A 57,671-nucleotide genomic window follows, 5' to 3' on the forward strand; every position below is an offset into this window, starting at 1 on the left:
CCGCCGGAAATGAAGCCGAAGAGTTCCGGCTTGACCTTGCGTGCGAGGCTCACGGCAGCGCCCGTCACCAGCGCTTCGATGATCATGACCGGGATATGGGCGAAGAAGACGAGCTTGGCAGCGGGCAGGAACTCCTCGCCCGAAAGAGCCAGGGCGACGGCGACGAAGCCGGTCGTCAGCGCGATGGCGAGCCCGCCCCCGATGGCGCCCCAGATCGCCGCCTGTGTCGGCGAGGGCGAAGCGATGCCGCGGCGGCAAAGGTAGAAGGCGATGACCGCGGGAAGGGCGATATTGACGGTATTGACCCCGAGTACCGTCAGCCCACCGAAGCCGAAGAAGACGGCCTGCAGCAGGAGCCCGACGAAAAGAGCGGGGAAGGCGGCCCAGCCGAGCACCAGCCCGGCCAGGCCGTTCATGATGAGATGGACGCTGGAGGGCCCGATCGGCACATGCACCAGAGAGGCGACGAAGAAGGTGGCGCTGAGAACGCCTGCCGCCGGCATCTTCTCGGCCGGCAGCATTTTCAGCCCGATCCCGATCCCGGCCACGGCAAGCGCCGCACCCCCGATCACGACCTGGTTCGCAAGAGCGCCGTCGACGATGTGCATCGGACCCCCCTCTCGCCCTATTTCACGTCGTAGGCGCGGACCCAGATAACCGCGTCCTGCGAGAGTTCCTTGCCTTCATGCTCCTTCACGGGCCCGACGCCGAGCGCGGCAAATCCCCAGAAGCCGGCTTTCGGGATGCCGAAGGTGAAGGTGCCGTTCGCATCGGAGATGGCGACGACGGCCCCGCCCGGCATCGGACCGGCCGTCGGCTCGCCCGGCCGGTTCTCGTCCATCAGCGGTTCGGCGGCCATGTATTCCACCTCGATCTCCGCGCCCGCGACGGGCTTGCCCTCTGAGAGGACACGGCCCGTGAAGGTCGAGCGGGCGAGGATGTTGGTCGGCCGGTTGAGCGGCACGATCTCGGCCGTCAGCCCCTGCGGCTCCATCCAGTCGGTCGGAAGCTGGCCTCGGTTGAGATACGCCTTGGTGATCTGCTGGATGTAGATGTCCTCGCTCGCCTCGTAATAGGGGGCCGGGACGGCGACGAGGATATAGTCACCGGCGCGATTGGCCGTCAGGCTCGCCTCAAAGGCCCTGGCGCTGTTTTCCGCGCCCTCGAAGGTGATCGGCTTCAGCGACGGCGTAAGGTCGATCTTTTCGCCGCGGAAGAGCGCATAGAATTCCTCCGGCTCGCCCATATCCATGACATGGCCGTTTTCGAAAGGGTGCCAGAAGACGAGTTTCAGGGGCACCTCGCCCGGGCGCGCAAGGTTCACTTCCGGCGTGTAGATGAGCTGGAAATGCGCCTCTGCGGCAGCTGGCAAAAGGAAGAGGGCTGCGGCGAGGCCGGCAGCGGCTTTGTCGAAGAACTTCATGAAAATCGTCTCTCCAGTTGCCCGGCGCGGTCGGACCGCGACGGATGGCGGAAAGGACGATCGGGGTTTTGGCGAGGAGAGGGCGTCAGTCGGATTCCGGGCGCCGTTTCCACCGCCAGACGCTCACCCCGGCGTCCGTTGCGGTGCGGCACCGGTCGCCCGGCGTCGCGCGTCAGCGGCAGGTCTCCTGGCTCGCGGGTCGCTGCGGGGCTTCGCCTTCCCGGCGCGTCGCGCCAGTGGCATGTCGAAGTCCTGCTATCCGCTCACAGTTGCGGGGGCAGCCACGGTTTCGGTCCCTGTTGGGTACGCCTCACCGTGTTCCCTTTTCATCCGGGCGCTTTGGCGTCCGGAAACCGTTGACGCATTCTTCGTGCCGCATGCGAACCGTCGCTGTCAATGCCGCCCTGAACGAAGGTGGCGCGCATGGCGTCGCGGTGGTTGCGAGGCCGCTTTCCGGGGCGGCCCGAGGCGGATAGGTTGAAAAATTCGTCGCAAGAAGGCTCTGAACGCGCTAGGCGGGGCGGCCGTCAAGAGCGCGCAAGCGGGTGATCCATATGGTCAATTCAGTTTTCGGATCCGTCGGGACGACCATCTTCGAGACGATGTCGGTGATGGCGAACGAGGCCGGCTCCATCAATCTCGGCCAGGGGTTCCCGGAGGCGCTGGAGCCGCCGGAGGTCGTGGAGGCGGCGGTCGCCGCGCTGCGCGCCGGCCCGCATCAATATCCGCCGATGCCGGGGCTGCCGGCGCTCCGCCAGGCGGTGGCGGACAATCAGCGCCGCCTGATCGGGCTGGAGGTCGACTGGGAGAGGGAGGTGCTGGTCACTTCCGGTGCCACGGAAGCGCTCGCCGATTGCTTCTTCGGGCTCCTGGAGCCGGGCGACGAGGTGCTCGTCTTCGAGCCGGCCTATGACAGTTACGCTCCGATCATCCGCCGCGCCGGCGCCGTGCCGGTGCCGATCCGCGTCACGCCGCCGGACTGGAGGCTGCCGTTCCAGGAGATCGAGGATGCGATCGGGCAAAAGACCCGGGCCATGGTCGTCAACACGCCCTGGAACCCGGTCGGCCGGATTCTCAGCGAGGAGGAACTCGCCTTCCTGGGCGAGAAGATGCTGCGCCACGACCTGATCGCCATCTGCGATGAGGTCTACGAGCACCTGACCTTCGACGGACGCCCGCACAGGACGCTCTTCGCCAGGCCGGAACTGCGCGAGCGCGTCGTGCGCATCGGCTCGGCCGGCAAGACCTTTTCGGTGACCGGCTGGAAGGTCGGCTACATCACCGCCGACGCCAGGCTGATGAAGCCGCTTCTGCGCGCCCACCAGTTCATGACCTTCACGACGCCGCCGGCGCTGCAGGCGGCCGTCGCATATGGTCTGTCGCTGCCGGACAGCTATTTCGACGGCCTGCGCGTCGAGATGCAGGCAAGGCGCGACCTCCTCGTGGACGGGCTGCGCGAGGCAGGCTTCGACGTGCCGGATGTGGAGGCGACCTATTTCGCCATCGCTGCCACGGGCGATCCGGAAGGGGACGATTTCGAATTCTGCCGCCGCCTCACCTTCGAGGCGGGCGTCACGGCCGTGCCGCTTTCGGCTTTCTACGGGAAAGGCGACATGCGCTCCCATATCCGCTTCTGCTTCGCCAAGCGGGAGGAGACGATCCGTGCGGCGGTGGAGCGGCTCGGCGAATGGAAGGCCTCAGGCATGCGCCGCGCCGCGGCGGGTTGAGCGGTCTCCCAAATGAAAAGGCCGGCGGGGTTGCCGCCGGCCTCCGATAAGCGCGCCTCGGCGCTTATTTCTTCTGCCACTCGTCGAGCTGCTTGATCTGGTCGGCCGTCATCGTGATGACCAGCTTGTCGTTGGTGATGTGCGCGCCTTCCAGCGGCAGCACCACCTCGTGCTCGCCCATGCCGAGGAAGCCGCCGACCTCTGCCGCGACCGCCATCGAGGAGCCGTCGCTGGAGACGAGGACATCGTCGACTTCGCCGATTTCCTCGCCGTCGGCGCCAACGATCTCCATGTCCTTCAGGTCTTCCACGGTATAGGTGGGCGGATCCACGCGCACGTTGACCGGCGCGTCATCGTCATCGATCTCGACCCAGGCCTGCTGGGCGAGGGCCGGACTGGCCGCAAGCAAAGCGACGGCAAGGGCGAGGGATATACTTTTAGTCGACATAGTAATTTTCTCCGGTGAATTCGGGGTGCCGTTTCTCATTGGCTCGACCAGACGAACGGCCGAGGGTCGATTTTGTTCAATCCGGCAGGCAGAAATCCGCGGCATGGCTCGGTGTCGCTGGGGAAGGGGCGGCAAGCGTATTCCGCTGCCTGTGACGGAACAGCGGAAGCGCCTCGCGGACGACATCATAGAAGTCTGGCAATAAGACATTTGTCTGAGCTTCAAATCAGCTCCAAAAGTAGAAATATTACTTGGATTCTAAGATTTTCGCGCCACAAAGGAAGCTGACGCGCCCCCGCGCATAGGGCTTTGCGCGCTCCGCTAGCGCTCGCTCCCTGACTGGCGCGCCGCATGGAATTGCGCGTTTTGGAGGCTTGCGATAAGCCATATCAAGATATATCTTGAGTGCATCATAATGCATCAGGAGAATCGAAAATGCACAGACATGACAGACATCGGCATCATGACAGGCACGGACATTCCGGCCATCACATGGATTGTGGCGAGCATCGCCACGGCGCCGTCTTCATGGGCGACGCCCGGCGCTTCGGCGGCGAATGGGGTGCGGAATGGGCAGCCCGCTGGGCCGAGGGCCGCCTTGGACGTGGACATGGTGGCGGGCATGGCCGCGGCGGGCGCGGCGTCCTCACGGCCGGCGACCTCCGCCTGGTCCTCTTGAAGCTCATTTCCGACGAGCCGCGCCACGGCTACGACCTCATCCGCGCGATCGAGGAGCTGACCGGCGGCAATTACACGCCGAGCCCGGGCATGATCTATCCGGCGCTCTCCGTGCTTCAGGATATGAGCTTCATCGATGAGATGGAATCGGAAGGAACGCGCCGCGCCTTCGCCGTGACGGATCAGGGCCGCGCCGAACTCGCCGCCAATGAGGCGGAGGTGGCGGCCCTGTTCGAGCGTCTCGCCGGGCTCGCGAATGTCGGTGGCGACGCGCATATGCGGCCGGTTCGGCGCGCCATGGATAACCTGCGGGCCGTCCTGAAGGGCCGGTTCGCCAGTGGCGCCATGGGCAAGCCGATGGCGCACGAAATCGCGGAGATCATCGACGAGGCGGCCCGCCGCATCGAGCGCCTGGAAGGAGACGAATCCTGAGCGCCGCCAACTCAAGCCCTTTCGTCAGCACCGCACGCGTTTCGACCGAGAACGCCAGCCGCTATCTCCAGCAGCTCTGCAAGCACTGGGCGCACAATCTCGACGTCACATTCACGGCCGAGAAGGGCAGGGTGACCTTCCCCCACGATGCGCGCGGTGCGAACTGGCCGGGAGACGGTCATCTTGAGATGGAGGCGGGCGACGCTGAACTCGCCTGCCGCATCGAGGCGAGCGCCCCGGAGCAACTGGAGGCGCTGAAGGGTGTCGTCGCCAGTCACCTCGACCGCTTTGCCTTTCGCGAGGCGCCGCTCGCCTTCGACTGGCGGGACGGGCCTGCCGTGTAGCAAAAAAAGGGGGCGGCGTCGCGGCGCCGCCCCCTCTTTCGTCCTCTCGGCAATGCGCCTCTCACACGCGGATGGCGAAGGGGTCGCGCTCCTCGTCCGAGAAGCTCATCATGACGTTCTTCACCGCCAAAAACTCGCCGAGCGCCGCCTCGCCGCGCTCGCGCCCGAAGCCTGATTCCTTGAAGCCGCCGAAGGGTGCCTGCGCCGCCGAGGCGCGGTAGGTGTTGACCCACACGACGCCGGCTTCGAGTCCGCGCGTCATGCGCAGCGCCCTGGAAAGGTCCTGCGTCCACACGCCCGAGGCGAGGCCGTAGCGCGATGCATTGGCGATCTCCAGCGCTTCCGCCTCGCCCTCGAAGGGAATGATGGAAAGGACCGGGCCGAAGATCTCCTCCTGGGCGAGCCCCATGGAATTGTCGACGTCCTTGAAGATCGTCGGCTGAATGAAGAGCCCGCCGTCGATCCCTTCACCGCTCGCCGCGCCGCCGCCGGTGACGAGCTGCGCCCCTTCCTTCTTCGCGTTCTCGATCGATCGCAGGATGCGCTCGAATTGCGGCCGGTTCGCCGCGGTGCCCATCTCCGTCGTCATGTCGGTCGGATCGCCCATGCGGATCTTCTGGGCGCGCCCGGCAAGCGCCTCCACCACGTCGTCATAGACCGGCCGCTCCACGAGGAGCCGCGAGCCGGCGATGCAGGTCTGGCCGGTGGCGCCGAAGATGCCGGCGAGCGCGCCCACGATCGCCTTCTTAAGGTCTGCGTCGGCGAAGATGATGTTCGGCGACTTGCCGCCGAGCTCCAGCGTGACGGGCACGAGATGGGCGCCGGCCGCTGCCGCGATCTTGCGGCCGACTTCCGGGCTGCCCGTGAAGCTGACATGGTCGACCCGCCCGGAGCCGAGCAGCGCCTCGCCGGTGCGATAATCGCCCGTCACCACGTTGAAGACGCCGGCCGGGAAGCCGGCCTCCTCCACGAATTTCGCAAACTCCAGCGTCGTCGCCGAAGCGTGCTCGGAAGGCTTCACCACGACGCAATTGCCCGCCGCCAGCGCCGGGCCGAGCTTGTTGGAAAGAAGCGCCATCGGCGAATTCCACGGCGTGACGAGCACCGCCACGCCAACCGGCACGCGCATCGTGTAGTCGAAGACGTCCGGTTCATCGAGCGGGATGGTCTGGCCCCAGAGCTTGTCGGCATAGCCGGCATAGAAGCGGTACTGGCGGGCGGCGAAGCGCATCTGGCCGCGCGTCTCGCGGATCACCTTGCCGTTGTCGGTGCTTTCCAGCAGCGCCATGCGCTCGCCATTGGCTTCCAGGATGTCGGCAAGGCGCATCAGGAGGCGCGCACGCTCCAGCCCGCTGGTGCGGCTCCAGGCGGGAAAAGCCTTGCGGGCGGCCGCGATCGCCTGGCTCACCTGTGCGCCGTTCGCCTGCGGGATCGTCGCCCATTCCTCTTCCCGATAGGGGTTGATGGTGCCGAAGCGCTCTTCGGCGCGGACCCATCCTCCGTCGATATAGAGGTCGTAATCGGTCGCCATGTCTTTCTCCTTCATGGGGCTTGGACGCGCGCGCTCACGGCCGAGATGCGCCGGCGGGGCGCTGCGGCATGCGATGCGCGAAAGGGGGTGGGGCGGATGCGCCCGGCGTCAGACTTCGGCCTGGGCCGAAGCGATCACCTGCTCGATGCCTTCGATGACACCGATGAGATGCCGGCGCATGGCGCGCTCGGCCCGGTCCGGATCGCCCGCCTCGACCGCCTTCATGATCGCCTCGTGCTCGGCAAGCGACTTGGCGGCGCGGTTCGGCAGGAAGATCGCCCGGTACTGGAAGCGCACCATCTGCGAGCGCAGCGTGCCGAGCAGTTTGCGGGCCGTTTCGTGGCGGGAGATCTTCTGCAGCTTCTTGTGGAAGAGGCCGTTGGTGGCCGAGTAACGCATGAGATCGTTCGAATCGTAGGCGGACTTCATTTCGCCGATCAGCGCGGCAAGCTCCGCCCGGTCCTCCGGCGTCGCCCGCATCGCGGCGAAACGCACGACCAGAAGCTCGAGCGCCGAGCGTGCCTGGACGATCTCGATCGCCTCGGCATCCGAGATGAGCCGCACCCGCGCCCCGCGGTTCGGCTCCGTCACGACGAGGCCTTCCTGTTCCAGACAGGCGAGCGCCGTGCGCACATTGGCGCGGTTGGTGCCGATGAGCCTGGCGATCTCGATCTCGATCAGCCGCTCGTTCGGCAGGAACCTGCCTTTGACGATCCCCTCGCGCAGGAAGTTGGTCGCATCCACGCGCTCGGGCTGCTTCGTCTTCGTTTCGGCCGTTGCCATCCGTTCCCGTCTCCTCGGCAGCCATCGCGTCAGCCGGCGATACCGCAGCGGCGCGCGCGCCTGGCGCGCCCGCTGGTGGGTCCACACGCGACAGGCTGTCTGATTCTGTACTTGTATGAAGTCTTCGGTGCGATCAACCGCATCGGACCTCCCTTTCAAGGCTTCGGCCCTTTCAACGCTTCGGGCGGTGCTTGCGTCGCCCTGGTCGGGGCGCAAACGACGGCTCGCGCCGAAGGAATGAGCACCCGCCTAATTTGCCAACAGGCTTGTCGACGAAATTGATAACAAAATTGCTTGCAGGCGGCAATCGCCCTTTCTATGGTCGCTGCGACAGGGGGCCGCGACCGGCCCGGACCAGGGAGGTGCGTGGATGCTTGCAGTCGAAGGGCGGGGCTCTGTTGCCGATGCCGGCTGGCACGAGACGTTGATCGAGGTCTTCAAGGGAGCCGGGATCAGCCTGGTCACCTACGTACCGGACAATGTCCTGCGACCCCTGATCGACGGCGTCCATGCCGACCCGTATTTCAATGTCGTTCCCACAACGCGCGAGGAAGAGGCGGTCGGCATCGCCTCCGGCTCGATCATGGCAGGCGTCAACGCCGCCGTGCTCATGCAGACGAGCGGGCTCGCCACACTCGCCAACGTGCTGGCCTCGCTGCCTTCCGTCTACCAGATCCCGGTGGTGATGGTGGTCTCCGAGCGCGGCGTCCTCGGCGAGTTCAACCGCGGTCAGGCGCTTGTCGCCAAGACGATGCGGCCGATCCTCGATTCCGCCGGCGTCGACCACTGCACCATCCGCCGCGGCGACGAGCTTCGCTTCATGGCCGAGCGCACCATCCTCCAGGCGCTCTATACGCGCACGCCCGCCGCCCTCATCCTCTCGCCGCTGCTGACCGGCGGAAAGACCATCAAGAAGTGAGCCCCATGCAGCAGGAAACGAGCACCAGCGCCGGCCTCATGAACCGTTTCGAGGTGACCAAGCGCATCGTCGGCATGCTGAAGGCCGAGGAGGCCGTCATCGGCGGCATCGGCAACACCAATTTCGACCTCTGGGCGACCGGCCAGCGGCCGCAGAATTTCTACATGCTCGGCAGCATGGGTCTTGCCTTCCCGATCGCGCTCGGCGTCGCGCTCGCCCAGCCGGAGCGCAATGTCGTGGCGCTGGAGGGGGATGGCTCCCTCCTCATGCAGGTGGGCTGCCTTGCGACAATCGCTATGGTTGCGCCGACCAACCTGAAGATGATCGTCTTCGACAATGGCATGTACCAGATCACCGGTGGCCAGAAGGCGGCGACGGGCTTCGGCGCCGACCTCATCGCCATGGCGCGCGGCGCCGGCCTTGCCGAATGCGCCTGGGCTGCCGACGAGAACGACCTGGAGGAGAAGTTTGCGCGGGCGCTCGCAACGCCTGGCCCCTTCCTGATCGGTGTGCCGACCGACGGCAAGAAGGCCGTCGCGACCACCGATCGCGATCCGCCCCGCCTGCGCGAGAGCTTCATGCGCGGCATCGGGGCGAAGTGAACGAGAGAGCTTTTGGCAGGCCGTGCGCGGCGTGCCGAGAGGAGAGTGAGCAAGTCCAACCAACTGCCAAGAGAGGGAGACTGCAATGAAGCTCCTGGGGAAAATCGGGCTCATGGCCGTGCTGGCGGCCGTCGGCCTCACAGCACCGGCCAAGGCCGCCTACGACATCAAGTTCCTGAACATCGCCACCGCCACTTCCGGCGGTACCTTCTATCCGGCGGGCCTCGCCCTCGCCAAGCTGATCTCCGACAAGCTCGATATCCGCGCCTCGGCGACCTCGTCCGCTGGCTCGGTGGAGAACGTCTCCCTGCTGCGCAACGGCGAGGCCAACATGGCCTTCGTCCAGATCGATGTCGCGCAGGACGCCATCGCCGGCCGCAAGGCCTTCGAGGGTAAAGGCTTCGACGGCATGGCCATGCTGACGCCGATGTTCTCCTCCGTCGACCACATCCTCGTCGCCAACGGTTCGGGCATCAACTCGCTCGCCGACCTGAAGGGCAAGCGCCTGGCCGCCGGACGGCCCGGCTCCGGCACGCTCCTGTCGACCCAGGCGGTTCTTGCCTCCGTCGGGCTCACCCTCGACGACGTGAACGTGGAATATCTCGGCCAGTCCGAGGCCGTCGGCGCCCTGCAGAACGGCATCATCGACGCGACGCTCGTTTCCGCCGGCATCCCCGCCACCTCCGTCACGGAAGCCGTCACCGTTTCCGGCGACAAGTTCCACATCTACAACATGAGCGACGAGGAGCGGCAGAAGGTCCTGGAGAACATCTCCTGGAAGATTCCCTTCACCGTCCCGGCCGGCACCTATCCGGGCCAGGACGAAGCGATCGAGACGACCGCCCATATGGCGCTCCTGATGGTCCCGACCGACTTCCCGGATGATCTGGCGACCGACATCCTGAAGGCCTTCTACGGCAATCTCGATGAACTCGCCGGCATGCACTCGATCTACAAGTCGGTGAGCCTGGAGAAGAACGGCAAGGCCTTCTCCCAGCTCAAGGTGCAGGCGCACCCGGCCGCCAAGGCCTTCTTCGGCGCCAACTGACCTTCCCCTTCCTCGTCCCCTGCGCCCCGGCGCAGGGGACACCGGGCACCCGAATTCTCTAGCCAGCGAGGGCTGCTGCAGTGTTCAACGGTTCGCTCGCGCAATTGCTGCGCCACGCCGAATTCAGCACCGGCACGACCGACGCGCGCAGGCTGCGCGGCCCGGCTGCCGTCATCGTCATCGCGCTCTGCGCGGCGATGTCGCTCTTCGTTTTCTCGATCAATTCCTGGCTTCTGATAGACATCATGCGGCGCTCCGGCATCTTTGCCGCGCTGCTCCTCGCCATCGTCTTCCTCTGCTACCCCGCCACCGCGCGCTCGCCCAAGGAGGCGCCGTCGATCTTCGACTGGCTGCTGGCGGCCGGCGGCATGGCCTGTGGCCTCTACATCTACGTCGTCTATTACGACTTCATCTCCGGCTCCATGACGATGACGGGCCTCGACTACGGCTTCGCCATCGCCGCCGTGCTCATAACCCTGGAGGCCGGTCGGCGCGTCCTCGGCCTGTGGATGCCGGGCCTTGCCGTCCTCTTCATCGTCTATGCGGTCTTCGGCCAAGCGCTTCCCGGGCCCTTCGCGCATTTCGGCATCCGGCCCGAGCGGCTCCTCCTGCGCCTCTACATGGTCGACGAGGGCCTTTTCGGCAGCGTCTTCCAGATCGCCCAGACCTATATCGCCCTTTTCGTTCTCTTCGGCGCCTTCCTCACGGAGGTCGGCGCCTCCGAGGCGCTGACCAATATCGGCCTCGCCGTTTCAGGTCGCTCGACCGGCGGGCCGGCCAAGGTCGCCGTCGTCTCCTCCGGCCTCACCGGCATGATCAGCGGCACGGCCTCGGCCAATGTCGCCACTACCGGCACCATCACCATTCCTTTGATGAAGCGGGCGGGCTTTGCCCCGCACGTGGCCGGCGCCGTGGAAGCGATCGCCTCCACCGGCGGCCTGATCATGCCGCCGATCATGGGCGCGGCCGCCTTCCTGCTCGCCGATTTCGTCGGCATCTCCTACCTCTCCGTCGTCGTGTCGGCGATCATCCCGGCGATGCTCTATTACGGCGGCCTCCTCCTCGTCGTGCACATCGCCGCGTTGCGCTCCGGCATCGGCGGCGTGCCGCGCGACGAGGTACCGGCGCTGGCTTCCGTGATGAAGTCGCGCGGCCATCTCCTCATTCCGATCGTCGTCCTCATCTGGATGCTGATCGACGGCAAGACGCCGACCTGGGCCGCAATGGCCGGCATTCTCGCCGTTATCGCCGTCAGCTTCCTGCGCAGGCAAACGCGTCTGACGCCGACCGGCTTCCTCGATGCGCTCGTGGCCGGTGCAATCGCTACCGTGCCGGTCGCTGTCGCCTGCCTTGTCGCCGGGATCATCGTGGCCGTGGTGACGCTCACGGGCGCCGCGCAGGTCTTTACCGCCTATATCGACATGCTGTCGGGCGGCAATCTGACCGCCGCGCTGCTCATGACGGCACTCGCGGCCATCCTGTTGAGCTGCGCCCTGCCGGCAACCGCGATCTACATCGTCGTCGCCGTCACCGTCGCCCCGGCGCTGGTGGCGATGGGGGCGGAACCGCTCGCCGCGCATTTCTTCGTCTTCTGGTTCGGCGTCATGTCGAACATCACCCCGCCGGTGGCGATCGCCTGCTTCACCGCCGCCGGGATCGCCGGCGCCTCGCCGACCAAGATCGCCTTCGCCGCGCTCAGGATGGGCCTTCCCGCGCTCGTCATTCCCTTCGCGCTCGTCATCCATCCCGACCTTCTTCTGATTAATTGGGACGCCTGGCACCTCGCGCAGACCCTCTTCCTGACGATTTTCGGCATCGCCGCCTGGGTCTTCGCCTCCGAGGGCTGGTTCGTCGGGCATCTGAATGCGGCCGAGCGGATCGGGCTTCTCGTTCCGGCGGTCCTCTGTCTGGTCCTGCCGGAGATCTATTCGAGCTATGTCGGCCTGGTCTTCGGCGCGGCCCTCCTCCTCTTCATCTTCTGGCGCAGGCGCGGCAAGCCTGTCTCCGTGCCGGCGGAGGAATGAGGCACTTCCCCCTTGAAAAGACATGCGTTCCACGAGGTTTGAAGTCGAAATGTCGAGCACTCATGCGCTCAGGATCGCCGTCGATATCGGCGGCACCTTCACCGACGGCGTCGCAGAAGATGTCGAAAGCGGCCGGATATGGGTCGGCAAGACGCTGACCACCCCGGATGATCCGGGCGAGGCGGTTTCCGCGGTCGTCGATCAGCTTCTGGCGCGGATCGGCGATCCGCAAGCCGCCGGACGCGTGGCCGATGTCGTTCACGGCACCACGCTCGTCACCAACACGCTGATCGAGAGGAAGGGCGTTCCGACCGGCCTCGTCGTCACCAGCGGCACCGCCGACACGCTCGATATCCGCCGCGAGGTTCGTTACGACCTCTACGACCTCGACCTGGAACTGCCCGAGCCGCTGGTGGGCGCCGAAGATCGCTTCGAGATCGACGAGCGCCTCGGCGCCGCCGGCGAGGTGCTGCGCCCCCTCGCCGAGGAGGCGCTGGCCGAGCTGGTCGAGCAGGTGAAGGCGAAGGGGCTTTCTTCCGTCGCCGTCTGCCTCCTCCACGGCCACGTCAATGACGCCCATGAAAGCCGCGTGCGCGATGCGCTGAAGAAGGCGCTGCCGAACGTCTCGGTTTCCATCTCATCTGCCGTGGCGCGCGAGATCCGCGAATACGAGCGCATGTCGACGACCGCCGCCAACGCCTATGTCCAGCCGCTGGTCGAGACCTACCTCGTCATGCTGTCGAAGCGCATGCAGGAAGCCGGTATCGCCGGCAGCCTCCGGATCATGCTGTCGAGCGGCGGCTTTACCTCCGCCGACGCGGCGGCCGAGACGCCGATCCTGCTCCTGGAATCGGGCCCGGCCGCGGGCGTTCTGAGCGCCGTCAATGCGGGCCTCCTCGGCGAGGTGAGCCATGTGCTGGCCTTCGACATGGGGGGCACCACGGCCAAGGCCTGCGTCGCCGTCGACGGCGCGCCGGCCGTCGCCCACGCCTTCGAGGCGGCCCGTGTGCGCCGCTTCAAGCGCGGCTCCGGCCTGCCGATCATGATCCCCAGCATCGATCTCATCGAGATCGGCGCAGGCGGCGGCAGCCTCGCTTCCGTGGACAATCTCGGCCTTCTGAAGGTCGGCCCGCAGAGCGCCGGCTCCGAGCCGGGGCCCGCCTGCTATGGCCGCGGCGGGGAGAAGCCGACCGTGACCGACGCCGACCTCGTCCTCGGCTATCTCGATCCCGATAATTTCCTCGGCGGCGAGATGCACCTCGACAAGGGGCTGGCCGAGAAGGCGCTCGCCGATCTCGGCGCGCCGATCGGCCTCGACGCGACGCGCACGGCCGCGGGCATCGCCACCATCGTCAACGAGAACATGGCCGCCGCCGCGCGCGTTCACATCGCCGAGAAGGGCCACGATCCGCGCGCCTTCACGCTGGTGGCGACGGGCGGCGCCGGCCCCGTTCATGCGGTCGAAGTCGCCCGGCGCCTCGGCATCTCGACGCTGCTCTGCCCGATCGCCGCCGGCGCCGGCTCCTGCCTCGGGCTTCTGGCGGCTCCGGCGCGCGTCGACCGCTCCTGGTCGAAGCCCTCGCTGCTCGCCGCACTCGACTGGAACGAGGCCCATTCCGTCCTCTCCGGCCTTCACCGGGACGCAACCGCCGAGCTCAACGAAGCCGGCGCCGACGCGGGTGCCGTCGACTGGGTTCTCACGGTCGAGATGCGCTATGCCGGCCAAGGCTCCACCCTCAACGTCACGGTGCCCTACGGCAAGGTCGATGAGAGCCTCGCTCCGGCCCTTGAGGAGGGCTTTGAGGCGAGCTACCGCGACCTTTACGGCACCACCGTGCCGAATGCGCAACTGCAGACCGTCACCTGGCGCCTCACCGGCAAATCGGGCGTCGAGAGCCGCCGCTTCACCTGGGCGGCCGATGCGGCCGACAAGGCCCCCGAACCGAAGCGGCGCGAGATCTACATTCCCGTGCGCCAGCGCTACGAGGAAGTCGACGTCTGGGAGCGCTACGCCCTGCCGCCGGGCATGGTGCTGAAGGCCCCGCTCGTTCTGGAAGAACGGGAATCGACCCTGATCGTGCCCGCCGACGGGCGGGTGGAAATCCTGCCGGACCTCACCGTGAAGGTCGTGCTCGGAGAAACGTCGTGACACGCAACGCCATCGATCCCGTCACCCTGGAAATCCTCTGGACGCGCCTCGTCAGCGCCGTCGACGAGGCCGCCGCCGCCTACGTGCGCACCTCTTTCTCCACCCTGGTGCGCGAGGCGAACGACTTCGCCGTGGTGCTGACCGACGCGAAGGGACGCTCGCTCGCCCAGTCCTCGATGAGCATCCCCTCCTTCATCGGCACGCTGCCGGCGACCGTGAAGCACTTCCTGAAGCGCTTTCCGGCCGAGACGCTGAAGCCGGGCGACGTCCTCATCACCAACGATCCCTGGCGCGGCACCGGCCACATCCACGACATCAGCATCGCCATGCCGATCTTCCGCCACGGCGAGCTCGTCGCCTTCGCGGCCGTCACCAGCCACATGCCCGATATCGGCGGCCAGCTGCGCAATTCCGGCATCCGCGAGATCTTCGAGGAGGGCCTGCAGATCCCGATGCTGAAGCTCGTCGCGGGCGGCGAGCCGAACGAGGCGGTGGTGGAGTTCATCCGCCAGAATGTGCGCGTGCCCGAGCAGACCATGGGCGACGTGTGGGGCGAGGTTTCCGCCTGCCGCATGCTGGAGGCGCGCCTCGGCGAGCTTCTGGAGGAATCGCGCGTCGATCTCGACGAGCTCGGCCACGAGATCAGGACCCGGTCGGAGGCGGCGATGCGCGCGGCCATCGGCGCCCTGCCGGACGGCGAATACCGCTACCGGCTGGAGCATGACGGCTTCGAGGAACGCATCGTCATCCAGAACCATGTGACGATCAAAGGCGACAGCGTCCACATCGACTACACCGGCTCCTCGCCGCAGCTGCCGCGCTCCGTCAACGTCGTGCCGATCTACACCTTTTCCTACACGGCCTTCGGCGTGAAGGCGCTGCTCTCACCCGACACGCCGAACAACGAGGGGAGCTTCCTGCCGGTCTCCACCTCCGCCCCTGAGGGCACCATCCTCAATCCGAGCTATCCGGCGGCGAGCGGCGCGCGCGGCATGATCGGCCACCTCCTGCCGGTGGCTTTCATGGGCGCGCTCGCCGACCTCTTGCCGGAAAAGGTGCAGGCGCCGGGCTCGGCCAACTCCTCCTTCACCATCTCCGGAAAGCATGCCGGCCGGCGCTACGCCTCGGTGAACTTCCTCAACGCCGGGCAGGGCGCCACGGCCAAGCGGCACGGTCAGTCGACGCTGAGCTTCCCGGCCAATCTCGGCAACACGCCGATCGAGGTGATGGAATCGGAGGCCCCGATCAGCGTTCTCTACCGCAAGGTCCGGCGCGGCAGCGGCGGCAAGGGCAGGTTCAACGGCGGCGACGGCCTCTCCTTCGCCTTCGAGTTCTGCGGCGAGGAGCCGGCGACCGTCTCCTTCCTGATGACCCGCATCAAGGCGGCCTCGCCCGGCCTGCATGGCGGTGCGCCTGGCGAGATCGGCGCCTTGACGCTGAACGGTGAGCCGATAGACCCGGCCCGGCACTGGCAGCTGAAGGCCGGCGACAAGGTCGTGATGGAAACGGCCGGCGGCGGCGGCTTCGGCGAGGCGTGATCCTCGGTCTTTTCCACAAAGTGGGAGTTCGGCGTGGCGCCATCGGCGCAGAGGCCCTTTCGGCCGAGACAGGCGCTTTTCGCCGGGCTCTGCCTCTTTGCGACGCTGCTCTTGGCGCTCGCCGAGACGCTGACCCGCGGCGGGCCGGGGACGGGGGCGGTTGCCGCCTATCTGGTGGCCCTGCCGCTGATGCTGCCCTTCCTCAGGCGTCAGCAGCTCGTCTTCCTGGCGCTTTGCACGCTGGCCGGCATCGCCCTCTTCGCACAGGGCAAGGAAACGGAACTCTGGCATGCGCTGACCCAGAGCGTGGCGCTCGCGGTGCTTCTGGCGGCGCTCGTCTGGCTGCGCCTTGCGGCCATGCGCTCGCGCTCGCTGGCCGGCATCTCGCGGGCCGTCGCCGAACAGAAGCGCTCGGTGCGCCATCTCGGCCTGGCGCTTGCTTCCCACTTCACCGGCATCCTCCTGAATGTCGGCGTCTTCGGACTGATGGCCCCGCTTGTGGCTGGCAGCAACGCCCCGCCGGCCGACAAGAAGGACATGGCGCTTGCGGTCAATCGCGGCTTCGGCGTCACCATGCTCTGGGCGCCGACGACGGCCGCGCAGGCGGTCATCACCTCCGTCGTGCCGGGGATTTCCTGGGAGGAACTGGCGCTGCGCACCTCTGCGATGGCCTTCTCGCTGATCCTGCTTTCCTGGCTGTTCAGCTCCTGGGAGCACCGCAAGCTGCCGGCGCCGGCCAGGAGCGGCGAGAAGCTCCAGCCCGGGGCGCTCGCCTATATCCTCGGCATCATCGCGCTGATGGTGGCGCTCATCCTCGCCCTGCATGCGAGCGGCGGCTACAGCCTGACGAGTTCGGTGGCGCTCGCCGCGCCCTTCGTGGCGACGGCCTGGATGCTGGTGCAGGCGTACCGCCATGGCGAGAACCCGGCGCAGGTCGTCGGGACGGGCCTGCGCGCCTATGTCGGCAGGGAGCTTGCGGGCGCCGCGCCCGAACTCGTGACGCTCGGCGCGGCGGGCTTTCTCGGCATCGCCATCTCGGCTCTCATTCCGCAGGCCTGGATGGAGGCGGTCGTGCCGCCGCTCGCCGACTATCAGCTGGTCCTCTACCTCACCGTCACCCTTCTCGTGCCGCTTTTCTCCGCCTTCGGCCTCAACCCGCTGGTGGCCGCATCGCTGATCGGCGGCGGCTTCGCGGCGATCCCGGCCGGCCATTTCGAGCCGCTGACGCTCGCCTTCGCGCTCGCCTCCGGCTGGGCCGTCGCCTACGGTGTCTCGCCCTTCACCACCGGCGCGGTGGTGCTCGCCAATGCGCTCGCAACGCGGCCGGAAGTCATCACCCGGCAATGGAACCGCCCCTTCACCTTCTTCGCCCTCGCCTATGCCTGCGCCGTCGTGGCGGTCATGGCGCTCTGAGCGCCCGCCCCACCGGCCAACCCGTCAAGGCCATGCAATGACCGCCGACACGCCTCTTCTCTTTCAGCCGCTCACCATCCGTGGCGTGACGATGCGCAACCGCATCGTCGTCTCGCCCATGTGCCAGTACGCCTCCGTCGAAGGCGGCCCGTCGGACTGGCACCTCGTCCATCTCGGCAAGTTCGCCATGGGCGGCGCCGGCATCGTCTTCGGCGAGGAAACCTCCGTGGAGGCCCGCGGGCGCAAGACCTATGGCTGCGCCGGCATCTATTCCGACGCGCATGTGCCGGCCTACCGCCGCATCAACGAGTTCCTCAAGGAGCAGAAGGCCGTGCCGGCGATCCAGCTCGGCCATTCCGGCCGCAAGGCCGGCTGCCGTCCGCCCTGGGAGGGCTTCGCCCCGCTCGACGAGAAGGACGCGCTCGCCGGCCGCCCCGGCTGGCCGGGGCTGGCGCCGAGCCCGATCCCGACCTCCGAGAAGGCGATGGTGCCGCACGAGATGGACGAGGCCGACATCGCCGAGCTCCTCGCCTCATGGCGCGAGGCGGCCCTCAGATCCGCCGATGCGGGCTTCGAGATATGCGAGGTGCACGGCGCACACGGCTACCTCATCCAGCAGTTCCTCTCCCCGATCACCAACCATCGCAAGGATGGCTATGGCGGCGACAGGGCGGGACGCATGCGTCTGGCGCTGGAGATCGTCGAAACGGTGCGCGCGGCCTGGCCGGACGACAAGCCGCTCTTCTTCCGCGTCTCCGCCATCGATGGCCAGGGCGGGCACTGGGACCTCGACGACACGGTGGTGCTCGCAAAGGAGCTCAAGGAGCGCGGCGTCGATGTGGTCGACTGCTCCTCCGGCGGCATTTCAGGGCCCTTGACGATGTCGATCGTGCCGCGCGTGCCGGGCTACCAGGTGCCCTTCGCCGAGGCCGTGAAGAAAGAGGCGGGCATCCTCACCCAGGCCGTCGGCCTGATCACCGAGCCGCAGCATGCGGAGGCGATCCTGCAGGAAGGCAAGGCCGACCTTATCGCGCTCGCGCGCGAACTCCTTGCCGATCCGAACTGGCCGTTCCGGGCGGCACAGGAGTTGGGGCTCGAAAACGCCTTCGATCTCCTGCCGCACTCCTATTCCTGGTGGCTGCGTCGGCGCGAGGATATCCGCGCCGCTTCCAGGGAGGCGGCCGGGAGCGCCGCCTGAGGAAAGGCTAGAGCAGAAGCTCGCCGCGCGCGACGATGGCGACGTCGCCTCCGATGCTGGCTTGCGTGACCTGGCCGCCCTTCGTGGTGAATTCCGCCACGAGGCGGCTCGGCCGTCCCATTTCGAAACCCTGTTCCACGACGCGGCGGTGGCTGCCGTCTTCCGGTTTCTCGAAATGCGCCATCGCGCCGATGAAGGCCGCGGCGGCCGAGCCCGTCGCCGGATCCTCGCGGATCCCCTGGTTGGGGGCGAAGACGCGCGAGCGGTAGGCCGCGTCCGAGCCTTCGCCGCGCGCCGTATAGAGGAAGGCGGCCGCATGGCTGCCGTCGCCGAAGGCTTCCACCCACACATCCGGCCTCGGCGCGGCCCGCGCCAGCGTGGCCATGTCGGCGAGCGGGACGGCGGTAAAGGGCGTGCCGGCCGACATCTCAAGCGGCGCGTGTTCGCCGAAGCCGATGTCGGAGGCCTCAAGCGACAGCGCCGCCGCCAGCGCCTCGCGGCTGCCATGGGCGGGCTCCACTTCCGGAAGGCGGGGTAGCCCAAAGGTGGCGGCGGCCGAAAGCTCCGAGAGCATTTGCGCGCGGCAGGGCAGAGTGCCGACGGTTTCTTCCAGGCTGAAGTGCGCTTCCTCGCTTCCGGCGCCGTCGAGAAAGGCGATCAGCGCCGCCGCCCCGACGGTCGGATGGCCGGCAAAGGGCAGTTCCAGCGTGCGCGTGAAGATGCGGATGCGGGCGCGGTTGCCGGCCTCTTTCGCCGGCTCCAGGAAGATCGTCTCGGAGAGATTGAACTCGGCCGCGATCTTCTGCATGGCCGCATCCGAAAGGCCTTCGCTGTCGACAACGGCGGCGAGCGGGTTTCCCTCCAGCGCCGTGTCGGTGAAGACGTCGAGAACATAATAGCGCGCGGGCATGGCGTTCTCCTCAGCTGAGCGCGTCGCAGGCCCGGGCGATCCGCTCGCCGGCCTCCTCCAGCACCTCGTCGGCGGTGGCGAAGGAGATGCGGAAATAGGGGGAGGCGCAGAAGGCCGCGCCGTGGACGGTGGCGACGCCGACGCTGTCGAGAAGGTAGCGCACCACGTCCCAGTCGCTTTCCAGCACTTTGCGCTCCGGCGTCTTCCGGCCGATCAGCCCGGCGCAGGAGGGGAAGGCGTAGAAGGCGCCTGCAGGGCTGGTGCAGGAAAGGCCCTCGATGGCTTCCAGCCGCCCGCAGATCAGGTCGCGGCGGCGGGCGAAGGCGCCCACCATCTCGGCGAGGAAATCCTTGGGGCCCGTGAGCGCCGCGATCGCACCCGCCTGGCCGATGGCGCTCGGATTGGAGGTGCTCTGCGACTGCAGCTTCGCCATCTCCTTGATGAGCGGCGCAGGCCCGCCGCAGAAGCCGAGCCGCCAGCCGGTCATCGCATAGGCCTTGGAGACGCCGTTCACCGTCAGCGTCCGGTCCTTCAGTTCCGGGCAGGCGGCCGCGAAGGCGGTGAAGCGGCGGCCGTCATAGATGATGTGCTCGTAGATGTCGTCGCTCATCACGCCGATGCGCGGGTGGCGGGCGAGCACCTCGCCGAGCGCCTGGAACGCCGCGGCGTCATAGACTGCGCCGGAAGGATTGGAGGGAGAGTTGAGCACGAGCCAGCGCGTTTTCGGCGTGATCAGCCGCTCCAGCGCTTCGGCCGTCAGCAGGAACCCGTCCTCGGCGCGGGTCTCGGCGATCACCGGCTCGCCGCCGGCGAGCATCGCCATGTCCGGATAGGAGACCCAGCAGGGGGAGGGCACGATCACCTCGTCGCCCTCGTTCACCGTCGCCATCAGCGCGTTGAAGATGATCTGCTTGGCCCCGGTGGAGGCCATCACCTCGGCGGGCTCGTAGGCGAGCCCGTTCTCGGCGCTGAACTTCTCGATAACCGCCGCCTTCAGCGCATCGGTGCCGCCGACATTGGTGTAGCGCGTCTCGCCGCGTCGCATCGCCTCGGCGGCGGCCTCCACGATATGCGGGGGAGTGGGAAAATCGGGCTCGCCGGTCGTCAGGCTGAGGATGTCGCGTCCCTCCGCCTTGAGCTGGCGGGCGAGTGCCGCGGCGGCGGTGCTGGGCGAGGGCTTGATCCGCTGGACGCGGTCGGAAAAGGCGGGCTGGCTCATGGGGGCAACGTAGTTGGAGTACGAATGTATACAAATGTCTACCGAGACTTCGCCGCAGCGTCCAGCCGGTTGCGGTCGGCATGGCGGGTCATGCGAAGACGGTGGACCCTCGCCAGGGCGCGAACCTGCCACGGGCAAGCCTTCGGCTCCAGCCGCCGCAGGCAGATCGGTTCCTTACCGCCTTCGTCAGGTGGCCGTAAGGCAAGGGGCGTATCCGACACGAACGGATGCCGCCGGGCTAAAAATTCGCAGGCGGCGCCATCACAGAAGGCCCCGTTTCGGGACCACCCATCCCAGGAGTTTTTGATGCCAGCGCTTCTTGGCCGTTACGCCACACCGTTCATCACCGGTCTCTTCATCGTCTCCCTCATCTCGGGCATCGCCCTCTTCTTCCATGTCGGTCCGAGGGGCTTCCATGGCATGCACGAATGGCTGAGCATGGTGCTCATCATCCCCTTCGCCTTGCACATCTGGAAGAACTGGCGCCCGCTGACGAACTACTTCAAGCGCGCGCCGATGGCGATCGCGCTCGTCCTCTCGCTCCTCGTCTCGCTGCCCTTCTTCATTCCCACCGCCACCCCGACGCGCGGCGGCCCGCCTCCTTTCGCCTTCTCGCATCAGATCCTGACGAACTCGGCGCAGGCCCTCGCCCCGCTGCTCGGCACGACGGGCGAGGATGTCGCGGCAAGGCTGCGCGCCGCGGGCGTGGAGCTTGCGGACACCGACCAGTCAATCGCCGAGGCGATAGCGCAGAGCGGCGCGAACGAGATGCAGGCGATCGGCGCCCTTCTGAAGCCGGCGAGTTGATCGTTGCCTGAAGGAGGCGGAACCTGTCGCCTTCCCGTCAGGCAGGCAGAGGGATAAGGCGGAACGAGCATGAAAGGCGAGGCACGATGCGCGTCCTTCTGATCGAGGATGACACGGTTCTGGGCGCGGCGGTGCGCGACCAGATCAGCGCCGACGGTCATTCCGTCGACTGGGTGACGCGGCTCGACGCGGCGCACGACACGCTGGCCGCCGGCATCTTCGACCTCATCCTCCTCGACCTCATGCTGCCCGATGGCCGCGGCGTCCCCTTCCTGAAGCGGCTGCGCGCAGGCGGCGCCACGACGCCGGTCATGATCCTGACGGCTCTCGATCAGGTCTCCGACCGGATCGAGGGTCTCAAGGCCGGCGCCGACGACTACCTCGTCAAGCCTTTCGACCTGGACGAGCTGTCGGCGCGGATCGGCTCGGTCGCACGCCGGTATGCGGGCAATCCCAACCCTGTCGTCACCATCGGCGAGCTGGAGATCGATCTGGCCGCCCGCACGGTCAGTCGCGCCGGCACGGCCGTGTCGCTGACGGCGCGCGAATGGGCGCTCTTCGAGACCTTCGTGCAGCGCCCCGGTCAGCTTCTCTCTAAGGCCCAGCTGGAGGAGCGGCTCTACTCCTTCGACGAGTGCGTGGAAAGCAACGCCATCGAGGCGCATGTCAGCCGCCTCCGAAAGAAGCTCGGGCGGAGCGTCATCGAGACCGAGCGCGGGCTCGGCTACCGGCTGAAGCGCTCGTGAAGGGCCCGCGCTCGCTGCAGCTTCGCCTGGCGCTCGCGGCCGGCCTCGCCGTCACCGTGCTGTGGCTCCTGGTGGCGGGTTTCACGGCGAACGAGCTGCGCCGGGAGATGGACGCAATCTTCGATTCCGCACTGGAAGACGCCGCGCAGCGCATCCTGCCGCTGGCGATCCATGCCCGGCGGGAACACGGCCACGGCGAACGGCCGGAGAGGCCGGACGGATCTGGCCGGCCCGACGGATCGGAGCGGCCCGGCACATCGGAGAGGCCCGGCACATCAGAAAGAATAGAGCGCCTTCATCGCTCGACCGACTTCTTCACCTGGGTCGTGCGCGATCCGGCCGGAAACACGATCCTGCGCTCGGCCGACGCCGAAGACGGCATCTTCCCGCCCTTCGAGCGCGAGGGTTTCAGGCAGACGGCGACGCATCGCCTGTATTACGACAGGGGGGGCCGCGAGGGTTTGACGATCGCGGTCGCCGAGCCCTTCTCGCATCGCGCCGAGGTGGCGCGCGCGATGCTCCTTTCCCTCGGCCTGCCGCTCCTCGTCGTCATCCCGCTTTGCCTGACGGCGATCTTCCTTGCCGTGCGGACAAGCCTCAGCCCCGTGCGGCGCCTGCGCGCCGACCTTGCAAGCCGCGGTGCGCAGAATCTGGCGCCCCTGGCGGATGTCGGCCTGCCGAGCGAGCTCGGGCCTATCGTGCAGGGCATGAACCAGCTTCTGGAACGGCTGCGTGCGGCCTTCGAGGCGGAGAGGAGCTTTGCCGCCAACGCCGCCCATGAATTGCGCACGCCGGTCGCCGGCGCCATCGCCCAGGCGCAGCGCCTGCGCGCCGAGACGAAGGACGAGAAGGCGGCCGGGCGCGCGCGAGAGATCGAGGCGACGCTGAAGCGCCTCAACGCGCTGTCGGAAAAGCTGATGCAACTTGCCCGCGCCGAGGGTGCGCGCCTGCGCACCGGCACGCTCGCCGACATGCGCCCGATCCTTCAGATCGTCATCGGTGATTTCGAGAGGATAGGCGATGGCGGCCGCATCCGGCTTGAAATGCCGCCAGAGCCGGTGCTTTCCGACCTTGAGCCCGACGCCTTCGGCATCCTTGCCCGCAACCTTGCCGAGAATGCGCTGAGGCACGGCAACACCGAGGCGGGCGTCGATATTTCCCTGTCGCGCGAAGGGGTGCTTACCGTCACCAACGATTGCGACGTGCTGTCAGCCGAGGAGATGGAGCGGATCGCCACACGCTTTGTCCGCGCCAGCGACAAGAGCAAGGGCAGCGGCCTCGGCCTTGCCATCGTCCGCACCATTGCCAGCCGCGCCGGCGGCGATCTCGCCTTCGCCTCGCCCGCGCCGGGAAGGCCGCGCGGCTTTGAGGTTCGTTTCGTCCTGCCGCGCTAGACTTTAGAATTGCGATAAAAACTACCTGCGATTTCCGATTTCGAGTAGGATAGCTTCCGCTACGGGAGTTGAGACAGGAATCGGCCAATGATCGGAAGTCGACCGGCACTCCCCCGCCCGGCGATATATGCCCTCATCCTCCTTTTCATTGTGGGATTTCTGCTCGCGCCGCTGCCGACCGCCCGGGCGGCCGAAGCCGATGATGCGGCGACAGCCATGCGCCTGGCCGATCTGTTGCGCTCGGCCCGCACGGTGATTTCCCGCAACCAGGATCTGATCAACGACCCTTCGGTGGGCGACAAGGATCTCGGCGGCGAGAAGGTGCTGCAGGAGGCGCTCGTGCTTCTTCAGGAGCGCACCGGCGAGGATCCGCGGGGCACCGATCCGGAGAGCCGTGAAGGCAGGCTTCTGCGGGCCCAGATGGAGGCAATCGTCGCGGTCATGGACGAGAACCAGACGACCATCAACGCGAGGGATGTCGGCTTCAAGGGCTTCATCCCCGCCGTTTTCGCCCGGCTCGTCAACGAGCGCTTCGCCGAGAAGGTCGGCAACGAGGCGCGGGTGAAGGTGACGGCGCCGGAGCGCCTCGTGCGCAACCGCAAGGCCCGGCCGGACGACTGGGAAACGAGTGTCATCGAAGACGATTTCTCCAGGCCCGACTGGCCGAAGGGCACGCCCTTCAGCGAAGTGACCGAGGCAAGCGGCCGGGAGGCCTTCCGTATCCTCGTGCCGGAATACTACGCGCCCTCTTGCCTTTCCTGTCATGGCGAGCCTGCTGGCGAAGTCGACATCACCGGCTATCCGAAGGAGGGCGGGCACGAAGGCGATCTCGGCGCCGCGATCAGTGTCATCCTGTTCAAATGACGCTGGCCGAAAAGTCCGGCCAGGCGTCCGGCAACGCGGCGACCGAACCCGCTGAGCGCCCTTCCTTCTTCGCCGCGCTCCGCCATCCCTCGATCCGGTTTCGGCTCGCAGCGGTCGCGCTTCTTCTCGTGGGCGCGCTCGCGCTGACCAGCGCCCTGATCATCCGTGAGCTCTACCGCAGCGCCCAGACCAACATCGCCGCCACAAGGTATTTCGAGCAGCTGGAGGCGGCCAGCGGGGCGAACGAGACCTTCGGCGACATTCGCTACTGGATGACGGACCTCGCGGTCAGCCAGCTCACCCTGTCGGAGCGCAATGCCCGGGAGGCGCGTCAGAGGCTCTCGCGCTATCTGGAGCGCCTCGGCGCCTACGATGCGGATGCGGCCGAGGTCATCGGCCGCGAGACCGACGCCTATATCGCCATCGCCTCCAGGGCGGTCGACGCCTACACCGATGACAACCGCGTCATCGGCAACACGCTGCTCGCTCAGGCGCGCGAGCACAGCGGCATCGTCGACCGGCGGCTCGAACAGCTGACCAGCGACCTGCATCGCGATTCCTCGAACGCGCGCGACATAGCGGTGGCGCGGGCCCGCACGGCCATCCGCTCATCGGTGTTGATCGTCGCCTGCGTCGGCCTGCTCGGCATTCTTCTGACATTGGTCGTCTTCCGATCGATCGTCACGCCGCTGCGGCGCATCGACAAGGCGATGTCGGGGATGATCGAGGGCGATACGGAAGTCGACATCCCGCCGGCCGGCCGCGACGAGATCGGCACCATGGCACGCACCCTCACGCTCTTCCGCGATTCGATCGCCGAGCGGGCGCGTCTGGAGAAGGAGACGGAGCGGCAGGCACGGATGATGGAGACCGCGATCGAGACGATCTCGGAGGGCTTTGCCGTCTTCGATGCAGACGACCGCCTGATCATCGCCAACAGCCGCTACCGGCAGATGTACAGCGGCCTGGTGGAGCGCGGCCAGCGCTTCGAGGACATGCTGGCAAAGCTCGCTTCCGGTGGCATTGCCGAGGTCAACGGCGTGCCGCGCTCCGAATGGCTGCGCGACAGGCTGGAACGGCATCGCCGCGCCGAAGGCTTTTTCGAGCAGCGCTATGGCGAGGGTCGCTGGATGCGCGTCAGCGAACGGCGGACGGCCGACGGCCATACCGTTGGCGTCTTCGCCGACATCACCGAGCTGAAGAACCGGCAGAGCGAACTGGAGGAGGCCAAGGAACTCGCCGACGCCGCCAACAAGGCCAAGAGCCAGTTCGTCGCCAATATGAGCCACGAGCTGAGGACGCCGCTCAACGCCATCATCGGCTACAGCGAGATGCTGATCGAGGAAGCGCAGGATCTCGGCGAGGACGCCTTCGTGCCGGACCTGGAAAAGATCGGCGGGGCGGGCCGCCATCTCCTCGGGCTCATCAACGACATCCTCGACTTCGCCAAGATCGAGGCCGGGCGGATGGACGTCCTCATCGAGCCCTTCGAGGTGAAGGGGCTGATCGGCGAGGTCGAGGCGACGATCGCGCCTCTGGTCGACAAGAAGGGCAACGTGCTGGAGATCGTCGCCGATGCCGATCTGGGCACCATGCGCTCCGATGAGATGAAGATCCGCCAGAGCCTTTTCAATCTCCTCAGCAATGCCGCCAAGTTCACCGAGGCGGGCACGATCACGCTCAGCGTCCGCACCGTCGCCGGACCGGCCGGCGAGGACTGGCTGGAGTTCTCCGTCGCCGATACGGGCATCGGCATGACGCAGGAGCAGAAGGGCCGGCTTTTCGAGGCCTTTACGCAGGCCGACATCTCCACGTCCCGCAACTACGGCGGCACCGGCCTCGGTCTCGCGATCACTCGCCAGTTCTGCCGTATGCTCGGCGGCGACGTGTCCCTTCAGACGGAATACGGCAAGGGCTCCACCTTCACGCTCTGCCTGCCGAGGAACGCCGAGGTGGCGGCCGAGGAGCGGGCGAGCGCGGTGGAAGAGGGCGCGCGCGGCACCGTCCTCATCGTCGATGACGAATCGGCGACGCGCGAGGCGCTTTCGAACGTCTTTGCGGGCGAGGGCTACCGGGTGCTCACGGCCGCTGGCGGCAAGGAGGGCCTGCGCCTCGCCCGCGAGGAAAGGCCGATCGCCATCATCCTCGACATCATCATGCCGGACCCGGACGGCTGGACGGTGCTGCGCGCTCTGAAGCAGGATCCGGAGCTGCGCGATATTCCGGTGATCCTCGCCACCGTTCTCGGCGACCGCGACATGGGCCTTGCCCTCGGCGCTGCCGAGCATCTGACGAAGCCGGTCGATTCTTTGGAACTGAAGCAGCTTCTCGGCCGGCTCGTCGCCGGTTCCGATGCCACCGATGTCCTCATCGTCGATGACGACACCGGCACGCGCGAGATGCTGCGCCGGGCGCTGACGCGCGAGGGATGGAGCGTGCGCGAGGCGCCGGACGGCGTGGCTGGCCTTGCGGAGGCGATGCGGGCCCGCCCGGCCGTCATCCTTCTCGACCTGATGATGCCGCGCATGGACGGCTTCGAGATGCTGGCCGCCTTGCGGCAGGAAAAGACGACCTGCGATGTGCCGGTGGCGATCATCACGTCCAAGGACCTGACGCGCGAGGAACGCCGCGTCCTGGAAAGTAATACGCTGGAGGTCTTCCAGAAAGGCGCCTACAACAGGACCTCGCTGGTGCAGACGCTGAGGAAGATGGTGGAGGCCGCGCGGCGGACGGACGGCGAGACATCGCCTCAATCCGGCCCTTCGCAGCCGTAACGAATGCTGTAGCGGAGATGCGGGTGGCAAGGATTCTCTTGGTCGAGGACAACGAGATGAACCGGGACATGCTGACCCGACGCCTCGTGCGAAAGGGCTACGAGGTCCTGACGGCCGTCGACGGGGCGGAGGGCCTTGCCAAGGCGGCTTCCGAACGGCCTCAGATCGTGCTCATGGATATGAGCCTGCCGGTGCTCGACGGCTGGGAAGCGACGCGCCGGCTGAAGGCGGACCCCGCAACGGCCGGCATTCCCGTCATCGCGTTGACGGCCCATGCGATGGATTCCGATCGCGACGAGGCGCTCGGCGCCGGCTGCGACGACTACGACACCAAGCCCATCGAGCTGCCGCGTCTGCTGGAAAAGATCACCCGCCTGCTCGATGGGGCTGCGCCCTCCGGGGCCTGAGGGGACGTGACCCCGTGAACCGTTCGGCTGCCGATCTCGATCCCGACCTCGAGCGCCGGGCCCGGCTCGCCCTCGTCTGGGAAGACCTCGTCAATCCCGTCCGCGGCATCAGGGGCTACCAGGAGATCATTCTGGAGGAATGCCGCAAGCTCGGCGTCGTCGATCTCCTGCCTTTCTTCGAGAATGTTCTGAAGGCCGCCTCGACGCTGTCGGCCCTGGTCGACGGTCTGCGCGACCCCGCGCCGAAGGGGGCTGCCGCGGTGGGGCAGGCGCTCGCCGATGAGGAATCGAGGCTCCGGCACGATCTGCGCACGCCGCTCAACGCGATCATCGGCTACACCGAGATGGCGGTGGAGGACATCGACGAGTTTCCCGAAGCGATCGAGCTCCTGCCGGACATCGCCAAGCTCCTCCACGAGGCACGCCACCTTCTCGACAGCATCGACACGATCGTCGATCTCACCCGCGACGGCAGCACGCCCGTGCCCGCCCATGGCGGTAGGGACGAGGCGGTGGTGGCCGAGCTCCTCAGCACGCTGGCGCCGTCAAGCCAGGCAGATGTGCGCGAGGTCGGCCGGGTTCTCGTCGTCGACGACAATGAATCGAACCGCGACCTCCTCGCCCGCCGCCTCCGCCAGGACGGGCACGACGTCGTCTCCGTCACCTCTGGAATCGAGGCGCTGGAGATCCTTCAGGGTGAGGCCTTCGATCTCATCCTGCTCGACCTCCTGATGCCCGGCATGAACGGACTCGATGTTCTCTTGCGGCTGAAGGCGGACGAGCGCTGGTACCAGATCCCGGTGATCGTCGTCTCCGGCCTAAACGAGACCGGCGCGGTGCTGAAATGCATCGAGGCGGGGGCGGATGACTATCTGCCCAAGCCCTGCGACCTTGTCCTCCTGCGCGCCCGCATCAATGCCTGCCTGGAGCGCAAGCGCTGGCGCGAGCGCGAGCGCGCCTATCTCGCCGAGATCAGCGAAGAGAAGGCGAAGTCGGACCGGCTGCTGCGCAACATTCTGCCGGCGGCGATCGTGGAGCGCCTCAACGACGGCGAGACCATCATCGCCGATCGCTTCGAGGCCGTCTCCATCCTCTTTGCCGATATCGTCGGCTTCACGCCCGTGGCCGCATCCATGACGCCGGCCCATCTCGTCAACCGGCTCGACCGCATCTTCTCCGATTTCGACCTGCTGGCGACGCAGCTCGGCGTCGAGAAGATCAAGACGATCGGCGACGCCTATATGGCGGCTGCCGGCCTGCCGGAGCCGCGGCACGATCACGCCGAGGCGATGGCCGAATTCGCTCTCGGCATCCTGGAGGCGCTCCAGCGGCTGAACGTCGACGGCGGCCCGGAGCTGAAGATCAGGATCGGCATCCATTCCGGTCCGGTGGTCGCCGGCGTCATCGGCCGCCGCAAATTCATCTACGACGTCTGGGGCGACACGGTGAATGTCGCAAGCCGGCTGGAGGCGAACGGCCTGCCGGACCGCATCCAGGTCTCGCCGCAGGTGCGCGATGCGCTGGCGCACCGTTTCAGCTTCGAGGAACGCGGCTTCATCACGCTGAAGGGCAAGGGCCGCACGGCCGCCTTCCTCCTCTCGCGCTGAGCGCGGCAGAGCCTCGGGATCAAAGCGCGCCGATCCAATCCTTGAGAATCGTGATGTCGGCCTGGGTGAGGCCATGCCCGGCGGGTAGCGTGCGGTGGGTGAGGTCCGCACCGGCCGCCGAGAGCTGCTGTGCCAGCGCCTGCGCGCTCGCCGCCGGCACGATCGGGTCGAGGGCGCCGGAAAGGAGCAGCACCGGTTTGCCGGAAAGCCCCGCCGCTTGCGTTTGCGGAAGGGTTTGCATGGCGCGCACCAGAGCGGCCCCCGCCAGCGCTTGCGGATAGAGCATCAGGACGGCCGATGCGATGTTGGCGCCGTTGGAAAAGCCGAGCGCGAGCGGTGCGCCGATGCCGTAGGCCTCCTTCGCCTCTTCGATGAAGTTGGCGAGCTCCGCTGCCCGCTGCCGTATCTCCTCCGCGTCGAAGACCCCCTCGGCGAGCCGCTTGAAGAAGCGCGGCATGCCCTCTTCCAGCACCTTTCCGCGAGGGGAAAGGAGGGCCGAGCCGGGCGCGACCGCGGCCCCGAGCGGCAGAAGATCGTCCTCGTCGCCGCCGGTGCCGTGCAGGAGGAGGATGGGCGGGCGCCCTTCGGCGCGCGCCGGCACGAAGCGGTGGATGTAGCTGAGATCGGCGTGCATGGCGGCTTTCTCCGGGCAGAGGCCCCTCCCGCCGGAGCGGGAACGGCTCAGCCGAGCGGCGGCAGGACCTTTTCGATTTCGGCGCGGTGCGGCTCGAGGCCTTTCGGCAGCTTCAGCGCCGTGCCGAGTGCGTCGGCGGGCTCGTCGATGGCAAAGCCCGGATCGTCGGTGGCGATCTCGAAGAGCACGCCGCCCGGCTCGCGGAAATAGACCGAGCGGAAATAGGCGCGGTCCTTCTGCTCGGTTGTGGGGATGCCGTGTTCCTCGGTGAGCCGGCGCGCCATGCGGGCCTGTCCCTCCTCGTCGGCGCGGAAGGCGACGTGGTGGACCGTCCCGCGGCCCGACCTGCCACGAAGGAATCCTCCGGCATGATGCAGATCGACATAGCGTCCGACGCCGGCCTCCTCGGCGACATAGCGAGTGAGCGTGCCCTCCCGGTCCATTTCGCGAAAGCCCAGAACGTCCGTCACGATGGCGGCCGTCGGCCCGGTATCTTCCAGAAGGAGGCTGATCCCGTGGAGGCCGCGGATGGCGTGCTCGGCCGGCACTTCCTCGTCGCTCCAGCCGGGCTCGTTTTCGATTCCGGCGAGGGCGACGAGCGAGATGCGCATGCCGTCCGGGTCCTTCATCGCGAGGACCGTCTCGCCGAAGCGCTGGAAGGGGGTCTCATGGGCGATGCCGGCCGACAGGAGCCGGTGCGTCCAGAAGCCGAGCGATGCCTGCGGAATGCGAAAGGCCGTCTCCTGCGTCTCCCCGATTCCGACGCGGCCGGCAGCCGCATGTTCCCAGGGGAAGAAGGTCAGGATCGAGCCGGGCTGGCCGGTCTCGTCGCCGAAATAGAGGTGGTAGGTGGTGGGATCGTCGAAATTGACCGTCTTCTTCACCAGCCGCATGCCGAGAGTGTGTCGGTAGAAATCGAGGTTGCGCGAAGCGGGCCCTGCAATCGCGGTAACGTGATGAATGCCGGTGTGGTCCACGAGACCCTCCATGTGATCGGGAGGGCCTTACGCGTCCCTCGCCTGGGCGAAAGATAGGCCGCAGGGAAAATCGCGCCACACGGCGGCAGGTTGCATCGGCGAAACACGCGCAAATCTTCCGTGAAACCTTCCTGAAGCTTGCACCGTAGAGGTGAGTCAGCTGAATGCGGGCGCTAAATCCTAGAATGTGTATAGCGTCTTTAATGAAACCGTAAGATGCATTCGGCCTAGAGTTTCGCTCTAAAGGCAGGAGTCCGTTTATGGCTGGCGCACCGACCGAAGGTTCGGCTCTCGAATCGAAGTTGTACGAAGCGATCGACATTCTTGAAAACACTGGCGTGGTGAACGGCGTGAACGTCAGTTCGGCCTCTCTCGCCGAGACTGTGGCGGCGAGCCCGCTGACCGGGGCGGAGTTTTCTCCCCGTCTCGGCGATTTCACCAATGTCGTGGCGAGCCTTGGTTCGGATGGGACAACCGGCACGGCGGCCGGCGTGGCGCCTTTGGATTTTGAAGGGGTTGCGGCTACCGGCACGAGCGCTGAAACGAGAGCCCCGACATCGATCGACGTTCAGGCGACCGATATCGAAGGCGTCGATCTCAGCGCGCTCGCGGTCTCTGCAGGCTCCCTGGGTGGCGGCGCAGGCGATGCGGCATCCGGTGTTGCGGCCAATCTCGGCAACGTCACGGTGGATTTTTCCGGCCTCCAGGTCGACCCCGACGCTCTTTCCGGCGGTGACGAAGATACGCTTTTCTCCACGGACGATGCGGGTTCGTCTTCCGACGAAGGCGCTATGGACGATCCCGCCGATGACGGGGTCGGCGGCGATCCCGGTGACGGGGGAGACGGAGATGGCGGCGGTTCGGGCAGCGGCGATGGAGACGGCGACGGTGCGGGCGGAGGCGGCTCGGGCGGAGGTGGCTCGGGCGGCGGAGATGGCGACATCGACCTCGTCCTCGACACCGATGTCGATCTGCCCCTGGTGGACGAGGTGGATGTCGACGCCGAGGTGATCCTCGATCCGATCGAGGAAATCGTTGGCGACATCGATATCGAAGTCGGGACGGACATCGATCTGGACGACGTGCTGGATGATCCTCTCGATGTGGTCGGCGATCTCCTCGATGGAGCCATCGACGATCTCTTCGGCGACGGCGACACGGGCGAGGGCGATACCGATCTGGTTCTCGACGCCGATCTGGGTCTGCCCCTCGTGGACGACATCGCCGTGGATTTGGAAGTGATTCTCGATCCGGTGGAAGAGATCGTCGGCGACATCGACATCGATGTGGTGGCCGATCTCGACCTCGAAGACGTCGTGGGCGACACGCTGGAAACGGTGGGCGATACGGTCGGCGGCGTGACGGACATCGTCGATGGCGTCATCGGCGGTGGTGATGGCGGTGATGGCGGTCTTCTGGGCGGCGGCCTCCTCGGCGATGGCGATACGGGCGACGGCGATACCGATCTCGTTCTCGATGCGGATCTGGGTCTGCCGCTCGTGGACGACATCGACGTGGATGCGGAAGTGATCCTCGATCCGGTGGAGGAGATCGTCGGCGATATCGACATCGACGTGGTGGCCGATCTCGATCTCGAAAACGCCGTGGACGACACGCTGGAAACGGTCGGCGAGACGGTCGGCGGCGTGACGGACATCGTCGATGGCGCCCTCGGCGGTGGAGACGGCGGTGGTCTTCTGGGCGGAGGCCTCCTCGGCGACGGCGACACCGGCGACGGCGATACCGATCTCGTTCTCGATGCGGATCTGGGTCTGCCTCTCGTGGATGACATTGCTGCCGATGCAGAGGTGATCCTCGATCCGGTGGAGGAGATCGTCGGCGATATCGACATCGACGTGGTGGCCGATCTCGATCTCGAAGACGCCGTGGACGACACGCTGGAAACGGTGGGCGAGACGGTCGGCGGCGTGACGGACATCGTCGATGGCGCCCTCGGCGGTGGAGACGGCGGTGGTCTTCTGGGCGGAGGCCTCCTCGGCGACGGCGACACCGGCGACGGCGATACCGATCTCGTTCTCGATGCGGATCTGGGTCTGCCCCTCGTCGACGACATCGACGTGGATGCGGAAGTGATCCTCGATCCGGTGGAGGAGATCGTCGGCGACATCGATATCGATGTGGTGGCCGATCTCGACCTCTCCGGCACCGACGATGCTGCCGGTGACCTGACCGGCGCGGTGGGCGACACCCTGGATGGTGCGACCGATGCCGTGGGCGATACAGCCGGCGAACTGACGGACGGTCTTCTCGGCGGTGGCGACACCGGTGACGGCGGCGGCCTCCTCGGAGACAGCCTGCTGGGCGACGGCAACACGGGCGAGGGCGATACCGACCTGGTGTTTGACGCCGATCTGGGTCTGCCCCTCGTGGACGACATTGCTGCCGATGCGGAAGTGATCCTCGATCCGGTGGAGGAGATCGTCGGCGACATCGACATCGATGTCGTGGCCGATCTCGACCTCTCCGGCACCGACGATGCTGCCGGTGACCTGACCGGCGATCTCACCGGCGCGGCCGATGATCTGACCGGTGCCGTCGACGACACGGCCAGTGATCTGACCGGCGTGGTGGGCGACACTCTCGACGGTGTGACCGACGGCGTGGAAGAGGCGGCTGGCGATCTCCTGGCCGGCGATCCTCTCGCGGGTGAACCTCTCACCGGTGACGGCGGCGGTCTCCTTGGAGACAGCCTGCTCGGCGATGGCGAGACGGGTGAGGGCGATACCGACCTGGTGCTCGACGCCGATCTCGATCTGCCCCTCGTGGAAGACGACGTCACGGCGGATGCAGAGGTGATCCTCGATCCGGTGGAGGAGATCGTTGGCGATATCGACATCGATGTCGTGGCCGATATCGACCTCTCCGGCACCGACGATGCTGCCGGTGACCTGACCGGCGCGGTGGACGACACCCTGGATGGTGCGACCGATGCCGTGGGCGATACAGCCGGCGAACTGACGGACGGTCTTCTCGGCGGTGGCGACACCGGTGACGGCGGTAGCCTCCTCGGTGACTCCCTGCTGGGCGACGGCGCGACGGGCGAGGGCGATACCGATCTGGTTCTCGACGCCGATCTGGGTCTTCCCCTCGTGGACGACGTCACGGCGGATGCGGAGGTGATCCTCGATCCGGTGGAGGAGATCGTCGGCGACATCGACATCAACGTCGTGGCCGATCTCGACCTCTCCGGAACTGACGGCGCGGCGGACGACCTGACTGGTTCCGTCGACGACACGGCCGGCGACCTGACGGGCGCGGTGGGCGACACCCTGGATGGTCCGACCGACGGCCTGGAAGAGGCAGCTGGCGATCTTCTGGCCGGCGATCCTCTCGCGGGCGACGGCGGTAGCCTCCTCGGTGACTCCCTGCTGGGCGACGGCGCGACGGGCGAGGGCGATACCGAATTGGTTCTCGACGCCGATCTGGGTCTTCCCCTCGTGGACGACGTCACGGCGGATGCGGAAGTGATCCTCGATCCGGTGGAGGAGATCGTCGGCGACATCGACATCGATCTCGTGGCCGATCTCGACCTCTCCGGCACTGACGACACAACCAGCGACCTGACCGGCGCGGTGGGCGACACGCTCGACGGTGCGACCGACGGCGTGGAAGAGGCGGCTGGCGATCTTCTGGCTGGCGATCCTCTCACGGGTGACGGCGGCCTCCTTGGAGACAGTCTGCTCGGCAACGGCGAGACGGGCGAAGGCGATGCCGACTTGGTGCTCGATGCCGATCTCGGTCTGCCCCTCGTGGAAGACGACGTCACGGCGGATGCGGAGGTGATCCTCGATCCGGTGGAGGAGATCGTTGGCGACATCGACCTCGATGTCGTGGCCGATCTCGATCTCTCCGGCACCGACGATGCTGCCGTCGACCTGACGGGCGCGGTGGGCGACACCCTGGATGGTGCGACCGACGGTCTGGAAGAGGCGGCTGGCGACCTTCTGGCCGGCGATCCTCTCGCGGGTGATCCTCTCACTGGTGACGGCGGCGGCCTCCTCGGTGACTCCCTGCTGGGCGACGGCGAGACCGGCGAGGGCGATACTGACCTGGTGCTCGACGCGGATCTCGGTCTGCCCCTGGTGGAGGACGTCACGGCGGATGCGGAGGTGATCCTCGATCCGGTGGAGGAGATCGTCGGCGACATCGATATCGATGTGGTGGCCGATCTTGACCTCTCCGGCACCGAGGGCGCGGCGGACGACCTGACCGGCGCGGCCGAAGATCTGACTGGTGCCGTCGACGACACGGCCGGTGGCCTGACCGGCGGGGTGGGCGACATCCTGGATGGTGCGACCGACGGCATCGAAGAGGCGGCTGGCGATCTTCTGGCTGGCGATCCTCTCACTGGTGACGGAGGCGGCCTCCTCGGTAACACCCTCCTGGGCGACGGCGAGACGGCCGAGGGCGATACGGACCTGGTTCTCGACGCCGATCTCGGTCTTCCCCTCGCGGAAGATGATGTCACGGCGGATGCGGAGGTGATCCTCGATCCGGTGGAGGAGATCGTCGGCGACATCGATATCGATCTGGTGGCCGACCTCGACCTCTCCGGAACTGACGATGCTGCCGGTGACCTGATGACCGGCGATCTCACCGGCGCGGCTGATGATATGACTGGTGCCGTCGATGACACGGCCGGCGATTTGACCGGTGCGGTGGGCGATACCCTCGACGGTGCCACCGACGGCGTGGAAGAGGTGGCTGGCGATCTTCTCGCTGGCGACGGCGGCGGCCTCCTTGGAGACAGCCTCCTCGGCGACGGCGATACCGGCGAGGGCGATACCGATCTGGTGCTCGACGCTGATCTCGGTCTGCCCCTCGTGGAGGACGTCACCGCGGATGCGGAGGTGATCCTCGATCCGGTGGAGGAGATCGTCGGCGACATCGATATCGATGTGGTGGCCGATCTCGACCTCTCCGGTACCGACGATGTGACCGGTGATCTGACTGGTTCTGTCGACGACACGGCCAGTGATCTGACCGGTGCCGTGGGCGACACTCTCGACGGTGCGACCGACGGCGTGGAAGAGGCGGCTGGCGATCTTCTGGCCGGCGATCCTCTCGCGGGTGATCCTCTCACTGGTGACGGCGGCGGCCTCCTTGGAGACAGCCTGCTCGGCGATGGCGACACGGGCGAGGGCGATACCGACCTGGTGCTCGACGCTGATCTCGGTCTGCCCCTCGTGGAAGATGATGTCACGGCAGATGCAGAGGTGATCCTCGATCCGGTGGAGGAGATCGTCGGCGACATCGATATCGATGTGGTGGCCGATCTCGACCTCTCCGGAACTGACGGCGCGGCGGACGACCTCACCGGCGATCTCACCGGCGCGGCTGATGATCTGACTGGTGCCGTCGACGACACGGCCAGTGATCTGACCGCTGCCGTGGGCGACACGCTCGATGGTGCCGCCGACGGCGTGGAAGAGGCGGCTGGCGATCTTCTGGCCGGCGATCCTCTCACTGGTGACGGCGGCGGCCTCCTTGGAGACAGCCTGCTCGGCGATGGCGAAACCGGCGAGGGCGATACCGACTTGGTGCTCGATGCCGATCTCGGTCTGCCCCTCGTGGAGGACGTCACGGCGGATGCGGAGGTGAACCTCGATCCGGTGGAGGAGATCGTCGGCGACATCGACATCGATCTCGTGGCCGATCTCGATCTCTCCGGCACCGACGACCTGACAGGCTCCCTCGACGAGGGCACCGATGCCCTTCTCGGCCTTGGCGAGACCGGCGATGGTGGTGCGGACGATGTCGCGCTCTTCGATGAGCTCGACTCCGAGCTCTTGCTCGGCCTCGACCTTGCCGAAGGCGGCGAAACGGACAGCAGCGGGAGCGAGGATCTGCTCGACACGACGGCCCTCCTGGAGGGCGATCCGACGCTGAGCGATCTTCTCGGCGATCTCGGCGATCCGCTGCTGATCGACGACGGCGGCACGTCCGACATCGATCTCATTCCATTCGTCGATGACACGCAGGACGCGAGCAGCGACGTTGGAGGTCTATTGTCGGGTGCGACGATCAAGCTCGGGGGAAGCTTCCACCTCTAGGTTCAACGCACGAAAGAATGGGTGGAGACCGGCTTGTTCAGCCATCGCGCCTGGAAGCGCCCCGTGGGGGCGCTTCTCCTGCTCACATTGACGCTGAACGTCCTCGGGCTGACGATCCCGCTGGCGGCTGCGCAGGTATTCGGCCGCATCATTCCGAATCCGGCCGGCTCCACGCTGCAGATCCTGGTGATCGGCGTCGTTGCCCTGGCGGCGCTCGAGGCGGTGCTGCGCTACGGCCGTTCGCTGATCCTCAATCGCACCGGCGCGAACTTCGCCGGCGTCGTCACCCACAGGCTTCTGTCGCATATCGTGCTCAGCGACCCGCCGGAGGGGCGCGTCATTTCCTCGCGCAGCGTGGAGTATCTCAACGCCATCCGGCAGATGCGCGAGAAGTACAACGGGCAGGTCCTGGTCAGCCTCTTCGAGCTCCTCTTCCTGCCGGTCATCGTCGGCGTCATCTTCTTTATCTCCTGGATGGCCGGCACCTTCGTCCTCTGCTGCCTTGCCGTCTTCGCCCTCGTGACGCTGACCGACGCGGTCCATCTGAAGCGCCGCATCGAGGAAAGCTCTCTCGACAACGAGGAGCGTTACGCATTTCTCTTCGCCATGCTCGGCTCCATGCATTCCATCAAGGCGATGGGGATCGAGGAGAACATCCTGCGCCGCTACGAGGCGCATCAGGCGCGTATCGTCGACAACAATTACGCGATCGCCAAACTGACCGGGCGGCTCCTCAACAGTGCGCCGATCGCCAGCCAGGTTCTGATCGCGGCGATGCTTGCGCTCGGCGCTCTCTCGCTGGGGCGCGGCGAGATGACCATGGGCGGCGTCTCGGCACTGGTGCTCCTCAGCAGCCGCGTCATGGCGCCCCTGCAGCGCGCCGTCTTCACCTTCGTCCAGATGAAGGACATCGACGAGGCGGAGACCAAGGTGGAAGACCTTCTCGCCCAGCCGGTCATCTCCACGCCGGACGAAAGTCTCGACGTGAAGAACGAGGGCAGGGTGGAGATCGAAGGTCTTGCCTGGCGCACGAAGGGCGCGCTGCCACTTTTCGAAGATGTCCGTCTTTCCATCCCGCCGGGCATGGCCGTCGCCCTGACCGGCCCTTCGGAAGAGGCCAAGTCCACGCTCCTGCAGATCATCGCCGGCATCCGCAAGCCCGCGGAGGGCGAAGTGCGCCTGAACGGGGTCCCGCCGACGAGCTATCCGCAGGAACTCCTCAATCGCTGCGTCGCCTATGTCCCCTCCGACGGCGTCCTGTTTCGCGGCACGCTGCGCGACAACATCACCCGCTTCGGTGAGGTCAGCGTTGCCGATGCCATGGAGGTCGCCTCCATCCTGGAGATCGATCACCTGATCAACGAGCTGCCGAACGGCCTCGATACGGAGCTGATCGGCTCGGCGAACGAGATCATCCCGCCGGGGCTTCGCCAGCAACTCGTCATTCTGCGGGCACTTGCCACCAGGCCGCGGCTGATCCTCCTCGACAATGCCGATCGCGGGCTCGACCGGGAAGGCTATGCCAAGCTCAACCGCTTCGTCGGCAAGGTGAAGGGGCAGGCCTCGCTCATCCTTGTCTCCGACGACGCCAATTTCCTCGGCGTCGCCAGCCAGCGCCTGTTCCTGGGGCGCGACGGTCTTTCCCCGGTGGAAGGCTTCAGCTTGCAGGAACGCACCTCCTACCGGGATCTCAAGATATGAACGCCTTCGCTTTCAAAGGCGCCGGACGGCAGGCGGTGATGGAGCCCGAAAGGGCCGTCGCCGAGGCGGAAGGGCTGCCCCGGGCGGAGCTCTATTCCGGCCGCCTGCCGGAGCGCACGCTCTGGCATATGCGCTTTCGCGCCTCCGTCCATCGTCTGGAGACCCTGATCCGGCGCCATCGGGCGAGCATCTCGGACGAAGCAGGCCTTGAGCCGCTCTTCTGTGCCTTCACCCTGCTTCTGCGCATCGACTTTCCGCTTCGCCAGCTCCTGACGGCGCTCCCGGCCGAGCCGGGTCCGCTGCGCGTTTCGGGGCTGATCGGGGCCCTCGGCAATCTCGGCTTCTACCCGGCCGACGCTCGCCCCGACAATCACCTGATGCAGACCCGCGAGCCCTTCCTCTTCCTGCCTTCCGGCGGAGGCGCCGAAGTCGTCTTCCATTGCCCGGAGACCGGCACGCTGGAGCGTCTCCACGCCGACGGACGAATCGAGGAGGTGAAGTCGGCGCGCGATCTGGCAAAGGGCAAGTGCTGGACATTCGCGCTGAAGAGCGAGTCGCATCCGCTATCGGCGGTCCGGCGCAGCCACACAGGCCACAGCTGGTTCCGCGCGCTGCTGGCCAAGTTCGGCCGCGTCGGTTTCGGTCTGGTGATCACGAGCATGGCGATCGCGGTGACGAGCGTCATGCTGCCGCTCTTCACCATCCAGATCTACCTGCATGTCATCAGCCTGGGATCGCTCGATCCGCTGCCGGCCTTCATCGTCGGCATGGGACTGACCGTGGCCCTGGAAGCCGTGCTCCTGACCAAGCGCACGCGCATCCTCGCCTGGGTGGCGAACCGCATCGAATACCTGGTCAGCATCTCCTCCTTCGAGCGCATCCTGAAGATTAGGCCGTCCCTCTCCGAGCGCGCTGCGGTGACCGATCAGGCCGCGCGCCTGCGCACCTTCGAGAACATCCGCGACTTCATCACCGGCACGGCGGCGACCTCCCTTTTGGAGATTCCCGTCAGTATTCTGGCGACCTTCGTCATCGCGGTTCTTGCCGGATGGCTCGCGGTCATCCCCGTGCTCGGCATCTGCGCCCATCTCGCTCTGTTCTTCCTGCTGCGCCGCGAAGCGCGGATCCGGACGAGCATTGCGGCCGACGAATCGACCGAAATGCAGCGCATCACCATCGAAACACTGGAAAAGCGGGACGCGATCCGCCAGTCCGGCCTGCAGCACTTGTGGTCGGGCCGGATGATCGAGAGCGCCCGTCGCCAGCAGGCGGCGCAGCTTTCCTTGCGCACGCTCGGCTCGGCGGCCGAAGCCCTGTCGATGTTCGTGCTGACGACCTGCACGGTCTTCGTCCTCTGCTTCGGAACCCTGGAGGTCTGGTCCGGCATCGTCGGCACCGGCGGCCTCCTGGCCATCGTCATTCTCACGCTGCGCGCGCTGTCGCCCTATCACGTCCTTTGCCTCTCGCTGCAGCGCTTCGAACAGCTGCGCAACAGCATCGACCAGCTCAACACGCTGATGGAGGTTGCTCCCGAACGGGACGAGGAGCGCGAATACACGCAGATCCGCTCGATCGAAGGCGCCGTCAGCTTCCTCAATGTCGGCTTCCGCTCCAGGGATACCCGGCCCGTCTTTGTCGGCCTCGACATCGAGATCAGTCAGGGCGACGTCGTCGCCATCACCGGCGCCAACGGTACCGGCAAGTCGACGATCCTGAAGCTCGTCCAGGGCATGAGCGACCTTTCGATCGGCACCATCCGCATCGATGGCATCGACATGCGTCAGCTGCCGCAGGAGGATCTGAGGCGGCGCATCTCCTACGTGCCGCAGCAGCCCAAGCTCTTTCCGGGCTCGCTGCGCGACAACCTCCTTCTGGCGGATCCCCTGGCCAGCGAGGAGAAGCTCCGCAGCGCCCTGCGCACGGCCGGCCTGCTTGAAGATATCGAAGCGCTTCCGGACGGGCTCGATCACCCCTGCAGCGAGTCGGCGTCCGGCGACGTGCCTTCCGAGTTCCTTTTCAAATTCGCCATCGCGCAGGCGATTTTAGTCAACGGTAATCTATTTCTGATTGATGAAATCCCGAACATGCTCCTCGACGGCGAGGTGGGAGAAGTGGTGCGTAATCTGATCCGCAGCTATCGCAACCGCGGGACGGTTCTGTTCGTCTCGCACCGTTCCGACTTTCTCGATCTGGCCGACCGCGTGGTGGCGCTGCGCTACGGCAAGGTGCCGGTGATCTCCACTCCCGAGCGCCTGCTTGCGAGGGCGGCATGAGCCTCGTCACGATCGAACCGCGCCGGCGCGAGCCCGGGCGCGAGCTCGCGCCGCAGCTCCAGCGAGCGATCGCTCACCCCGTTTTCATCGAGGAGACGGCGCCTCAGATCTTCGTGCGTCGCGCCTGCATCATGATCGCCGTCGGCTTCTTCGCCCTGCTCGGATGGTCGGCGATCGCCAGGGTGCCGGAGGTCTCGCGTGCCGTCGGCACGATCCTGCCTTCCGGGCTGGAGCGCATCGTCCAGCATTACGAGGGCGGTGTCGTGCAGGATATCCTGGTTGCGCCGGGCGACCTTGTGGAGGAGGGCACGCCGCTCTTCGTCCTCGACGATGCGGCGACCAGCGAGGACGTGCAGGTCGCGGGCGGCCAGCGCCGCAACATCCTGACCCAGATCGAGGGCCTCATGTCGCTGACCGAGGAGCGCGAAGCGAACTTCTCGGCTTTCGGCCGGGACGACGCGGTTTCCGCCTCGATGGCTTCCTACGAAGCGGAGCGGCGGGCTCTTCAGAGCCAGCGGCAGCTGCTGGAAAGCCAGATCCAGCAGGCGCGCCTGCTGATCTCCACGTATGACGCACAGCTGGCGGCCCTGGCGGACGACCGGGCCTTCGCCGAGGACAATTACGCCCGCATCGAGACGCTGGCGAACAAGGGCTATTCCACGCGCACCCAGCTCGCCGAGCGGCGCAAGGACCTCCAGGATGTGGAGAACCGCACCCGCATCACCCTGGAGCGCAAGGAGACGGCGGTCGAGAAGCTCGGGGAGGCGGAAAAGAGCCTGGCCTCCTTCCTCGCCACCACGAAGTCCGACATTGCAAGGCGCGTCCAGGAGCTGCGCGCCTCCCTGACGACACTCGACGGCGACGTCAGCAAGCGGTCGCGCCGCCAGGACCGTCTGACCGTCACCTCGCCGGTCCGCGGCATCGTCAAATCGCTCGGCGTCACCACGATCGGCGGCGTCGTCGCCTCCGGCGAGGCGCTCGCGACCATCGTGCCTGTCGGTGAGACGCTCTATGCGGAAACCCGCGTTCCGGTCGAGCAGATCGGTTACGTGAAGCCCGACCTGCCCGTGCGCGTGAAGGTGAGCGCCTTCGACTTCACCCGCTTCGGCTGGCTCGACGGCGAGGTGGCGTCGATCTCTCCGTCCTCCTTCTCCGGCGATGGGACCTCGCCTTACTACAAGGTCAAGGTCAGCCTTCAGAGCCATACCCTCCCATTCGCGCCGAGCGCCGAGCTGGCGCCGGGCATGGAGGTGACGGCCGACATCATCACCGGCGACAAGTCGATCCTCACCTACTTCCTCAGCCCGATCCGCAAGGCTCTGGACACTTCTTTCGGCGAGCGCTGACATGCTGAGCGAGACCGTGCACGAGACGAGAAGCGAGGCGCGTCCCACAGCGACGGTGCTGCTCGTCGATGACGACCGCGCAGGCCTCCTGGCCGTCGGCAGCCAGATCGAGCAGCTTGGCTATCGCGTCACCACCGCGACCAACGGGGCGGAGGCCTTTACGCTCCTGCGCGAGGATCCTTCCTGCGCCGACGTGGTGATGACGGATCGGATCATGCCGATTCTGGACGGCATGGGTCTGACACGGCGGCTGAAGCGGGAGCGCGATACGCGCAGCATTCCCGTCATCATGCTGACCGGAGCCTCCGAAGAGCAGGATGTCAGCGGCGGGATCGAAGCGGGCGCCTTCTACTACCTGACCAAGCCGCCCTCCGAAAAGCTGATGGCCGCCGTCCTCAGTTCGGCCCTGCAGGAAGTCGCGCGCCAGCGGAAGCTGCGCAGCGACCTCATGGATCATCAGGCGGCCTTCAAGAGTATGCAGGTCATGCGCTTCAAGCTGCGCATGCCCGAGGAGGTGGAACCGGTCGTCAGCATGCTCGCCAGCATGCACGAAAGGCCCGATCGGACCATTCAGGGCATCTATGAGCTGGTTCAGAACGGCATCGAGCACGGCGTCCTGCGTTTCGGATTCAAGCGCAAGGCGGAGCTCCTGCGCGAGGGGCGCTGGCAGGAGGCGCTGATGGAGCGAGCTCATGATCCGGCTTACGCCGATGGCTGGGTCGAGGCGACGGGCATGCGCCGCGAGGACGGCATCTATGTCAGCGTCAAGGACAACGGACCGGGCTTCGACTGGCGTGCCTTCCTCATCTCCGATCCGAGCCGTGCTGCCGCGCCGTGCGGCCGGGGCATTTCGCGGGCTGCGACCTTCGCCTTCGACCGTCTGACCTACGACGGCAGCGGCAAGCAGGTCGTCGGCTATGTCGCCAATCTTCCGAGGCTGAGATGGTAGCCATCAAGGCTCCCGGCCGGATGCCGCGATTGCCGAGTGCGAAGCTGCCTTATCTGGTGATGATCGCCATCGCCGGGCTGATCGTCGTGCTCACGGGCTGGTATGCGCGCTTCTACTATAAGGAGCAGAACGCGCTGTTCTTCCAGGAGACGCAGCTCGTCCAGAAGTACATCCGCGTCGAGGCGGATGCGGTCATCGTCCGGCTCAAGGACGCTGCCGCATTCATCGCCAGCGACGCGGAAGACAAGATCTCCGCCAAGCTCGAGGTCGCCTCGCGCAAGCCGGTCTATATGAGCGACCTTGGCTATGTCCGCAGCACCGCCCCGGACAGGCCCGTCTCGCTTCTCGGTCAGCCCTCGATGATGCGTGGCGTGCGCTCCGCCGTACTGGAGCTGGAGGAGAGGCTATTCACCAGCGAAGGCCTGGTTTTTGCCTTCTCGCCGATCGAGCATCCCGGGCTCTTCCCGGATCTCGGCGAGGATTCGATCGTGATGGCGCAGGCGCTGCAGAAGGATGCCGCAAATTCCGGCAGCATCCTCGTCTACGCGGTCATCGACCTCAAAGCGCTCGTCCGTGACGTATCGGCATCGCTGACGCACGGCCACATCGTCTCCGTCTCGTTCAGCAGCTTTCCCCAAGACGTCACATACGAATTTCCGCCGCCGAAAAGCATCCAGCCCTTTCCTCCGAAGACGGTCACGTCGCCGGCGACGATCGCTGCCAACCTCACCCTTTTCACCAAGGTTCGCCAGTCGACCAGCGACTTCCTCTCGCTGATCGTCATGATGGGCGGGCTCTTCCTGATCGGGCTGGTGGCGGCGACTCTCGGCTTCCTTTTCATTCGCGACCAGCGCGCCTCCCAGCGCCAGCTCAAGGCGGCGTTCGCCGACGCGACGCAGGCAAGCGAGGCCAAGACCACCTTCCTCGCCAATATGAGCCACGAGATCCGCACGCCGCTCAACGGCGTCCTCGGCATGGCCGAACTTCTCTCGCGCACGGAGCTTTCGGCCGACCAGCAGCGATATGCGGACCAGATCAAGGCCTCGGGCAGCGTTCTTCTCGCGATCCTCAACGACATTCTCGATATCGCCAAGATCGAGAGCGGCGAGATCGCCATCGATCCCGTGCGCACGCGCCTGCCCTCGCTTCTCGTGGACATAGCGACCTTCTATGCGCCCTCCGTGCAGCAGAAGGACATCGCCCTTCTGATCGATCTCGACCCGGCTTTGCCGGAAGTCGTGGAAGTCGATCCCACGCGTCTGCGTCAGATCGTCAGCAACCTTCTTTCCAATGCGCTGAAGTTTACCCATCAGGGAGAGGTCATCCTCGCCGGACGGTTGCAGACCTACGATCCGCAGAGCCGGGAGGCGATCGTGGAATTCTCCGTCGCCGATACGGGTATCGGGATTGCCGACGCCAGCATCGGCCGTCTCTTCTCCCGCTTCTCGCAGGCGGAGGACAACACCACCCGCCTTTACGGTGGCTCCGGTCTCGGCCTGTCGATCTGCAAGGAGATCTGCGAGTTGATGGGTGGCTCGATCGGGGTCCGCAGCGAGGAGGGAAAAGGCTCGACCTTCTCCTTCGCGCTGCCGCTGCCTGTGGTGGAAGCTGCGCCGGCGCAATCGCCGCTCTCAGTGCGTGCCGCTCTGGTCTCCTCCTCGTCCTCTCTGGCCGACATCCTCAAGCGCGGACTGGAGGCACGCGGCGTCAGCTGCGACTGGTTCATTCCGACCGTCGATGTGGCCGAGCGGATCGCCAGGGCGCAGGCCGGCGGCGACTGGTTCGACATCCTCCTCCTGGATCAGGGCACGCACATCCGTCAGGCGCTGGAGGTGCAGGCGCGCGCGCATGCCATTTCAACGCTGGCGGGCGTCCCCTGCATCGTCCTCGGCAACCAGGAGGCCAATCCCCGTTACCCCGATTTCGACCAGGCGGTGATCAAGCCTTTCGACAGCCGGGTCCTCGTGAAGACCATTCATCGCTTCGTCGGGGCCACCGGCGCCGATGAGACGGAAGCGGTCGCCGGTCCTGTCCGCCCGCACCATCCGCGCTTCGAAAGGCGCAAGGCTCTCCTTGTCGACGACAACAATGTGAACCTTCTCTTCGGCGACGAGGTGCTCCGCACGCTCGGCTTTGAGGTCGAGCAGGCAAATGACGGCAGGAAGGCCGTCGATCTGGCGCGAACGGGCCGTTTCGACGTCATCTTCATGGACTGCCAGATGCCGGTGATGGACGGCTACGAAGCCGCCAGCATCCTGCGTCGCGAGATGAAGGGCGGACGCATACGCACCGTTCCGATCGTCGCCGTTACCGCAAATGCCCTCAAGGGCGACCGCGAGAAGTGTCTCGCCGCGGGCATGGACGCTTTCGTCACCAAGCCGATGAGCGTGGCCGATCTGGAGGCCGTCCTGCAGTCTTTGGAGGGGCTGGCGCCGGCCCCCGAGGCGGCTGCCACCACCAAGGAAAAGGAAGTCGAAATGAACCAGCCCACCCGAGGCGACGCCCCCGCCGACCAACGCCCATTCTATGGCAATGTGCCCAAGCCGCGCCCGGCGGCGAACACCCAGACGGCCCCCGCCGCGGCGTCACGGCCCGCCCCTCAGGCCGCCAGCGCGCCGGCTCCTGCGTCCGCTCCCACGCCCGCAGAGCCTTCCGCTGCTTCCCGGCCGGCGCCTGCGGAACGGTCGAAAGTCCCGCTGATCGACATCGCCGCATTCAAGCGGGCGCGTGCTTCCATCACGAAATTCGAGACGCTCGTCTCCTTCTATTCCAACGATACGGCCGAGTATCTGGAGACCATCCGCGCGGCGCTGGCGAGCGGGCGCATCGAGGACGCGGTCATGCCGGCCCATACCATCAAGAGCTCCAGCCAGATCGTCGGAGCGTCGGCCCTTGCCTATCTCGCCGAGGCCTTCGAAAAGCGCGCCCGCACCGGCGGAGAGGCGAAGGTGAAGGAGCTGAATACGCTGCGCCTCCATATGGAGCGCGTCTTCCCGGCGACGATCGAGGCGATCCGCAAGATGATGGAAGAGGGAGCGAAGACGCACAAGGCGGCCTGAGCGGCCAGGGCGCCCGGTGGCCAGCGGAGCGGGGGCAGGGCGCCTGCCCCCGACGCCGCGGCTTCCTAGTCCATATGCAGGCCGCCGTTGATGTCGATGATCTCGCCGGTGATGAAGCCGGCATGCTCGGAAGCCAGATAGCCGACGAGATGGGCGACTTCCTCGGCGGCGCAGAAGCGGCCGACCGGAATTTCGCGCAGCAGCGCCTGCCTCTGCTCCTCCGTCAGCTGCTCGGTCACCATCGGCGTCAGGACATATCCGGGCGCAAGGCCGTTCACCGTCACCCCGAAGCCGGCCGATTCGCGCGCCAGCGAGAAGGTGAGCACGCCGAGGCCTCCCTTTGAGGAGACATAGGCGGTGCCGGCCGTGAGCCCGCCCGTCTTGATGCCCAGCGAACAGATGTTGACGATGCGGCCCCAGCCGCATTCCTTCATCCCGGCCAGGAACTCCCGCGCCATGTAGAAGGCGCCGTCGAGATTGACGGCCATCACCTTGCGCCATTCCTGCGGCGAGGTCTCGACCGCCTTGTTGTTGGACAGGATGCCGGCATTGTTGACCAGCACCGAGACCGGGCCATGCTCGGCCTTCAGCTTGGCGGCGGCCTTCGCCACCGCTTCGGCGTCGGAGACGTCGAGCCCGATGGCGATCACCTTGGAGCCGAGCTCGGAGGCGAGCGGCTCCATCGCCTCGGCCTTCAGGTCGACGGCGGCGACGCGGTAATCGTTCGCCACGAAATGGCGCACGATGGCCTCGCCGAGCGTGCCGGCGGCTCCTGTGACGACCGCAAGCCGGTTTTCATCGCGCAACATCTTTTCCTCCTGCCTGTGGGGTCTCGGCGGGGGCGGTGCCCTGGCCGAAAATCTCATTGATGGTTCGAAGCGCCTGCGCGGCGAGTGCGCTCGGCTCGTCGAAATGCTCGCGCCAGATCGCCAGCGTGTCGGCATGCTCTGGCGCCAGTCGGCTTCGGGCGAAGGCCTCCACGCCGACGAGACCGTCATAGCCGGCGCTTACCGCCGGCTGCGCCATGCGCTTCAGGTCGAGGCTGCCCTGGTCGAGCCGGCCACGATGGCTCTGGTCGAGCTCGAAATAGCACAGCCGGTCCATCGCCGCGGCGATGGCAGCGACGGGATCTGCTTCCTCGATCGCCAGATGAAACGTGTCGAGGTGCAGCCGCACATTCGGCCGGTCCACGAGATCGAGGTACTCCAGCCCCTGCTCGACGCAGTTGAGCATGTTGGTCTCGTAGCGGTTCACCAGCTCGATGCCGAGCGTGATGCCCATCGCCTCGGCGGTCTCGGCAACCATGGCCATGCTCTCGCTGCTGCGCAGCAGCTCTTCGCGCGCGCTTGGTCGCGTCGCCCGCACGAGCGGGGCGTAGAGGACACCGTTGATCTGGCGCGAACCCATGTCGCGTGCCAGGCCGAGGACGCGGTTCAGATGCTCCCTGCCGCGCCGGCGTGTCTCCGGATCGGCGCTGCCGATATCGCTGGCGGGCGGGATTCCCGCCGAATTCAGCGGGGTGACGCCCGCCGCCTCGAAGATCCTGGCAAGCGCCTGTGGTCTCAGACGGTCGGGATCGCGCAGCGGCAGGACGAGGCAGTCATAGCCGATCTCGCCGGCCGCCGCGACGACGTGGCGGACGCTTTCCGGCTCCGGATCGGCAGACCAGACGGCCGCGTGGATCGCGGTTCTTACGTTTCCCAAGAGGGCTCTCCCTGATCGCGTGGCAGCAAGGCCGTGGATGAGCCTCTTGCTATATGTAATCGGTTACGGCAGACAAGACCGAGTTTTCGGAAAGTCGTGAAAGTGAACGCAAATGGCCCCGACAACCGATGGATTTGCCCCTGATCCGCTGCCCGGCCGCCGCGCGGACCTGATCTGCATCGGCCGCGGAATCGCGGATCTCTACGCCGATCAGCTCGGCGGGAGGCTCGAGGACGCGATCTCCTTCTCCGCCTATGTGGGCGGCAGCGCCGGCAACATCTGTATCGGCGCGACCCGGCTCGGCCTCGCGACCGCAATGGTGCTGCGGGTCGGCGACGACCATATGGGCCGGCTGGTGCGTGAAACGATGTCACGTAACGGCGTCGACACACGTCATGTCATCACCGATTCGGCGGCCCCTACGCCGCTCTGCATCCTCGGCGTGCGCAACCGCAGCGCCTTTCCGCGCGATCTCTTCACCCAGGGCGGCGCCTATCTGCAGCTGACCGAGGAGGATCTCGATCCCGCGCTCTTCAAGGACGCGCGCGCCGTCCTCATCAACGGCTCCTTCTTTGCTTCCGAGAGCCTTCGCCAGGTGTGCCGCCGGGCGCTCGCGCTCGCCCGCGAGCACGGCTGCGCCACCGCTCTCGATATCGATTACAGGCCGGCCCTGTGGGGTCTCGTCGGGCACGGTGCCGGCGAAGCGGCCTTTGTCGCCTCCGAGGAGGTCTCGGCCCATTTCGCCGCCTTCCTGCCCGATTTCGATCTCGTCGTCGGAACGGAGGAAGAGATCGCGATCGCCGGCGGCGCCGCAGAGAGCTTCGCGGCCGTGCGCAACATCCGCGCCATGACCGAAGCGACAATCGTCCTCAAGCGCGGTCCTGCCGGCTGCGTCGCCTTCCAGGGGCCCATCCCGGACGATCTGGAGGACGGCCTTGTGGTGCCGGGTTTCCAGGTTGAGGTGATGAATACGGCCGGGGCCGGGGACAGTTTCATGGCCGGCATGGTCAGCGGCTGGCTGCAGGGCGAGACGCTGCGCGAGAGCTGCCGGATCGCCAATGCCTGCGGCGCCATGAACGTCGCCCGTCATGGCTGCTCCGATTCCGCGCCGAGCCGCGCCGAGGTCGCGCATTTCATGGAGGCGGGGGGAATTCTGCGGCCCGACGCCGATCCTGAACTGCGCCGTCTGCACCGCTTCGTCGCCCCGCAGGCAAAGCCGCTTCCATCCGAGATTCTCGATCTGTCGGCCTGCGGCGATCTCGCTGCTTCAGGTGGGGCCGCCCTTCAGGCCTTTCTGCGCCGTGCCGCGGCAGAGGCGGTGCGCGACGGCCGCTTCAACGCGCTCATCTGGCCGGCGACGCAGGAATTCGGCTCGCTTGCGGAGACGACCGGACTTGGCTTCTGGATTGCCCGCGACCTCGATGCGATGCCGGGATTTCGCGGCGGCGTGGCGGCGATGCGCGAACTCGTCACCTGGCCGCGCGAACACATCCTGCGCCTGAGACTGAACGGCGGCGAGGATGCGGCGCGGCTTGCCGATCTCGCCGGTCTGGCGCTGGCCGCCGAGCAGACCCGGCACGAATACGTGGTCGATCTCAGCCAGGCGGAGGACGCCGGGCGTGCTGCCGAAGCCGCGCTGAAGGCGGGTCTGCGGCCCGAATGGTGGCTTCTGCGCGCCGGCGCGCCGAAGGAAGCTGAAGCCGGGGGCATGATCCGCGAGGCCGGCGCGGCCGGGCGCGGCATTGCAGCCTTCTCCGCTGCGGACCTTGAGCGGGGCGCCGCCATCGGCGCCCTGGCGCGTCGATGGGTTGCTGTCGGGCCGGAGGGATCGCCCGTGCTGGAGGAGGACCTTGCGGGTCTCCTTGGCGCCGACGCCCGCCTGCCGGAAACGCTCTAGGCTTTGCGTCTGGTCGGCCGGCCTGGTTTCCTCAGGTCCGTGTCCGGGCCGGCGGCGGGGCGGTGGAATCTCGCACCACGAGATCGGCGCTCACCAGAAGGGAATGGACGAAATTCTCGCCCTTCAGCTGGGCGACGAGCGTGTCCGCGGCGAGGGCGGCCATCTCCGACCAGGCGACCCGCACGGTCGTCAGCGCCGGCTTCAGGTGCCGCGCCCATTCCAGATCGTCGAAGCCGGTGATCGAGATGTCTCCCGGCACGTCGAGCCCCATCTCCGCCGCCTCGATCAGGGCGGCGAAGGCCTGCACGTCGTTGTGGCAGATGATCGCCGTTGTGGTCGGATCGCGCGCAATGAGCTCGCGCAGCCCGGATCGCGAGGCATCCATGCTGTAGCGGCAGACGCAGATGCGCTCCGGCGGCAGATCGAGCCCCGCCGCGCGCAATTCCTGGCGAATGCCCTCCAGCCGCAGCTTCGCCCTATCGCTTTCGCCCGGATCGCCGCTGATGACCGCTATCCGGCGATGGCCGAGATTGAGGAGGTAGCGCGTGATCCGGCCCATCTCTCGGATATTGTCGAAACCCACATTGGGGTGCTCGGAAGCGGGATCGCGGACGCTCGTATTGACGTAGGCGATCTCGCGGCTTTTCAACAGATCGTAGAGTTCCGGCCGGTGCTCGGCTCCGACGAGCATGACGCCGTCGACGCCGTGGCGGGCGAGCAGGCGGATCTGCTCCAGTTCCGCGTCCCGGCTGAAGGCGGAAAGCGCCACGACCACGTTGTAGCCGTGCATGCTGGCCCGCTGCTGCAGGGATTCCACCTGTTCGGCGAAGATCGAGTTCTGGATCGTCGGAATGACGATGCCGAGCGTACGCGACTGGTGGGACGTCAGGGCGCGGGCGGCACTGTGGGGAATATAGCCGAGCCGGTCGGCAACCTCTATGACCTGCCGCCGGCTTGCTTCGCTGACGCTTGCCGGGTCATTGAAAGCCCGCGATACCGTGGCGGTGGAAAGGCCGGCCACTCTCGCCACGTCGCGAATGCCGGGAGAGACGGAGGCCCTTCGGCCGCGTTGCGCCTTCTTCTGCGAAATCTGCTCGGAATCTGCGCTCATGAGCCAACTTCTTTGCACCGGTTACACCAGAAAGCCAAGCTAGGCGCCGCTGCTTGTCCCCTTCAAGACACGATACCACAGGCGGGTCCGAGCATTTGTCCGCAATCGACATTAATCATCCTGGGGCAATTTCCGCGGAAATCCGGCGTTTAGGCCGCATATTGTCGAGGCGGCAGAGGCAAACTCCGCCGCCCCGGCGTCCGCGGCTGTTCCGCGGCACGGCGACGAAAGCCGGCATGGTTGACAAGAAACTGTCACCGGTTACACAGTGGTTCAAACGCCGCGATCCGATCGTAAGGCGAGCCCTGTTTGTGGTGGCGAGATGGTCGCCTCAGCGGGCAATATGATAGGGAGGAGAAAGGCTTGGGGCAGTCTCGCATCAAGATCGGCCCCGAGGCGGTGGCGGCAGCAGCGCTGTTCTTCGTGCTTCTGTGCCTGATGACCGCCCAGGTCGTGCTGCGCTTCGGTTTCGGTATCGCGGTGAGCTGGCTGGAAGAGGTCATCCGCCTCGTCTTCGTGTGGAGCGTCTATTCCAGCTTCCTGGTCGCGGCGATCGACGACAGCCATATCCGCGTCTCGCTCCACATTTCACTCCTGCCGCCCCGCTGGCAGAACCTGGTGCTCGGTCTCGCCGATCTTGTCTGGGTCGGCTTCAACTCGGCCATCATCTACGGCGCCTGCGTCTACTCCCTGTCGCTCATGCAGTTTCCCTATCGCATGCCGACCACCGGCGTGAATCTCCTCTGGGCGTTCGCGATCGTGCCCGCCGGTTTCTTCATTCTTTCCCTGCGCGTGCTCTGGAACATCCGTCTGCGGGCCCGTGGAGAGCTGCAGACCTCCTTCACCCAGGCGGAGATGTGAGCCGCAGATGAGTCCAGCTCTCGCCATCGCGCTGACCTTCGTGGCGGCCACGCTCCTCGGTGTGCCGATCGCCATCGGGCTCGGCCTTGCCGCCCTTGTCGGTCTTCTCTCGGCCGGCCTGCCGATCGAATATCTTGCCCAGAACGCCTTCAGCGCCATCGATTCCTTCACGCTGATCGCCATCCCGATGTTCATCCTCGCCGGGGCGCTGATGGAGCGCGGGCGGCTGACGCACAGTCTCATCGCCCTGTCGCGTGCCTTCGTCGGAAATTCGCCCGGCGGGCTCGCCACGGTGACGGTGATCGCCTGCGCCCTCTTTGCCGCGATCACCGGATCGGGGCCCGCCACCACCGCGGCGATCGGCTCCATCATGATCCCGGCGATGATGAAGGACGGCTACGGACGCAGCTTCTCGGCCGGCCTTGCCGCCAGCAGCGGCGGCCTCGGAGTGGTGATTCCGCCCTCCATCCCGATGATCATCTACGGTATCACCGCCGAGGCCTCCATCACCGGCCTCTTTGTGGCCGGTGTCGTGCCGGGCCTTCTTCTGGCGCTGTCGCTCTATCTCACCTCCAAGGTCATCTGCAGGCGGCGCGGCTATGGCTCGCAGACCGCAAGCGACGCCCCGGAAGGCGGTATTCGCGCGGCGATCTGGGAGGCGAAATGGGCGCTGCTCGCGCCGGTGATCGTCCTTGGCGGCATCTATTCCGGCGTCTTCACCGTCACAGAAGCCTCCGTCGCCTGCGTGCTCTACGCCGTCATCGTCGGCGTCTTCATCAATCGTGCGCTCGATTTCCCGGGCTTCCTCGATTCCCTGGTGAAGACGGCCAAGATCGCCGGTACCGTGCTGATCATCCTTTCGACGGGCCTCGTCTTCGGCCGCATTCTGGCGCTGCACCAGATTCCGCAGGAAGTCTCCGGCTTTCTCACCGCGAACGTCACCAGCCCGGCGATGCTCATCATCCTGATCACGCTGCTGCTGGTGTTCATCGGCATGTGGATGGAGACGATCACCCAGATCGTCATTCTGACGCCGCTGCTGCTTCCGGCCGCGGTGGCCGCCGATCTGCACCCTCTGCAGTTCGGCGTCATGTTCGTCATCGCCTGCGAGATCGGCTTTCAAACACCCCCGCTCGGGGTCAACCTATTTGTCGCCGGCGAAATCGCCTCGGCAAAGCTGGAAGAGGTGTCAAAAGGCGCCCTTCCCTTCGTCGTGACGCAGATCATCGTGCTGTTGCTGGTCGGTTTCTTCCCCGCCATCAGCCTTTGGCTGCCGTCGCTGTTTGGCTACGTGAATCTCCAATAGGGAGGAAGAGAAATGCTAGTCAGAGCACTGGCGTTCGTGCTGGCCCTTGCCTGCACGACCCTGCCCGCACTTGCGCAGGAATACACGATCCGTCTGTCTCACGGAGACAACGAGACCAACCCCACGCACATCACCGCTCTCAAGTTCAAGGAGCTCGTCGACAAGTACTCTGACGGCAAGATCGCCGTGCAGATCTTCCCGGCGAACCAGCTGGGCAGCGAAGAGGAAGTGATCCGCGCGGTCCGCAACAACACCATCCAGGCGCAGATTCCTGCGATGGCCAACGTCCACCCCGTGGCGCCATCCGTCGGCGTCCTGCTCCTGCCGTATCTCTTCTCCAACAGCGAGGAAGCCCATGCCGGGCTCGACGCGCTGCTGCCGGCGCTCAACGAGCATGTCACCAAGGAAGCGGGTATCCGCTTCGTCGGTATCCTGGAGAAGGGCTTCCGCGTCCTGACCAACTCCAAGCGGGCGGTCGAGACGATCGATGACCTCAAGGGTCTGAAGATCCGCGTCCCGCCGAACGAGATCAGCATCAAGACCTTCCGCTCCTGGGGCGTGGAGCCGGTGCCGATGGGCTGGGCCGAGGTGTTCACTGCCCTGCAGCAGGGCGTGATCGACGGCCAGGAGAACCCCTACACGACCGCCGTCACCTCCAAGTTCTACGAGATCCAGAAGTACATCACCGAGGTGCACTACCAGATCTGGACCGGCCCGCTCCTCATCAGCGAGGCCTTCTATCAGAAGCTCTCGCCGGAGCTGCAGGACGCGGTCGACCGGGCCGGCCTGGAAGCCGTCCAAGTCGGGCGCGAGGCGAACGCCGAGCAGACCGCCGAAGCGATGGCCTTCCTCAAGGAGCACGGCATGACGCTTTCCGGCGCTCCGCAGGACGAGGAAAAGTGGCGCGAGGCCGCGCGCGGCATCTGGGGCGATTTCTACGCCAATGTCGGTGGCGAGGAATGGGCCAACCAGGCGATCAAGATCGTCGAGGACGCCGTCGCCTCCAAGTAAGCCTGCCGGACTGAGAAAAGACGCTGGGGGCGGCCCGAAAAGGCCGCCCCTTTTTCGTGCCGGAAATGCCCGGGAGGGCGAAAGCCGTCTCGGGGCAGGGCGGTTCGCCCCGGCCGGGCGACCTCCGGCGGTGAAGAAAATCGCGGGAAATGCGGGCGATCGGCCCGTCAGCTCTGGCTGCGGATGACCGGATGGTGCGGTGGCAGCCCGTTCTGCACCCGGCGCAGGTTTTCCGCGACGACGCGCGCGCCGCTGCGCGGGTCGGCGCTGGTGGCGATGTGCGGCGTCATGATGAGGTTCTCCGCCTCCCAGACGGGATGGTCGGGAGGGGGCGGCTCCTCGCGCAGGACATCGAGCGTGGCACCGGCGAGGTGGCCCCGGCGAAGGGCGGCGAAGAGATCGGCCTCCACCAGCTGCGCGCCGCGGCCGACATTGATGAAATGGCTTGCCGCCGGCAGACGGGCAAAGAAGGCGGCGTCGTAGAAGTCCCGCGTCTGCGAGGTGAGCGGCAGGACCCCGACGAGGATGTCGTTGCGGGCGAGGAAGGCCTCGAGGCCGTCGAAACCGTGGAAGGTGCGCACGCGCGCCAGCGATTTTTCGCTGCGCGACCAGCCGGCGACATCGAAGCCGAACGCAGCGAGCGCCTCGGCGATCGCGCCGCCGAGGGCGCCGAGGCCAAGCACGCCCACCCGGCGCTCGCCGGCGGGCACGCGGCGCATTTCCTCCCAGCGGCGCTCCCGCTGGTGACGGGCGAAGACGTCGAAGCCGCGGTGATAGTGCAGCACCGCGTGCAGGACGTATTCGATCATGCCCGCCTTCTGGCCGGGCTCGATCAGCCGTGCCACCGGAAGATGCGCCGGGATGCTGGTATCAGCGGCGATCTGGTCGCTGCCGGCGCTGAGAAGATGCACGCATTTCAGGTTCGGGAAGAGCGCGAAGGCTTGCGGCGGGATCCGCCAGACAAGCAGGGCGTCGATCTCTTTCGGGTCGCCGAAATCCGGCCATACTCGCAGCTCGGCCTCCGGCAGCTCGTCGGCGAGGGCCTTGCTCCAGGCGAGCGGATCGCCGGTATCGCTCTGGAAAACGATGCGCACGGCCTAAAGGGCGGCGGTCGCGATGATCTCCACGCGGAGGCCGTCGTCGGCAAGGCGCACCTCGCCGCAGGCGCGGGTCGGCGGGTTCTGAGGATCGATCCAGGCGTCCCAGACTTCGTTCATGCCGTCGTAATCGTCCATGGTCTTCAGCCAGATCGTCGCCGAGACGAGCCTGGAGCGGTCCGAGCCGGCCTCGGCGAGCAACGCGTCGATGCGCGCCAGTGTCTGCTGCGTCTGGGTGCGAATGTCGGCGCTGCGATCGTCGGCGACCTGGCCTCCCATATGAACGAGACCCCCGGCGATGACGGCACGGCTGCGGCGGCTGTTCGGGTCGATGCGTTTCATCTCTGTCTTTCTGTGTCTGGATGCGACGGGTGCGCGGCGAAGGCCGGCGGGTCGAAGGCGGTGATCTCGGGCGGCTCGCCGCGGAAGGGTTCGATCTCGACGAGGCAGGATTGCGCGCTCGGCCCTTGCGCGAGGCGGGAAGTGCCCTGGTCGCGGGTCAGCACGTTCGGATTGCCGTGCTTGTCGAGGCTGTCGGGCGCGGAAGGATCGACGGGATCGTACCAGGCGCCGGTCGAGAGCTGCACGACGCCGGGACGCAACGCATCGGAGAGATGGGCGGCGGCCAGGCAGGCGCCGCGAGCGTTGAAGACACGCACGATGTCGCCCTCGGCGATGCCGCGGGCGGCGGCGTCGTCCGGGTGGATGCGGATCGGCTCGCGGCCGCGGACCTTGTGGGCGCGCGAATGGCTGCCGCTATCGTACTGGCTGTGCAGGCGCGTGCGCGGCTGGTTGGAGAGGAGATGCAGGGGGAAATCCGACGCCGCCGCGCTTCCCAGCCATTCGTGCGGCGCGAGCCAGGCGGCGTGGCCGGGGCAGTCGTCGTAGCCGAAGCCGTCGATGGTGGCGGAGAAGAGCTCGATGCGGCCGGACGGCGTCGGCAGCGGATTGCCTTCCGGATCGTCGCGGAACGCATCGAGCAGCACCGGCCCCTTCGCCGGCGCCGGCAAGAGGCAGAGGCCGGCGCGCCAGAAGCTGTCGAAGTCCGGCAGGTCGAGGCCGGCCGCGCTTCCGCGCTGGCGGGCGAGCCCGTAGAGGTGGCGCAGCCATCCCTCCTCGTCGCGGCCGTCGGTGAACGCCTCTCCGGCGCCGAGGCGCTCGGCAAGGCCGGTGAAGATGGCGAAGTCGTCGCGCGCCTCGCCCGCAGGCTCGGCGACGCGGTGCGAGGCGGCGACGAAGCGGTCGCGGCTGGCTGCGGTGATGTCGTTGCGCTCCAGCGCCGTCGTCGCCGGAAAGACGATGTCGGCGTGGCGGGCGAGCGGGTTCCACCAGGATTCGTGCACGATGATCGCCTCCGGCCGCCGCCAGGCGCGGCGCAGGCGGTTGAGGTCCTGGTGGTGATGGAAGGGATTACCGCCGGCCCAGTAGACGAGGCGGATGTCGGGATAGGTGCGGCTCTGCCCGTTGAAGTCGTAGGCCCCGCCCGGCGACAGCAGCATGTCGGCGATGCGGGCCACCGGAATGAAGTCGGAGACGGGATTTTCGCCCTGCGGCAGCGACGGCCACGACATGGCCGGTACGGTGTTGCCGATGCCGTTGACGGAGGCGTAGCCGAACCCGAAGCCGCCGCCCGGCAGCCCGATCTGGCCGAGCATGGCGGCAAGCGTGATCGCCATGAAATAGGGCTGCTCGCCGTGATCGGCGCGCTGCAGCGACCAGGCCATCATGATGAAGGTGCGCTTGCCGGCCATGCGGCGGGCGAGGGCGCGGATCGTGTCGGCCGGGATGTCGGCGAGGGCGGCCGCCCAATCCGCGTCCTTGGCCACGCCGTCGGTGCGGCCGAGGAGGTAGGCCTCGAAGCGGTCGTAGCCGACGGTGTGGCGGTCGAGGAAGGCGCGATCGGCGAGGCCCTCGATGGCGAGCGTGTGGGCAATGCCCAGCATCAGCGCGACATCGGCATTGGGGCGGATCGGCACCCATTCGGGCGCCGGATCGCCCACCGTATCGTCCCGGATCGGACTGACGGAGACGATTTCGGCGCCGTTCGCCTGCGCCGCGGCGACCGATTCGGCGACGATATGGCGGGAGATGCCGCCGGAGGAGACCTGGGCGTTCTTGAGCGGGGCGCCGCCGAACATGACGACGAGGCCGCTTTCGCGGGCGATCACGTCCCAGCCCGTGTGGCCGGAGACGAGGCCGCTCTTGTCGCCGATGACATGCGGCACGATCGTGTCGGCGGCGGCGTAGGAATAGTTCTGTACCGAGCGGGTGTAGCCGCCGATCACGTTGAGGAACCGGTGGATCTGGCTCTGCGCATGGTGGAAGCGCCCGGCGCTCGCCCAGCCGTAGGAGCCGCCGTAGATGGCGCCGTTGCCGTGCTGGCGGCGCACGCGCTCAAGCTCGGCCGCGGCGAGATCGAGCGCCTCGTCCCAGGAGACCTCCACGAAGGGCTCCCTACCGCGTCCCTCGCCGCCGGCCGAAAAGCCCTTCTCCAGGAAGGAGCGGCGCACGGCGGGCCGCAGGATGCGGCTCGCATTGGTGAGCGCATCGATCATGGAATTGGCGATCGGCGAGGGATCGGGATCCTCCGCCAGCGGATCGAGCGCCGCAAGGCGTCCGCCCTCCCAGCGGGCACGGTAGGTGCCCCAATGGGTGGCGACGGTCGGCTTTTCGGGCTCAGGCAGCA

General features: G+C 66.7%; 43 protein-coding genes and 1 riboswitch (1 of these 44 running past the window's edge). Of the genes, 28 read left to right on the plus strand and 15 right to left on the minus strand.

The features are described from left to right. The coding region (gene cbiM / locus CLD20_RS19265; protein WP_224408301.1) for a cobalt transporter CbiM at positions 1 to 608 on the minus strand (608 nt) is incomplete at its 3' end. Between the two features lie 17 nt (positions 609 to 625). Further along, positions 626 to 1,423 carry a DUF4198 domain-containing protein gene (locus tag CLD20_RS19270; RefSeq protein ID WP_224408302.1) on the minus strand — a complete coding sequence of 266 codons (798 nt, stop codon included), beginning with the start codon at positions 1,421 to 1,423 and terminating at the stop codon, positions 626 to 628. A 159-nt stretch (positions 1,424 to 1,582) separates the two neighbouring features. Next, positions 1,583 to 1,796, minus strand: a riboswitch (cobalamin riboswitch). A 181-nt stretch (positions 1,797 to 1,977) separates the two neighbouring features. Here CLD20_RS19270 and CLD20_RS19275 point away from each other — a divergent pair. Beyond that, positions 1,978 to 3,150 carry an aminotransferase gene (locus tag CLD20_RS19275; protein WP_224408303.1) on the plus strand — a complete coding sequence of 391 codons (1,173 nt, stop codon included), beginning with the start codon at positions 1,978 to 1,980 and terminating at the stop codon, positions 3,148 to 3,150. Positions 3,151 to 3,214: 64 nt separating this feature from the next. On the opposite strand, the gene CLD20_RS19280 is transcribed toward CLD20_RS19275, so the two are convergent. Continuing rightward, positions 3,215 to 3,598, minus strand: a complete 384-nt coding sequence (locus CLD20_RS19280; protein WP_224408304.1) for a PRC-barrel domain-containing protein — start codon at positions 3,596 to 3,598, stop codon at positions 3,215 to 3,217. A gap of 435 nt (positions 3,599 to 4,033) precedes the next feature. Here CLD20_RS19280 and CLD20_RS19285 point away from each other — a divergent pair, with 435 nt between their 5' ends. Both CLD20_RS19285 and CLD20_RS19290 read left to right on the plus strand, forming a co-directional pair. Next, positions 4,034 to 4,708, plus strand: a complete 675-nt coding sequence (locus tag CLD20_RS19285) for a PadR family transcriptional regulator (RefSeq protein ID WP_224408305.1) — start codon at positions 4,034 to 4,036, stop codon at positions 4,706 to 4,708. Beyond that, entirely contained in the window at positions 4,705 to 5,052 is a 348-nt protein-coding gene (locus CLD20_RS19290; RefSeq protein ID WP_224408355.1) for a DUF2218 domain-containing protein, read from the plus strand. Before CLD20_RS19285 ends, CLD20_RS19290 begins: the two co-directional genes overlap by 4 nt. Positions 5,053 to 5,113: 61 nt before the next feature. Here the strand turns inward: CLD20_RS19290 and CLD20_RS19295 are convergent, their stop codons facing one another. Continuing rightward, positions 5,114 to 6,583 carry an aldehyde dehydrogenase gene (locus tag CLD20_RS19295; protein WP_224408306.1) on the minus strand — a complete coding sequence of 490 codons (1,470 nt, stop codon included), beginning with the start codon at positions 6,581 to 6,583 and terminating at the stop codon, positions 5,114 to 5,116. Positions 6,584 to 6,691: 108 nt separating this feature from the next. Then, a complete protein-coding gene (locus CLD20_RS19300; protein ID WP_224408307.1) occupies positions 6,692 to 7,366 on the minus strand; it encodes a GntR family transcriptional regulator in 675 nt (224 codons plus the stop codon). 370 nt (positions 7,367 to 7,736) lie between these two features. On the opposite strand from CLD20_RS19300, the gene CLD20_RS19305 reads away from it, so the two are divergent. The 8 genes from CLD20_RS19305 (at position 7,737) to CLD20_RS19340 (ending at position 18,257) form a co-directional block, all read left to right on the plus strand. After that, positions 7,737 to 8,285 carry a thiamine pyrophosphate-binding protein gene (locus CLD20_RS19305; protein WP_224408308.1) on the plus strand — a complete coding sequence of 183 codons (549 nt, stop codon included), beginning with the start codon at positions 7,737 to 7,739 and terminating at the stop codon, positions 8,283 to 8,285. 5 nt (positions 8,286 to 8,290) lie between these two features. Next, positions 8,291 to 8,887, plus strand: coding sequence for a thiamine pyrophosphate-dependent enzyme (locus CLD20_RS19310; protein WP_224408309.1), 597 nt, complete (start codon positions 8,291 to 8,293; stop codon positions 8,885 to 8,887). An 85-nt stretch (positions 8,888 to 8,972) separates the two neighbouring features. Continuing rightward, positions 8,973 to 9,935 (plus strand): TAXI family TRAP transporter solute-binding subunit, encoded by a 963-nt coding sequence (locus CLD20_RS19315; RefSeq protein WP_224408310.1) that lies wholly within the window; start codon positions 8,973 to 8,975, stop codon positions 9,933 to 9,935. An 80-nt stretch (positions 9,936 to 10,015) separates the two neighbouring features. Beyond that, positions 10,016 to 11,959: a TRAP transporter fused permease subunit gene (locus CLD20_RS19320; protein ID WP_224408311.1), complete on the plus strand. Its 1,944-nt coding sequence runs from the start codon at positions 10,016 to 10,018 to the stop codon at positions 11,957 to 11,959. Between the two features lie 49 nt (positions 11,960 to 12,008). After that, complete coding sequence (locus CLD20_RS19325) at positions 12,009 to 14,108, plus strand: hydantoinase/oxoprolinase family protein (RefSeq protein WP_224408312.1); 2,100 nt, start codon at positions 12,009 to 12,011, stop codon at positions 14,106 to 14,108. Beyond that, positions 14,105 to 15,646 (plus strand): hydantoinase B/oxoprolinase family protein, encoded by a 1,542-nt coding sequence (locus tag CLD20_RS19330; protein WP_224408313.1) that lies wholly within the window; start codon positions 14,105 to 14,107, stop codon positions 15,644 to 15,646. Before CLD20_RS19325 ends, CLD20_RS19330 begins: the two co-directional genes overlap by 4 nt. A gap of 33 nt (positions 15,647 to 15,679) precedes the next feature. Continuing rightward, positions 15,680 to 17,059: a hypothetical protein gene (locus CLD20_RS19335; RefSeq protein WP_224408314.1), complete on the plus strand. Its 1,380-nt coding sequence runs from the start codon at positions 15,680 to 15,682 to the stop codon at positions 17,057 to 17,059. 37 nt (positions 17,060 to 17,096) lie between these two features. Continuing rightward, complete coding sequence (locus CLD20_RS19340) at positions 17,097 to 18,257, plus strand: NADH:flavin oxidoreductase/NADH oxidase (RefSeq protein ID WP_224408315.1); 1,161 nt, start codon at positions 17,097 to 17,099, stop codon at positions 18,255 to 18,257. 7 nt (positions 18,258 to 18,264) lie between these two features. Here the strand turns inward: CLD20_RS19340 and CLD20_RS19345 are convergent, their stop codons facing one another. After that, positions 18,265 to 19,167: a PhzF family phenazine biosynthesis protein gene (locus CLD20_RS19345; RefSeq protein WP_224408316.1), complete on the minus strand. Its 903-nt coding sequence runs from the start codon at positions 19,165 to 19,167 to the stop codon at positions 18,265 to 18,267. Positions 19,168 to 19,177: 10 nt separating this feature from the next. Continuing rightward, positions 19,178 to 20,386: a pyridoxal phosphate-dependent aminotransferase gene (locus CLD20_RS19350; RefSeq protein ID WP_224408317.1), complete on the minus strand. Its 1,209-nt coding sequence runs from the start codon at positions 20,384 to 20,386 to the stop codon at positions 19,178 to 19,180. Positions 20,387 to 20,692: 306 nt separating this feature from the next. Here CLD20_RS19350 and CLD20_RS19355 point away from each other — a divergent pair, with 306 nt between their 5' ends. The 7 genes from CLD20_RS19355 (at position 20,693) to CLD20_RS19385 (ending at position 28,985) form a co-directional block, all read left to right on the plus strand. Continuing rightward, a complete protein-coding gene (locus CLD20_RS19355; protein ID WP_224408318.1) occupies positions 20,693 to 21,193 on the plus strand; it encodes a DUF4405 domain-containing protein in 501 nt (166 codons plus the stop codon). An 86-nt stretch (positions 21,194 to 21,279) separates the two neighbouring features. Beyond that, positions 21,280 to 21,939, plus strand: a complete 660-nt coding sequence (locus CLD20_RS19360; protein ID WP_224408319.1) for a response regulator transcription factor — start codon at positions 21,280 to 21,282, stop codon at positions 21,937 to 21,939. Then, a complete protein-coding gene (locus CLD20_RS19365) occupies positions 21,936 to 23,333 on the plus strand; it encodes an ATP-binding protein (RefSeq protein WP_224408320.1) in 1,398 nt (465 codons plus the stop codon). The genes CLD20_RS19360 and CLD20_RS19365 overlap by 4 nt, the downstream gene beginning before the upstream one ends. Positions 23,334 to 23,549: 216 nt before the next feature. Then, positions 23,550 to 24,197 carry a DUF3365 domain-containing protein gene (locus CLD20_RS19370; protein ID WP_224408321.1) on the plus strand — a complete coding sequence of 216 codons (648 nt, stop codon included), beginning with the start codon at positions 23,550 to 23,552 and terminating at the stop codon, positions 24,195 to 24,197. Continuing rightward, positions 24,194 to 26,971: a response regulator gene (locus tag CLD20_RS19375; protein WP_224408322.1), complete on the plus strand. Its 2,778-nt coding sequence runs from the start codon at positions 24,194 to 24,196 to the stop codon at positions 26,969 to 26,971. The genes CLD20_RS19370 and CLD20_RS19375 overlap by 4 nt, the downstream gene beginning before the upstream one ends. A gap of 23 nt (positions 26,972 to 26,994) precedes the next feature. Further along, positions 26,995 to 27,378, plus strand: coding sequence for a response regulator (locus CLD20_RS19380; protein WP_224408323.1), 384 nt, complete (start codon positions 26,995 to 26,997; stop codon positions 27,376 to 27,378). A 14-nt stretch (positions 27,379 to 27,392) separates the two neighbouring features. Then, positions 27,393 to 28,985 (plus strand): adenylate/guanylate cyclase domain-containing protein, encoded by a 1,593-nt coding sequence (locus CLD20_RS19385; RefSeq protein WP_224408324.1) that lies wholly within the window; start codon positions 27,393 to 27,395, stop codon positions 28,983 to 28,985. A gap of 19 nt (positions 28,986 to 29,004) precedes the next feature. Here CLD20_RS19385 and CLD20_RS19390 read toward each other — a convergent pair whose 3' ends face one another. After that, complete coding sequence (locus tag CLD20_RS19390) at positions 29,005 to 29,619, minus strand: alpha/beta hydrolase (protein WP_224408325.1); 615 nt, start codon at positions 29,617 to 29,619, stop codon at positions 29,005 to 29,007. Between the two features lie 47 nt (positions 29,620 to 29,666). Then, on the minus strand, positions 29,667 to 30,596 hold the full coding sequence (locus CLD20_RS19395) for a ring-cleaving dioxygenase (RefSeq protein WP_224408326.1): 930 nt from the start codon (positions 30,594 to 30,596) through the stop codon (positions 29,667 to 29,669). Positions 30,597 to 30,898: 302 nt separating this feature from the next. Here CLD20_RS19395 and CLD20_RS19400 point away from each other — a divergent pair, with 302 nt between their 5' ends. Genes CLD20_RS19400 through CLD20_RS19425 form a run of 6 tightly spaced genes read left to right on the plus strand, consistent with a single transcriptional unit; the run spans position 30,899 to position 45,998 of the window. Continuing rightward, a complete protein-coding gene (locus tag CLD20_RS19400; protein WP_224408327.1) occupies positions 30,899 to 36,670 on the plus strand; it encodes a hypothetical protein in 5,772 nt (1,923 codons plus the stop codon). 33 nt (positions 36,671 to 36,703) lie between these two features. Further along, complete coding sequence (locus tag CLD20_RS19405) at positions 36,704 to 38,371, plus strand: ATP-binding cassette domain-containing protein (protein ID WP_224408328.1); 1,668 nt, start codon at positions 36,704 to 36,706, stop codon at positions 38,369 to 38,371. Beyond that, a complete protein-coding gene (locus CLD20_RS19410) occupies positions 38,368 to 40,644 on the plus strand; it encodes a peptidase domain-containing ABC transporter (RefSeq protein ID WP_224408329.1) in 2,277 nt (758 codons plus the stop codon). Before CLD20_RS19405 ends, CLD20_RS19410 begins: the two co-directional genes overlap by 4 nt. After that, positions 40,641 to 41,990 (plus strand): HlyD family type I secretion periplasmic adaptor subunit, encoded by a 1,350-nt coding sequence (locus CLD20_RS19415; protein ID WP_224408330.1) that lies wholly within the window; start codon positions 40,641 to 40,643, stop codon positions 41,988 to 41,990. Before CLD20_RS19410 ends, CLD20_RS19415 begins: the two co-directional genes overlap by 4 nt. Before the next feature lies 1 nt (position 41,991). Next, the gene (locus CLD20_RS19420) at positions 41,992 to 42,939 is read left to right on the plus strand and encodes a response regulator (protein WP_224408331.1); all 948 of its coding nucleotides are present in this window, start codon (positions 41,992 to 41,994) and stop codon (positions 42,937 to 42,939) included. Positions 42,940 to 42,968: 29 nt separating this feature from the next. Beyond that, positions 42,969 to 45,998 (plus strand): hybrid sensor histidine kinase/response regulator, encoded by a 3,030-nt coding sequence (locus tag CLD20_RS19425; RefSeq protein WP_224408332.1) that lies wholly within the window; start codon positions 42,969 to 42,971, stop codon positions 45,996 to 45,998. Between the two features lie 65 nt (positions 45,999 to 46,063). Here the strand turns inward: CLD20_RS19425 and CLD20_RS19430 are convergent, their stop codons facing one another. Both CLD20_RS19430 and CLD20_RS19435 read right to left on the minus strand, forming a co-directional pair. Beyond that, on the minus strand, positions 46,064 to 46,807 hold the full coding sequence (locus tag CLD20_RS19430; RefSeq protein WP_224408333.1) for an SDR family NAD(P)-dependent oxidoreductase: 744 nt from the start codon (positions 46,805 to 46,807) through the stop codon (positions 46,064 to 46,066). Beyond that, the gene (locus CLD20_RS19435) at positions 46,794 to 47,702 is read right to left on the minus strand and encodes a sugar phosphate isomerase/epimerase (protein WP_224408334.1); all 909 of its coding nucleotides are present in this window, start codon (positions 47,700 to 47,702) and stop codon (positions 46,794 to 46,796) included. The genes CLD20_RS19430 and CLD20_RS19435 overlap by 14 nt, the downstream gene beginning before the upstream one ends. 112 nt (positions 47,703 to 47,814) lie before the next feature. Between CLD20_RS19435 and iolC the strand changes: the two genes are divergently transcribed. After that, the gene (gene iolC / locus CLD20_RS19440; RefSeq protein ID WP_224408335.1) at positions 47,815 to 49,599 is read left to right on the plus strand and encodes a 5-dehydro-2-deoxygluconokinase; all 1,785 of its coding nucleotides are present in this window, start codon (positions 47,815 to 47,817) and stop codon (positions 49,597 to 49,599) included. A 31-nt stretch (positions 49,600 to 49,630) separates the two neighbouring features. Here iolC and CLD20_RS19445 read toward each other — a convergent pair whose 3' ends face one another. After that, positions 49,631 to 50,710, minus strand: a complete 1,080-nt coding sequence (locus tag CLD20_RS19445; protein WP_224408336.1) for a LacI family DNA-binding transcriptional regulator — start codon at positions 50,708 to 50,710, stop codon at positions 49,631 to 49,633. 363 nt (positions 50,711 to 51,073) lie between these two features. Here CLD20_RS19445 and CLD20_RS19450 point away from each other — a divergent pair, with 363 nt between their 5' ends. The 3 genes from CLD20_RS19450 to CLD20_RS19460 are packed head-to-tail and all read left to right on the plus strand — an operon-like array spanning position 51,074 to position 53,888. Next, positions 51,074 to 51,571: a TRAP transporter small permease gene (locus tag CLD20_RS19450; protein WP_224408337.1), complete on the plus strand. Its 498-nt coding sequence runs from the start codon at positions 51,074 to 51,076 to the stop codon at positions 51,569 to 51,571. A 7-nt stretch (positions 51,572 to 51,578) separates the two neighbouring features. Beyond that, positions 51,579 to 52,877, plus strand: coding sequence for a TRAP transporter large permease (locus CLD20_RS19455; RefSeq protein WP_224408338.1), 1,299 nt, complete (start codon positions 51,579 to 51,581; stop codon positions 52,875 to 52,877). 12 nt (positions 52,878 to 52,889) lie between these two features. After that, positions 52,890 to 53,888, plus strand: coding sequence for a TRAP transporter substrate-binding protein (locus CLD20_RS19460; RefSeq protein ID WP_224408339.1), 999 nt, complete (start codon positions 52,890 to 52,892; stop codon positions 53,886 to 53,888). A 167-nt stretch (positions 53,889 to 54,055) separates the two neighbouring features. Here CLD20_RS19460 and CLD20_RS19465 read toward each other — a convergent pair whose 3' ends face one another. The 3 genes in view from CLD20_RS19465 to CLD20_RS19475 are tightly spaced (at most 3 nt apart) and all read right to left on the minus strand, a layout consistent with a single transcriptional unit that may run on beyond the window. Continuing rightward, positions 54,056 to 54,982: a glyoxylate/hydroxypyruvate reductase A gene (locus CLD20_RS19465; RefSeq protein ID WP_224408340.1), complete on the minus strand. Its 927-nt coding sequence runs from the start codon at positions 54,980 to 54,982 to the stop codon at positions 54,056 to 54,058. Between the two features lie 3 nt (positions 54,983 to 54,985). Next, complete coding sequence (locus tag CLD20_RS19470; protein ID WP_224408341.1) at positions 54,986 to 55,327, minus strand: RidA family protein; 342 nt, start codon at positions 55,325 to 55,327, stop codon at positions 54,986 to 54,988. After that, positions 55,324 to 57,671 carry the 3' portion of a molybdopterin-dependent oxidoreductase gene (locus CLD20_RS19475; protein WP_224408342.1) on the minus strand. 1 nt of this gene lie beyond the right edge of the window, so the window shows 2,348 of its 2,349 coding nt (coding positions 2-2,349); the start codon is cut by the window's right edge — 2 of its three bases fall inside, at positions 57,670 to 57,671; it ends in the stop codon at positions 55,324 to 55,326. The genes CLD20_RS19470 and CLD20_RS19475 overlap by 4 nt, the downstream gene beginning before the upstream one ends.

The sequence above is a fragment of the Afifella sp. IM 167 genome (genome assembly GCF_020144925.1).
Lineage (GTDB): Bacteria > Pseudomonadota > Alphaproteobacteria > Rhizobiales > Afifellaceae > Afifella.

Coding starts and splice junctions, on each gene's coding strand:
- CLD20_RS19270 (WP_224408302.1), bottom strand. CDS start 1,423: ATGAAGTTCTTCGACAAAGCCGCTGCCGGCCTCGCCGCAGCCCTCTTC.
- CLD20_RS19275 (WP_224408303.1), top strand. CDS start 1,978: ATGGTCAATTCAGTTTTCGGATCCGTCGGGACGACCATCTTCGAGACG.
- CLD20_RS19280 (WP_224408304.1), bottom strand. CDS start 3,598: ATGTCGACTAAAAGTATATCCCTCGCCCTTGCCGTCGCTTTGCTTGCG.
- CLD20_RS19285 (WP_224408305.1), top strand. CDS start 4,034: ATGCACAGACATGACAGACATCGGCATCATGACAGGCACGGACATTCC.
- CLD20_RS19295 (WP_224408306.1), bottom strand. CDS start 6,583: ATGGCGACCGATTACGACCTCTATATCGACGGAGGATGGGTCCGCGCC.
- CLD20_RS19300 (WP_224408307.1), bottom strand. CDS start 7,366: ATGGCAACGGCCGAAACGAAGACGAAGCAGCCCGAGCGCGTGGATGCG.
- CLD20_RS19305 (WP_224408308.1), top strand. CDS start 7,737: ATGCTTGCAGTCGAAGGGCGGGGCTCTGTTGCCGATGCCGGCTGGCAC.
- CLD20_RS19310 (WP_224408309.1), top strand. CDS start 8,291: ATGCAGCAGGAAACGAGCACCAGCGCCGGCCTCATGAACCGTTTCGAG.
- CLD20_RS19315 (WP_224408310.1), top strand. CDS start 8,973: ATGAAGCTCCTGGGGAAAATCGGGCTCATGGCCGTGCTGGCGGCCGTC.
- CLD20_RS19325 (WP_224408312.1), top strand. CDS start 12,009: ATGTCGAGCACTCATGCGCTCAGGATCGCCGTCGATATCGGCGGCACC.
- CLD20_RS19340 (WP_224408315.1), top strand. CDS start 17,097: ATGACCGCCGACACGCCTCTTCTCTTTCAGCCGCTCACCATCCGTGGC.
- CLD20_RS19345 (WP_224408316.1), bottom strand. CDS start 19,167: ATGCCCGCGCGCTATTATGTTCTCGACGTCTTCACCGACACGGCGCTG.
- CLD20_RS19350 (WP_224408317.1), bottom strand. CDS start 20,386: ATGAGCCAGCCCGCCTTTTCCGACCGCGTCCAGCGGATCAAGCCCTCG.
- CLD20_RS19355 (WP_224408318.1), top strand. CDS start 20,693: ATGCCAGCGCTTCTTGGCCGTTACGCCACACCGTTCATCACCGGTCTC.
- CLD20_RS19360 (WP_224408319.1), top strand. CDS start 21,280: ATGCGCGTCCTTCTGATCGAGGATGACACGGTTCTGGGCGCGGCGGTG.
- CLD20_RS19370 (WP_224408321.1), top strand. CDS start 23,550: ATGCGCCTGGCCGATCTGTTGCGCTCGGCCCGCACGGTGATTTCCCGC.
- CLD20_RS19375 (WP_224408322.1), top strand. CDS start 24,194: ATGACGCTGGCCGAAAAGTCCGGCCAGGCGTCCGGCAACGCGGCGACC.
- CLD20_RS19390 (WP_224408325.1), bottom strand. CDS start 29,619: ATGCACGCCGATCTCAGCTACATCCACCGCTTCGTGCCGGCGCGCGCC.
- CLD20_RS19410 (WP_224408329.1), top strand. CDS start 38,368: ATGAACGCCTTCGCTTTCAAAGGCGCCGGACGGCAGGCGGTGATGGAG.
- CLD20_RS19415 (WP_224408330.1), top strand. CDS start 40,641: ATGAGCCTCGTCACGATCGAACCGCGCCGGCGCGAGCCCGGGCGCGAG.
- CLD20_RS19420 (WP_224408331.1), top strand. CDS start 41,992: ATGCTGAGCGAGACCGTGCACGAGACGAGAAGCGAGGCGCGTCCCACA.
- CLD20_RS19430 (WP_224408333.1), bottom strand. CDS start 46,807: ATGTTGCGCGATGAAAACCGGCTTGCGGTCGTCACAGGAGCCGCCGGC.
- iolC (WP_224408335.1), top strand. CDS start 47,815: ATGGCCCCGACAACCGATGGATTTGCCCCTGATCCGCTGCCCGGCCGC.
- CLD20_RS19445 (WP_224408336.1), bottom strand. CDS start 50,710: ATGAGCGCAGATTCCGAGCAGATTTCGCAGAAGAAGGCGCAACGCGGC.
- CLD20_RS19455 (WP_224408338.1), top strand. CDS start 51,579: ATGAGTCCAGCTCTCGCCATCGCGCTGACCTTCGTGGCGGCCACGCTC.
- CLD20_RS19460 (WP_224408339.1), top strand. CDS start 52,890: ATGCTAGTCAGAGCACTGGCGTTCGTGCTGGCCCTTGCCTGCACGACC.
- CLD20_RS19470 (WP_224408341.1), bottom strand. CDS start 55,327: ATGAAACGCATCGACCCGAACAGCCGCCGCAGCCGTGCCGTCATCGCC.